Below are 56866 nucleotides of genomic sequence, written 5' to 3' on the forward strand. Positions count from 1 at the left end.
GCCCATGCCATCGGCAAGCGTGTGCGCGACCTGCCCATCACCCCCGCCCGCGTCAAGGAGGCCCTCAATGGCTGACCGCAAGCTGCAACTGACCCTGAACGGTCAATCCGTCGTCACCGAAGTGGTCCCCGATGACCTGGCGATGATCGACTACCTGCATGAATACCAGAACCTCACCGGCTCGCGCCTGGGCTGCGGCCAGGGCATCTGCCATGCCTGCGTGGTGATCGTCGACAACCCCGACGGCACCAGCGAGGAAGTGCGGACCTGCATCACCGGCGCGCACTACTTCGAAGGCAAGAAAGTCCGCACCATCGAAGGCCACGCCAAGCGTGACGAGGCTGGCAACCTGGGCGAACTGAGCCCGATCCAGCAGAAGTTCGTCGACCGCTTCGCTTTCCAGTGCAGCTACTGCGCCCCGGGCTTCGTCAACGCCGCCACGGTGCTGGTGGAAAAGGCCCAGCGCCAGCCGCTGAAGAAAAGCGAGCTGGAGGACGCGATCGAGGCCAGTCTTGGCCATCATGTGTGCCGTTGCACCGGCTACGTGCGCTACTACGAGGCGACCCGCGATGTGCTGGGCGACCTCGGCCTGGTCAAGGAGGGTTGAGCATGACGCGCGTTCTCAGCGGCCTGGCCCTGGCCATCGGTGTCGCCGTACTGTCGTTCGGCGCCCAGGCAGCCGAGCAGGACCAGGTCAAGCGCGGCGAATACCTCGCCCGCGCCGCCGACTGCATGGCCTGCCACACCGCCGAAGGCGGGGCGCCGTTTGCCGGCGGCCTGCCGATCCATTCGCCGTTCGGCACCATCTACGGCACCAACATCACCCCGGACAAGCAGTACGGCATCGGCAACTACAGCGACGATGAATTCTTCGCCGCCCTCACCGAGGGCAAGCGCAAGGACGGCGCCAACCTGTATCCGGCCATGCCCTACACCTCGTACCACCTGATCCCGCGGGCCGATTCCGACGCCATCCACGCCTACCTGAAGACCGTGGCGCCGATCAACCGTCCGGCGCCGGAAACCAGCCTGAGCTTCCCGTTCAACGTGCGCCTGGGCCTGATGGGCTGGAACATGCTGTACGGCAAGAGCGTGCAACTGGAAGAGGGCAAGGGCAACAGCGAGGCGTGGAAGCGCGGCCAGTACATGGTCGAGGTGCTCGGCCACTGCGGCGAGTGCCACACCCCGCGCAACCCGATCGGTGCGCTGCAGCAGGACAAGCGCCTGACCGGCGGCCTGCTCGGTGGCTACCTGGCCCCGAGCCTGCTGGCCAAGGACCTCGCCGAGCGCGGCTGGAACCAGGCTGACCTGGCGACCTTCCTCAAGCACGGCATGAGCGCCCAGGGCAGCATGTTCAACGAGATGTACCCGGTGGTACACCACAGCACCCAGCACCTGGAAGACAGCGACCTGTCGGCCATGGCCACCTACCTGCTCGGCGACCAGCCGCCGGCGGCCAAGGTGGTCCAGGCGGTGGCCCACGAGACCCTGGGCGAGAGCGCCAAGCGTGGCCGCCAGCAGTACCTCAATGTCTGCGCCGGCTGTCATGGCGGCGACGGTGAGGGCAAGCCGCATATCGCCGTGGCCATGCAGGGCAATACCATCCTGCGCCAGGCCGATTCGCGCAACCTGGTCAAGGTGATCGTCGACGGTATCCGCGAGCAGCAGTTCACCGGCTTCGAGCGCATGCAGCCGATGCCGGGCTTCGCCGACAAGCTCGACGACGCGCAGCTGACCGACATGGTCAACTACCTGCGCGAAGCGTGGGGCGGCCTGCCGGGCGACCTGAGCACCCAGCAGCTGGCCCAGCTGAAGGCGGACTGACCCGTGCAGCATCTCGACCTGCAGGTAGTGCGCCAGGCCGCGCAGTGGTCCCGCGATGGGCTGCCGGTGTGGTTGTGCACGGTGCTCTGCACCTACGGCTCGGCGCCCCGCGCGCCGGGTTCGCTGCTGGCGGTCAACGACCAGGGCCAGTGGCTCGGTTCGCTGTCTGGCGGGTGTGTCGAGGATGACTTCCTCGAGCGCGTCGGCGCGGGCGAGTTCGCCGACGCGGCGGTCGTGGTGCGCTACGGCGATGGTAGCGACAGCCGCTCGAACATCCGCCTGCCGTGCGGCGGCATCCTCGATGTGCTGGTCGAACGCCTGCCCGCCGACTGCGCCACCCAGGCGCACCTCGGCGAGCTGGAGGCAGCGCTGCTTGGCCGCCGTCGGCTGCTGCGCGAGGTCGACCTGCGTAGCGGCGAGCGCCGCTTGCGCGATGACCACAGCCAGGGCCCCCGGGTGGAACAGCAGGCACAGCGGGTGCGCTTGCGCATCGGTGCCGCCCAGCGCCTGTTGCTGGCAGGCTATTCGAGCGTCGCGCACTTCTGCGCCGAGTTCGGCAAGGGCCTGGGGTTCGAGGTGGTGCTCTGCGATCCACGGGACGAGGTGATGGACAACGTGGTGCTCGACGGGATCGAAATCCGTCGGGAACTGCCTTCGCTGTTCATCGCCAACGGCGGCTGCCACCGCGACACGGCGGTGGTGGCGCTCACCCACGACCCGAAGATCGACGATCTGGCCATGCTCGAAGCGGTGCAGACCGAAGCGTTCTATATCGGTGTGATGGGCTCGCGCGCCACCTCGGAAAAGCGCCGTGAACGCCTGCGTCGCATCGGTGGGCTGGGGGATGCCGAGTTGGCGCGGATACACGCGCCGATCGGCCTCAACCTGGGCAGCAAGACCCCGGCGGAGATCGCCCTGGCGGTACTCGCCGACATTCTCCGTACCCGCAGCGGCATTGCCCGCGAGGCCCTGTGACGGTTGTCGCGCTGGTCCTGGCGGCTGGGCAGGGCGCGCGCTTCGGTGCCGACAAGCGCCGGGCGTGCCTGGCGGACGGGCGCAGCCTGCTGCAGCACAGCGTGGAACGGGCGCAGGCCGCGTTCGACGAGGTGCGGGTGGTGCTGCGTGGCGGCGAGCGGGGCGAGGACCTTGGCTTGCCTGCCGGCTGCCGGATCGTTCCCAGCCCCGAAGCGGTCCTGGGCATGGGCCATAGCCTGGCGGCCGGCGTGGCATCGCTGGGCGACAGCCAGGCGCAGGCGGTCGCCGTTCTGCTGGGCGACATGCCGTGGATCCTGCCCGAGAGCTACAGGTGTCTGATCGAGGCGACCGATTCGTCGGCTATCGTGGTACCGCGCTACCAGGGACAGAACGGGCATCCGGTACTGTTCGGGCGGGACTACTGGCCTGAGCTTGCGCGGTTGGCCGGTGACGAAGGCGCCCGCTCGGTGCTGCAACGGCATCGAACGCAGGTGGTGGTGATCGAGGTGAACGACGTGGGTGTGCTGCGCGACGTCGATACTCCGGCGGCGCTCGGCTAGACTGCTCAGGGCTTTCGCGGGGCAGCCCGCTCCCACGAGCAGCTCCTGCTGGAGGGATATCCGTGCGTGGTGCAGCCAAGGGCGCATCGCCGGCGCCCTGCGCAGCGTTGCCCGCGTCACGTCGATGCCCCGGTGGAGCGCCAATCAGGGAACACCCCTCATTGGCGCGCGGCCGGAGGTCTCGTCATCGGTATCCACTCAGGAGTACAGCCATGACCCAGCCCAACGACGACAAGCGTCCGACCCCCGATCCGGCCGAAGACAACGCCTTCTTCCCCTCGCCGTATTCCCTCGGCCAGTTCACCTCGAGCAGGTCCGACCTCAGCGGCGCCGACTACCCCGACGCCTACCAGGACGGGCGCTGGAAGATCCTGCTGATCGGCGCCGACGAGCGCTACCTGGCCACCGACAACGGCACGCTGTTCTCCACCGGCAACCATCCGGTCGAAACCCTGCTGCCGATGTACCACCTGGACAAGGCCGGGTTCGCCTTCGACGTCGCGACCCTGTCGGGCAACCCGGTCAAGTTCGAGTACTGGGCCATGCCTCGCGAGGACCAGCAGGTGCTCGGCCTGTTCGAGCGCTACAAGCCGGCCTTCCAGCAACCGTACAAGCTCGCCGAGGTGATCGACGAGGCCCTGGGGCCGGATTCGGACTACATCGGCGTGTTCATTCCCGGGGGGCATGGCGCGTTGATCGGCCTGCCAGGGAGCGAGGACGTTGGCCGGGTGCTGAACTGGGCCGCGGACCACGATCGCTTCGTCATCTCCTTGTGCCATGGCCCGGCGGCACTGCTGGCCGGTGGCAGGCTCTACGAGGGCTATCGCATCTGCGCCTTCCCTGATGCGCTCGACGCCCAGACCCCGGAGATCGGCTACATGCCCGGCCACTTGACCTGGAAGTTCGGTGAGCGGCTGCGCGAGCAGGGCATCGAGATCATCAACCAGGGCATCTCCGGCGCCGTCCACCAGGATCGCAAGCTGCTCACCGGTGACAGCCCGCTGGCCGGCAATGCCCTGGGCAAGCTGGCTGCGCGGGCGTTGCTGCAGGAGGCCAACAGCAGGTAAGGCGTGCCAGGCGCAGCGCTTCAGCCCTTGTGCGCCACGCTCAGCACCACCTTGCCGATGTGCCGGCCGGATTCCATCAGCGCGTGGGCCTGGCTGGCCGCCGCCAGCGGGAAGGTGGCGTGGATCAGCGGCTTGACCGCGCCGCTGCGCACATGGGGCCAGGCCTTGGCCTGCAGCTCGGCGAGGATCGCGGCCTTGTCGTCGAGGCTGCGCGCACGCAGGGTCGAGCCGATGTGGGTCAGGCGCTTGGTGAGCATGGGGAACAGGTCGAGGTTGGTCGCCGGGCCCTTGACCACGCCGATCTGCACGATGCGCCCGTCCATGGCGGCGGCCTTGAAATTGCGCTCGACATAGTCGCCGGCGATGATGTCGACGATCACGTCGACGCCGCGTCCGTCGGTGTGGCGCATGACCTGTTCGAGGAAGTCCTCGCGGGTGTAGTCGATCGCCAGGTCCGCGCCCAGTTCGCGGCTGGCCGCCTGCTGGTCCTCGCCCTTGACGGTGGTGAACACCTGCGTGGCACCGAAGGCCCGCGCCAGCTGGGTGGCGGTAGTGCCGATGCCCGACGCGCCGCCATGGATCAGCACGCTGTCGCCGGCCTTGAAACCACCGCGTTGGAACAGGTTGACCCAGACGGTCATGAAGGTCTCGGGCAGCGCGGCACCCTCGATCATCGACAGGTTGTCCGGCAGGTGCGCGGTGGTGCGTTCGTCGGCCACGGCATATTCGGCGTAGCCGCCACCCTGGACCAGGGCGATCACGGCGTCGCCGACGGCAAAGCCATTGACCTGCTCGCCGTGTGCGACGACGATGCCGGCGATCTCCAGGCCCGGAATGTCCGGAGCACCCGCGGGCGGATCGTACAGGCCCTTGCGTTGCAGCAGGTCGGGGCCGTTGACCCCGGCGGCGTGGACCTGGATCAACACCTCGCGCGGGCCGGGTTGCGGTGTGGCGTGGCGCGCGGCTTGCAGTACCTCGGGGGCGCCAGGCTGGGTGATGTCGATGGCGGTCATGTGGCTGGGAACGATGTGACGCATGAGGACCTCTGTCATTCAGCGAGAAGGTGCTTTACAGGGTAGGGGACACGCATTCTGCGGTCGCGCGGCGATTTTGCGCCTCCCCTTCGCAAATTCTCTTCAGGCCGTTACGGCCGGGAGGCGGTACAACGGCGCGTGGGCGTGGGCTTGCCCAGGCCGCCGCCATCGAGGAGTGAACGAATGAACTGGGATGATGCCCGGATGCTACTGGCCCTGAGCCGCGAGCAGACCCTTCGCCGCGCCGCTAGGGTGCTGCGGGTCGACCAGGCCACCGTGGGCCGGCGTGTGGCGGCGTTGGAGGCGGACCTGGGGTCGACCCTGTTCCTGCGCACACCGGCCGGCTACCAGTTGACCGCCATCGGCGAAGTGGCGGTGGAACTGGCGCAGAAGATGGAGCAGGCCGCGTTGGAGCTGACCCGGCGTACCCGTGGCGCCGACAACGAGCAGGCCGGCGAGGTGCGCATCGCCACCACCGATTCGCTGGCCCACGAGTTCGTGATCCCGGCCTTGCGCCTGTTGCACGCCGAGCACCCCGAGGTCCGCGTGGTGCTCAGCGGCAGCTCGGAGATCGTCAACCTGTCGCAGCGCGAAACCGACATCGCCATCCGCAACCAGCGCCCGGACAATCCCGACCTGGTGTTGCGCAAGCTGGCCAGCTGGCAGATGGGCCTGTTCGCCTCGGCCGATTACCTGCAACGGCGGGGCACGCCGGCCGATGGCAGCTTTGCCGGCCACGACCTGGTGGTCTATGAGCCGTACTGGCGCGACCGCGCCGAGCCGACCCTGGTGGACGTGCCGATCGGCGCGGGCAGGGTGGTACTGGCGGCCAATGCCAGCATGATGTTGCGTCGCGGTATCGGTCAGGGCCTGGGCATCGGCGAGATCCCCGTGGCCCTGGGCCTGCGCGACGGCCTGCGGCGGGTCTGGCCGCAGCGCACACGGCGCGAGCCTTACGAGGTGTGGATGGTCACCCACCAGGACCTGCGCCATACCGCGCGGGTACGGGCGGTGATCGAGCACTTGGCACAGGCGTTTGCCGACGAGGGCGGGGCCTTGCCCGGTTAGCCAGGTAACAGAACAGGCTGGGCAATGTACGGAGGGGCCTGCGAGGTCCGTCAGCCCCCGGTGACCGGGGGGAAGAACGCGATGTCGTCGCCATCCTCCAGGGGCTCGTCGAGGCCGCAAAGGTCCTGGTTGCGCGCGCACAGCAGGTTGGCCTGGCCGAGGGTCCGCGCCCACGGCTCGCCGCGTGCGACCAGTTGCGCGCGCAATGCGCGCAGGCTGCCGAGGGCCGGGTCCCAGGCCAGGGTCTCGCCGTCGCGGCCGAGCAGCTCGCGGTAGCGGGCGAAATAACTCACCCGGATCATGCCGTCACCTCGGCCTGGTACAGCCCCGAGCGTCCGCCGGACTTGTGCAGCAACCTTACCCAGTCGATCTGCAGGCTGCGGTCGACGGCCTTGCACATGTCGTAGAGGGTCAGGGCGGCGATGCTGGCGGCGGTCAGCGCCTCCATCTCGACCCCGGTGGCACCGTTGAGCGCGGCGCTGGCGATGATCCGCACCGAATCCGGCGCCACGGCCTTGAGCTCGACGCTGACCGCGGTCAGCAGCAGCGGGTGGCACAGCGGGATCAACTCATGGGTGCGCTTGGCGGCCATGATCCCGGCGATGCGGGCGACCGCGAACACATCTCCCTTGGGGTGGCCACCTGCGCTGATCAGGGTCAGGGTTTCGGGCTTCATCCGCACCCAGGCTTCGGCCACCGCCTCGCGGTGGGTGTCGGGCTTGTCGCCGACATCGACCATGCGCGCGTGGCCGTGGTTGTCCAGGTGAGTCAGGGCGGCGGTATCGTTCATGTGAGCTCCAGGGGTGGATGGATGGGCGAGGGCCACAGCAACTGGCGCACGGCATCGAAACATTGTTCGGCCAGGGCCGAACGCGGTTCGCTGCGCCGCAGCAGCAGGCCGACCGGGGCATGGATGCTGGCGTCGCTGATCGGCAGCAACCGCAGGTGTTCGCTCAGGCCTTCCAGGCCATGGTCCAGCGGCATGATCGCGCAGCACAGGCCGGCGCAGACGCCCTGCACCAGCTGATAGGTGGAATCGCTTTCGATCAGCGACAGCGGGTGCAGGCCACGGCTGCGAAGGCTCAGGTCGATCGACTGGCGGTAATGCATGCCCTGGGACAGCAGCCCCAGCGGCAGTGCAGCGATGGCCTCCCAGGACAGGCTGGGATTGGTGAAGGCGAAATGCCGTGTGTCGAACAGCAGGCCCAGGCGTGTGGTGCCCAGTTCGATGACCTCGAAGTAGCTGCGGTTGATCTGGTCGAGGTAGCAGATGCCCAGGTCCAGCTGGTTGCGGCTCAGGCCGTCGGTGACTTGTTCCGAGCTCAGCGACGACAGTTGCACCTGCAGCAGCGGGTAGCTGTCGATCAATGGCTTGAGCAGGTCCATCAGGTTGAAGCTCGACAACGGCACCATGCCGATGCGCAGGCTGCCGACGATGCGTCCACGGCAGTTGGCGGCCTCGGCCTGGAGGCCGTCGTAGGCGGCCAGCAGAGTGCGGGTCCAGGCGAGGATCCGTTCGCCGGCCTCGGTGAAACCCTCGAAGCGCTGGCCGCGGGTCACCAGCACCAGGCCCAGTTCGTCCTCCAGGTTGCGCAGGCGCATCGACAGGGTCGGCTGGGTGATATGACACAAGGCTGCGGCCTGCCCGAAATGGCGGGACTGGTCTAGGGCAACCAGGAACTTGAGTTGTTTGATATCCATGGGCGCCTTGCCGGTAAGTTGCAGTCGGGACATGGCGTCAAACCATGTTTCAAGGCGGCGAAAGTTAAAGTGAAGTGCTCGCAGCGTCCAATGGGAAATAACGAAGAATTGATAGAACTTGTTGATGATGAAATTCGATAGAGCGCGCTTATTGGCCGGTTCATATTATCGATTGGACGCACCGAAACAGTCGCTCTAGTTTCGCCTGGACTTTTCTGAGCAATCGAGTGGCCAATCCATGAGTGTCAAACCCGATGCGGTCTTCATTCCGTTGAATGTCGCCGTGCTGACTGTCAGCGATACCCGCACTTTCGAGACCGATACCTCCGGCGAGCTGCTGGCCAGCCGTGCGGTGGACATGGGCCACCGCCTGGTGGCCAGGGCGCTGCTCAAGGACGACCTGTACCGGATCCGTGCCCAGGTGGCCCACTGGATCGCCGACGACGCGGTGCAGGTGGTGCTGATCACCGGCGGCACGGGCTTCACCGGGCGCGACAGCACCCCGGAAGCGGTTGGCTGCCTGCTGGACAAGCGCATCGACGGCTTCGGCGAGCTGTTCCGCGCGCTGTCGATCCTCGATATCGGCACCTCCACGGTGCAGACCCGTGCCTTGGCCGGGCTGGCCAATGGCACCCTGGTGTGCTGCCTGCCGGGTTCGACCGGGGCCTGCCGCACGGCCTGGGAGGGGATCCTGGTGGAGCAGCTCGACGCGCGGCATCGGCCGTGCAACTTCGTCCCTCACCTGAAGGCCGCCGGCCCCTGCGGGCCACGTCCATGAACGGCTTGATGACGGTCGACGAAGCGCTCGAGCAGTTGCTGGCACTGGCCCGCCAGGCGCCGTTCAGCGCCCGCGAGCAGGTGCCCCTGGGCCAGGCCGATGGGCGGGTGCTGGCCGAGGAGCTGCGCGCGACCCTCGACCTGCCGCCCTGGGCCAACAGTGCCATGGACGGCTACGCGTTGCGTCACGATGACCTTGCGCAGCAGCCGCTGCCAGTGTCTCAGGTGGTGTTCGCCGGGCAGGCCCCGATGCCGTTGCAGCCTGGCACCTGCGCCCGCGTGTTCACCGGGGCGCCCGTGCCGGCCGGAGCCGACAGCGTGCAGTTGCAGGAGAACTGCGAGGTCGACGGGCAAGGCCGGGTGAGTGTCCTCGGGGCGTTGCGCCGTGGCGACAATATTCGTGTCCAGGGCAACGAAATCCGCCGCGGGGCAGCGCTGCTGGCGGCAGGCACGCGGCTCGACCCCATCGCCCTCGGCGTGCTGGCATCCCAGGGCATCCGCCAGGTAGCGGTACTGTGCCGGCCCAAGGTCGCATTGCTCTCCAGCGGCGACGAGCTGGCGGGTGCGGGCGCAGTCCTGGAGCCAGGGCAGATCCACGACAGCAACCGGGTGGTGCTGGCGGCCCTGCTCGAGCGGCTCGGTTGCGAGGTGCTCGACCTGGGACAGGTGCCGGATGACCCGACGCGGCTGCGCGCGGTGCTCGACGAGGCGCGCCAGGCACAGGTGATCGTCAGCAGCGGCGGGGTCTCGGTGGGCGATGCCGATTGTATCGGCGCGCTGTTGCGCGAGGCTGGCGAGGTGCAGTTGTGGAAACTGGCGATCAAGCCGGGCAAGCCGTTCACCTTCGCCCGGGTTGGCGGCGTGCCGCTGCTGGGGCTGCCGGGGAACCCTGGGTCGGCGCTGGTGACCTTCCTGCTGCTGGCGCGGCCATACCTGCTGGCGCGGATGGGCGTGGCGCAGGTGCAACCCTTGCGGGTGCCGGTAGTGGCAGGCTTTGCCTGGCCCAAGGCCGGCAAGCGCCAGGAATACCTGAGGGTACGCCTCGAGGGCGGGCGCGCGCGTTTGCTGGAGAACCAGAGCTCGGCAACCCTGCTCAGCGCGACCCAGGCCGATGGCTTGCTGGAAGTGCCGGCCGGGGAAACGTTCGCGGCGGGAGCTGTGCTGGACTTCATCGGCTTTGCCGCGGGCGTGGTCTGAAAAGCACCTGCGAGTGAGGGCGCTGCCGTGTTCCGGTGGCCGACGCGGCAGCAGGTCATGAAGTGCAGGTAACAATGTCCAATCATAATTAATGACTGCATGATCGAAGTTCTCTATCAGCCAACCTTGATAGAGGAGGCCGATCAAGCCGTCATGACTTTTGATTGGACGCTAGTGTCATGCAGAACTTAGTCTGCACGGGTCAGCAGTTCGCGAGTTTCGATATTTAAGTTGGACGGAACTTGCAGCTGGTTATTCCGAACGTGACGATCAAGGGTGACCCTGATGAGCGAAGAAGAACATATCAAGAGTTATAACGGCCCGGCCGCTGGCTGGGGCGCGTTGAAGAGCGTGACCAAGGCCTGGCTGGGCAGCGAGAACGCTGTCAAGAACATCCGCGCGATGCTCAAGACCAACCAGGACAGCGGCTTCGACTGCCCGGGCTGCGCCTGGGGCGAGTCGCCGGAGAACGGCATGGTCAAGTTCTGCGAGAACGGCGCGAAGGCGGTCAACTGGGAGGCCACCGGCCGTTCGGTGGACCCGGACTTCTTCGCCCGCTACAGCGTCAGCGCCTTGCTCGAACAGAGCGACTACTGGCTCGAATACCAGGGCCGGCTGACCCATCCGATGCGCTACGACGCGGCCACCGACCACTATGTCGAGACCAGCTGGGAAGACGCCTTCGCGCTGATCGCCCAACACCTCAACGGCCTCGACTCGCCTGACCAGGCCGAGTTCTACACCTCGGGCCGGGCCAGCAACGAAGCGGCCTACCTGTACCAGTTGTTCGTGCGCAGCTTCGGCACCAACAACTTCCCCGACTGCTCGAACATGTGCCACGAGGCCAGCGGCCTGGGCATGGGCGACACCCTCGGGGTGGGCAAGGGCACCGTGGTGTTCCACGACCTGGAACAGGCCGACGCGATCTTCGTCATCGGCCAGAACCCCGGCACCAACCACCCGCGCATGCTCGAACCGCTGCGCGAGGCGGTGGAGCGGGGCGCCCAGGTGGTCTGCTTCAACCCGCTCAAGGAGCGTGGCCTGGAGCGCTTCCAGCACCCGCAGCATCCGTTCGAGATGCTCAGCAACGGCTCCGAACCGACCAACACCGCGTACTTCCGTCCGGCCCTGGGCGGCGACATGGCGGTGCTGCGCGGCATGGCCAAGTTCCTCCTGCAGTGGGAGCGCGAGGCCCAGGCCAACGGCCTGCCGGCGGTGTTCGACCATGCCTTCATCAAGGCCCACACCGATGGCATGGACGCCTACCTGGCCCAGGTCGATGCCACGTCCTGGGCGCACATCATCGAGCAGTCCGGCCTGAGCAAGGCCGAGATCGAGCTGGCCGCGCGCATGTACCGCAAGGCCGAGCGGGTGATCATGTGCTGGGCCATGGGTGTGACCCAGCATCGCCACTCGGTGCCGACCGTGCAGGAGATCGTCAACCTGCAATTGCTGCGCGGCAACGTCGGTCGTCCGGGCGCCGGCCTGTCGCCGGTGCGTGGCCACAGCAACGTGCAGGGCGACCGCACCATGGGCATCGACGAGAAGCCGCCGACCTGGCTGCTGGACAATCTCGAGCAACGCTTTGGCATCGACGCGCCGCGGGGCCATGGGCACAACGCGGTGCTGGCGATCCAGGCGATGGAGGCACAACGCGCCAAGGTGTTCATCGCCCTGGGCGGCAACTTCGCCCAGGCCACCCCGGACACCCCGCGCACCCACGCGGCGCTGCGCAACTGCGCGCTGACCGTGCACATCTCGACCAAGCTCAATCGCTCGCACCTGGTCACCGGCCGTGACGCGCTGATCCTGCCGTGCCTGGGCCGTACCGAGATCGACCTGCAGGCCGAAGGCCCACAAGGGGTCACCGTGGAAGACACCTTCAGCATGGTGCACATCTCCCATGGCCAGCTCAAACCACGCTCGCCGTTGTTGCGCTCGGAGCCTTCGATCATCGCCGGCATGGCCAAGGCCACTCTCGGCGACCGGCCGATCGACTGGCAATGGACCGTGGCCGACTACAGCCGCATCCGCGACCTGATCGCCGACACCATCCCAGGTTTCACCGACTTCAACGCCCGCCTGCGCCATCCGGGGGGCTTCCACCTGGGCAACGCCGCTGCCGAACGCGAGTGGAACACCGCCAGCGGCAAGGCCCAGTTCAGCGCCACCGAACTGCCAGCGCAATTGGTCAACGAGGCGGTGCTGGCCCGTGGCGACAAGCCTGACCTGATCCTGCAGACCCTGCGCTCGCACGATCAGTACAACACCACCCTGTACGGCCTGGACGACCGCTACCGTGGGGTGTTCGGCCTGCGCGAGGTGGTCTTCGCCAACGCGGCGGACATCAGCCGCCTGGGCTTTGCGCCGGGCGACAAGGTCGACCTGGTGTCGTTGTGGGAAGACGGTGTCGAGCGCCGGGTGCATGGTTTCACCCTGGTCGCCTACGACATCCCCGAAGGCCAGGCCGCCGCCTACTACCCGGAGACCAACCCATTGGTGCCGCTGGAGAGCTATGGCGACCGCACCTTCACGCCGACCTCCAAGTTCGTCGCCATCAAGCTCGAGCACGCGCAACCCGATGCGTTGATCCACGCCGTCGCCGGCTGAGCCCTCGCGCTTCATTCATCGACTGCCGCCGCTGCGGGTGCGCTGCCCGGAGCGTGGCTGGTGGTCAACAAGGATATTGTCATGTCGAATCTGGGTGCTCTGGACCTGGCGAGGCTTCAATTCGCCTTCACGGTCTCGTTCCACATCATTTTCCCGGCCATCACCATCGGCCTGGCCAGTTTCCTGGCCGTGCTCGAAGGCTGCTGGCTGAAAACCGGCCATTCGGTCTACAAGGATCTCTACAAATTCTGGTCGAAGATCTTTGCCGTCAACTTCGGCATGGGCGTGGTCTCGGGCCTGGTCATGGCCTACGAGTTCGGCACCAACTGGGCGCGCTTTTCCGACTTCGCCGGCAGCGTGACCGGGCCGTTGCTGACCTACGAGGTGCTCACCGCGTTCTTCCTCGAGGCGGGCTTTCTCGGCGTCATGCTGTTCGGCTGGGGCAGGGTGGGGCGCAAGCTGCACTTCTTCGCCACGGTCATGGTGGCCATCGGTACGCTGATCTCGATGTTCTGGATCCTCTCCTCGAACAGCTGGATGCAGACTCCGCAGGGCATCGAGATCGTCGATGGCCGGGTGATGCCGCTGGACTGGTTCAAGATCGTCTTCAACCCCTCGTTCCCGTACCGTCTGGCGCACATGGCGCTGGCCGCGTTCCTTTCCACCGCGTTCTTCGTCGCGGCGTCGGCGGCCTGGCACCTGCTGCGCGGGCGTGATACGCCGCAGATCCGCAAGATGCTGTCGATGGGCATGTGGATGATCCTGGTCGCCACCCCGGTGCAGGTGGTGGTCGGCGACGCCCATGGCCTGAACACCCTGGAGCATCAGCCGGCGAAGATCGCCGCCATCGAGGGGCACTGGCACAACACCCCGGGCGAGGCCTCGCCGCTGGTGCTGTTCGGCCTGCCCGACATGGAGGCCGAAACCACCCGCTACAGCCTTGAGGTGCCGTACCTGGGCAGCCTGATCCTGACCCACAGCCTGGACAAGCAGATCCCGGCGCTCAAGAGCTTCGCCAAGCAGGACCGGCCCAACTCGACGATCATCTTCTGGAGCTTCCGGGTCATGGCCGGGCTGGGCATGCTGATGCTGGCCTGCGCGTTGCTGGCCTTGGCGCTGCGGCGCAACGGCGCGCTGTACCGCAATCGCCTGTTCCTCTGGTTCGCCCTGCTGATGGGGCCGTCGGGGCTGGTCGCGCTGCTGGCCGGCTGGTTCACCACCGAAGTAGGCCGTCAGCCGTGGGTGGTCTACGGCATGCTGCGCACCACCGAGGCCGCCTCCAACCACAGTGCCGCGCAGATGAGCCTGACCCTGGCGCTGTTCGTGCTCATCTACTTCTCGGTGTTCACCGTGGGGATCGGCTACATGATGCGCCTGGTGCGCAAGGGCCCGGTCGCGCACGAGCAACTGCCGAGCCCCGAACAACCGGAATCGCTGGCCACCGCGCGTCGCCCGCTGTCCGTCGCCGATTGAGCAGGAGCTGAACTATGACGATTCAAGGTATCGACCTGTCGGTCATCTGGGGCGTGATCATCGCCTTCGGTCTGATGATGTACGTGATCATGGATGGCTTCGACCTGGGGCTGGGGATTCTCTTCCCGCTGATCAGCGATTCGCGCGAGCGCGATGTGATGATGAACACCGTGGCACCGGTGTGGGACGGCAACGAGACCTGGGCGGTGCTCGGCGCGGCGGCGTTGTACGGCGCCTTCCCGCTGGCCTATTCGGTGATCCTCGAGGCCTTGTACCTGCCGCTGGTGCTGGTGCTGGCCGGACTGATCTTCCGCGGCGTGGCCTTCGAGTTCCGCTTCAAGGCCGAGGCGCACAAGCGTCACCTGTGGGACAAGGCGTTCATCGGTGGCTCGGTGCTGGCGACCTTCTTCCAGGGCGTGGCCATCGGCACCTACATCAACGGCATCCCGGTGCTCGACCGGCAGTTCGCCGGCAGTGGCTGGGACTGGCTGGCGCCGTTCCCGCTGCTGTGCGGTGTCGGCTTGCTGCTGACCTACGCGCTGCTGGGCAGTACCTGGCTGCTGATCAAGACCGACGGCATGCTCGAGGCGCGCATGCGTCACTACAGCCGGCCACTGGCCTACCTGCTGGCGCTGGTGATCGTGCTGATCTGTGCCTGGACGGCCTGGCTGCACGACGACATCGCCCAGCGCTGGTTCGGTGCCGGCCACGTGTTGCGCTCGGTGCTGATCGCGGTGCTGGCGGTGGCTGCCGTGGTGGTGGTGCAGAAGGCCTTGCGCAAGCGCCATTCGCACCTGCCGTTCATGGCCGTGGTGGGGCTGGTGTTCCTCGGCTACCTGGGCCTGGCGATCAGCATCTGGCCGAACATCGTACCGCCGGCGATCACCCTGTGGCAGGCCGCTGCGCCGCTGACCAGCCAGTTGTTCGCCCTGATCGGCGCGTTGTTCATCATCCCGATCATCCTGGGCTACACGTTCTGGAGCTACCACGTGTTCCGCGGCAAGGTGCTGCCGGGGGATGCCTACCATTGAGATGAACGAAGGGCCGCTGCTGCGGCCCTTTTGCTGTCATGCGGCCTGTTCGGCTTCGGTCGCCACGCCGTAGGACACGTAATACGCCAGGCCGACGAAGATCGCGCCGCCCACCGCGTTGCCGAGGAATACCGCTACCAGGTTCTCCACCAGCTGCCCCCAGCTCAGGTAGCCGGCGAAGATTGCCGCCGGAATCAGGAACATGTTGGCCACCACGTGCTGGAAGCCGATGGCCACGAACGCCATGATCGGGAACCAGATGCCGAGGATCTTGCCGCTCATCTCGCGGCTGGCATAAGACAGCCACACCGCCAGGCACACCAGCCAGTTGCAGCCGATGCCGGAAACGAAGGCATGGAGGAAGTCGGCGCTGACCTTGGCGGTCGCCCCGGCCAGGGTCTTGGCCAGGTACGGGCCTTCGGTCAGGCCCAGCAGGTGGCCGAAGCACCAGGCGACGAACAGCGCGCCGAGCAGGTTGGCCAGGGTCACCAGGGTCCAGTTGCGCGCCACCGCGCCGAGGCTGATGCGCCGGGCGAACATCGCCAGGGGCAGGCTCATCATGTTGCCGGTGAGCAACTCGCCGCCGGCCAGGATCACCAGGATCAGGCCGATGGGGAACACGGCGGCGCCCAGCAGGTTGCCGAACGAGGCCCATTGCGCGGGGATCATGGTGCTGACGTGCAGGGCCAGGAGAAAGCCCAGGGAAATGAACGCGCCGGCCAGAAAGCCGAGGATCAGCGTGGCGCGGGTAGGCAGGTGGGCTTTCTTGGTGCCGGCTGCGATGACCAGCTCGGTGATCCGGGAGGGGGTATTGACGGACATTGCTACAACTCGAACGCAAGGACACGGGCCGTTGCCGGGCGCAGGTCGGGTGAACAGGCAAGGGTGGGGCGATGGCGGGGGCTGCTTGCGAGCGCGCCTGCGGTCCTTGCGGTGGCGTTCTTCAGGGCAAACTCTGGTGTATATCGCGCATCAACTTTCAAACGTCGCGAAAGTTAGCCGAGACAATTTGACGCAGTCAAATCGATAGCGCGGATCACTTGATAGATATCATCTATGAAGCGCTCTTTGAGCAAGTAAGTGTGCTATACCAGACGGCGCTGATGTTATTCGTCCTGCTGAATATCGCGCAATAATCCACGTTGTCCCAATCCGTGATCAAGGTGCCTGATGCCAATGGATACATACGAACCGGAACCCCAGGCTGTCGACAGCCCGATCACCCGCAGTGCGATCTTCCTGGTCGCCACCCTCAACCCTGGCGATGAACACCTGGACACCGTGCGCGGCCTGTGCGGCGACATCGCCGCGCTGGTGCGCTCGGTGGGCAAGCGCGTGCCGGCGGGCAACCTGTCGTGTGTCGTCGGCTTTGCCAGCACGGCCTGGGAACGCTTGTTCGGCACGCCGAAACCCGCGCAGTTGCACGCTTTTCGCGAGTTCGGCAGCGGCGAGCGAGTCGCTGTCGCCACTCCCGGCGACTTGCTGCTGCACATTCGCGCCGAGCACATGGACCTGTGCTTCGAGCTGGCCGCGCAGCTGTGCAAGCGCCTGGGCGCGGCGGTGACGGTGGTCGACGAGGTGCAGGGTTTTCGCTATTTCGACATGCGCAGCATCATCGGTTTCGTCGACGGCACCGAGAATCCCGGCCCGCGGGACGTGGCCAGGTTCACCCTGGTCGGTGCCGAGGATCCGCCATTCGTTGGTGGCAGTTATGTGCTGGTGCAGAAGTATCTGCATGACATGGCCGGCTGGGAGAAGTTGTCCACCCAACAACAGGAACTGATTATTGGCCGTACCAAACTTTCCGATATCGAACTGGATGACGCGGTAAAACCCAGTTGCTCGCATAGTTCGCTCACCACCCTCGAAGAGGACGGCAAGGAGATCAAGATCCTGCGCGACAACATGCCGTTCGGCCGGCCGGGCGTGGGTGAGTTCGGCACTTATTTCATCGGCTATGCACGCTCGCCGGCCCCGATCGAGCAGATGCTCGAGAACATGTTCGTCGGCAAGCCGCCGGGCAACTACGACCGGTTGCTGGACTACAGCCGCGCGGTCACTGGCGGGCTGTTCTTCGTACCGTCGGTGGAATGCCTCGAGGGCTTGGCTGGCTAGCCTCGGGCGCAGACGTGGCCGGGGGGCATGCTGGCATCGTGCTATTGATTGTCGCGGGCATTCTGCCGAGAATGCCCGCACACAAGCGCCCCCCACGCCCGTTTGGCCGCCACGTCGAGGGTGATGCGACGGACCGCGATTGACGAATCACACAGGAAGTCCTATGCCGCTCGATCCGCAATACATTTACCTGCCCCTGGACCAGGGAGAGCGGGCAGGGCGCCTCACGGTGAATCAACTGCTGGCGCGCAGCGTGTACGAGAAGATGGCGCAGATGCTCAAGGAAGCCCTGCCAGACGACACGCAGGACCAGAACCACGACGCGACGCGCTATGCCAACGGAAGAGGTCACATGACCATCTTCCTGGATGGCAACCGCGGCACGGGCAAGACCACGGTGATCGTCAACCTGATCAAGTACCTGGAGGCGGTCGAGCAGGCGTATCCAGGCCTCGCCGATCCAGGCGTCGCCGACGCGGTGCACATCCTCAAGCCCATCGACCCTTCCCAGCTCGAAGATGGTGACGACCTGTTCCTCAACGTGGTGGTCGCCGCCGTACTGGGCGACGCCGCGGTCAAGGCCCAGCGCGAACGCGAGCCGGAGCTGTGGCAAGCGCTGCATGACAGCCTCCAGGCCCTGGGAACCGCGCTGTCGGGCAGGGAAAGCCAGGGCGAGGGCATCGGCCTGGATCGCCTGCGCGCCTTCATGGGTTCGCAAGCCCTGGCCGGCGCGGTCCACGACTTTTTCAGCAAGGCGGCAAGGCTGCTGGGCAAAAAACTGCTGGTGCTGCCGATCGACGATGTCGACACCACGCTGCACCGCGCTTTCGAGAACCTCGAGGTCGTGCGCCGCTACCTGGCCAGCCCGGCGCTTTTGCCGATTGTCTGCGGTGATCTCGCGCTGTACCGGGAAGTGACCTCAAGGGACACCTATCGGCGCCTGACGCTGGGCAGCGAACAGTTCAAGAACAATGCCCAAGGAATGGCCGAGGACCTGGCCATGGAGTACCTGCGCAAGATCTTGCCGCTGCACCGACGGATGCGGATGCCGGATGTCAGTGAATACTTGCAGAGCTACAGGATTCTGCTGGGGGGAGAGGATAGAGAGCACGGCAGGCCTTGGCTCACGCTGAAGCATTTGGCTCATTGGCTGAAGGTGTTGCTGGCAGGCGCTGTCAACAACAGTGAGAACAGCGCGCTAGAGATTCCTATTCCTACGGTCAGGGCATTGTCGCAGTTGCTGGCGCGGGTCCGTTCGGAAATAGCCAGCCTCGAAAACGCGTTCATTGGGTATGACACGCCGATACCTGAAATAAACATGATGTGGCGCCTGTGCGAGCTGGACCTGGGCCGGCAATCCAGGATGACCGCTGGCATGCTGTATCGGCCCTGGTATGAGTCCACCTCGCTCTTTCTGGACAAATGGTGCTCGGAGCTGCTGAGCCATTTCTCCTTCGAGTCGTCCGCCGGGCCGGTCTGCCTGGTGCTGATCGCCATGCAGCATTGGGCCAAGGGTGAAGGCAGCGTGCTCGCCACACCGCTTTTCCAGCCACTTGAACAGGTGGGCCTGACAGAGCTCAGGTATACGGAAAATCGCGCACAGCTGGCCTGGCAAGACGACTTGCGTGGGCGCTTGCCAGAATCATGGCTCAGGTCGCTGCAGACCGAAGCCGTCGTGCCGTTTGCCACGCCGGAAGTAGGGCGGGCTGTCGTGCCGGCCAACTGGAAGGCCGGAAGCGAGAATGATGCCGGGGTTTGGAACCTCCTGGTGGAGATGGTGACCCATCACAACTTCTACAGCACCAGCAAGCGGGCAACGCTGCTCTGCTGTGGTCGGATCATCGAGCTGGTCGTGACCAGCCTGGTGCGCGAGGTGACACAGGATGATGTCTATCGCATCTGTGCAAACCCGCCTTATCACAGCGCGGTAAGTGTGGCGGCGACCAAGGCAGTGCATTACTCGCTGGATGACATCGAGTATGAGGAAATGGGGCAGGAAGACGAGCCTACTCCTTATTCCCAGTACGCAGGCGCGAATGACGGCGCACGCAGGTTGGCGATAGAACAGTTGGTCAATGCGCTCAATGAGTGGCGATTCAAGAGCAAGGTCCAAGCAGCCTCACGTTCGCCCTGGCTGATTTATTGCGCGTTGAACAAGACGTACAACCAACTGCCTATGTTCAACCGACCACTGGCAGTGAATGCACAACCGAAAGCTGAGCTGCTCAGTGATGTCGTGGCTTCGGGGCTTTCGGCTTTCAATGCATTCTGGGCGGCGATTGCCAGCTTCGAAAAAGGTCCTTTGTTTGGCATGGGAGTGGATATCTCCACGGTGAACCTGCTCAATCGCCGTGGCGACTTTTCGCAAAACAACCTGTTCACCCAGAACATCCAGCCGTTTCTCAGCAAGGTGGAGGACGCGCAGCAGGAAAGGCCTGTCGTGGCGCTCACCACACTGTTGGAGTCGCATCCGCTTCGCCAGCTCTATCAGTCGTTCTTCAAAATCGCGCAGCAACGAGAACTGGATGAGCCAAGCACTGTGGCCATGGCAGGCCGCGCCTACCTGCTCAAGGCGCTGGGCATGCCGCCCACGACGGAGCGTCTGAGCTCTGCCTCGATAAAACGAGCATTGCAGAGAGGCGCCAGCAAAAAGCAGTTACGGCCAAAGCGCTACGGCGAAGCGGTGTTGGCTGATGTACAGCAACGTTATCCGGACCTTAAGCAGCTCAATTTGTTGCGCCGTGCTATCGAGTCTCTGGAATTGGGAAGAACCCCAAAAGAGCAAGGCTGATGCTGGTTCGTTCCTACCCCGAGCGGGCGATCGGTGCGCTGTTTGGCAGCGAGCAGGTTTCCGATACGTTGCGCTGCTATCTGGGACGATGGCTGGAGGCGCGCAAGGAAGCTCCACATGCCAGGCTGGACAGTGGCGGACTGAAGCGCAAGCTCAGGGACGCCATTGTTGCGGATATCGACGCCCGTACAGGCAGGAGAGGCCGACCCAACACGCTGGAAGCCGCAGCGCAGTACCTGTGCAACGAGACGTTCCTGGAAAACCCGAAAGTGCCAGCGCTCGATGACGCGATAAAGGAGTTGCTGGTGTGGGAGGAGGGTCCGTATGTCCAGGATGATCTGATTCAGCGCTATGCAGAACTGCTGTCGGAGATAGACCCTACTATTCTGGTCACCTGGGGGCTGGCTGGGCGAAGCGAGCAGGAGCCGCTTACGGCGCTTGCTTTGCAGCAGATCCTGGAATCGCGCAATGCCTTGTTCGTGCCTCCCAGGTTCAACTGCGCCATGGCCGAGGGGCATCTGCACCTTGGTGGCGTGCTGGGTGACGGTTTCGTCTTGGCGCAACTGGTATTTGCCGGGCAATGGCCTGAAAAAAGCCAGGACGCCGAGGGCATACGGATGCGCTTGCAGCGTATCTGGCGAATGCTCGAGGCCTGGACGGGATCGCTGGCAAGCGATCCACGGCCCGACGAGGCATTGGACGCATCGCTTGCAACAATCGCGTGTGACGATACAAGGACTGAAGCTGACAACCTGGCGACGATCGATTGGCAGGTCTTGCGCGATGGCATCGTGCTCGCAACTGACACTGGCGCGAACGAACCGGTGACTGACAGGCTACTGTTGCGGGCGTTAGCAGATGCAGCGGCCAGGCATAGGTACCGGCAGGCTTGGATGTGCCTCTTCCTTCTGCTCTGGCGCAGCTATCGAAGCAAAAAAGCAAGCAACGTCCTGCGCGCAGGCGTGCTGCTGCTGTTTGTCGACATCATGAGCCTGCGGCGAGAGATGGTCATGGACGGCAACGGCCTGCGGCGCTTCACTTCGGGGCACTTTCATCTGCCGGCCCGCAAGGTGTCGGAAAAGCTCGCGGAGTCGAAGCTGCATCAGTTGCAGGAGAAGGTGGGTTGGATCTTCCAGCGGCCAGGCGACAAGGCGGAGATCAAGGTCGGCATCGACAGCCTTGACCAGGGGCAACTGGCCGGCAACCTGTTCCGCGCCGTCCATGCGCATATCCCAGGCTTGGAGCTTGCCACGCAAGGCACCGCCCCCCATGCCCACTCCCGCAGCCACTGGCATTTGTGCGTCCACTTCAACCGATTGGGCGACATTACCCGGGACAAGCTGTGGAGCACGGCCCACGAGCTTGCGCAGGTGCTGGCGTCAGCGGTTCCCTGGCCGTTGTCGCAACCTTTCGACGACAACCTTGAGCCCGTCGCCTACCAGGCGTTGCCTGCGCGAATCATCCGCGGGCTCGACGTGGCCGGTGATGAGAACCGCTGGCCGATAGAGTGGTGCGCCCCTGTTTTTCGCTGGCTGCGAAGGCCTCGCGTGCCTTCGTCCGAGCTCCTGGCCCCGCCAGCGACAAGCCTTCACCTGAGCATCCATGCTGGCGAGGATTACGGGCATCCGTTGTCCGGCCTCAGGCGGGTCGAGGAGACCGTCAGGTTCTGTGGCATGCGTGCGGGCGACAGGTTGGGACACGCCCTGGCACTGGGTATTTCCCCCAAGGACTGGCTCGAACGTCATGGCGAAGTGCAGTTGCCGGTCGACGAGCACCTGGACAATCTGGTCTGGGCCTGGCGCGAAGCGCTCAGGTTGCGCAATGTCGAAGGGTTGCAGGTACCTGTCGCGCGCCTGGAACTGCGGATTGCCAAAATGCTGAAACAGGTTCCATGGGCCAACTGGGGCGGCAAAACCACGCCGAGCACTGAAGATCTATGGCGGCTTTATCGGGCTTGGCGTTTGCGCAGGAACTGCAGCAGGACCCTGTCGCAAGCACAAGACGATCTGCTGGTCGCTGAGGCAGGCCTGCAACAGGCGGCGGTCCCGGACTTCACCCGGCTGTCGCGGCACCTCGGCAAACCAAGATCGGACACGGCCGAGGGCTTGTTCATCCTGCGAGCGCGTCACGAGGCTGCCCAGCAGGGCAGGTCCCAATGCCAGGTGCGCCTGGCCGTGCTGCAGGGCAGGGTTGTCCCACCTGGCCAGACCAGGCTGGAGCAGCAGGAAGCGACCTGTGAAGGGCGCGTGAGCTATGTCCACGACCACGACGATGCCGACGACCTGAGCCTGATGCTGGCGATCCAGGATGCCTGCATCGAGCGCTACGCACGCCTGGGGCTGATGATCGAGACCAACCCCAGTTCCAACGTCTACATCGGCCAGCTGGACAGGCACGCCGACCATCCGATCTACCGCTGGAATCCTCCGCAACAGGAGGAGCTGGAGGCCGGGGCAAGGCACAACCTCTTCAAGCTGCGCAAGCGGCCGATGCCGGTGACCATCAATACCGATGACCCAGGCCTGATACCGACGACCCTGCGCATGGAGTACCACCTCATACATGAAGGTGCCATGCATCATGGATGCTCCAATGAAGCGGCGGACGCGTGGATCGAGCGGATCAGGGGTTATGGCATGAGCCGGTTCGATGCCGTGCATTGAGTCGGCACCGCTTGCCTGTTCCTGCGCCAGGGCGATCCACCGCGCTGTTCGCCAGCCCGTCCATTGCCATGACGTGCCGGCGGCCAGCGCGTTTATTCAGGCGCGAAAGAACGCCAGCAGGTCGGCGTTGATCACCTCGGCGTGGGTGGTCGGCATGCCGTGGGGGAAGCCGGCGTAAGTCTTCAGCGTGCCCTTGGGCAGCAACTTGGCCGACAACGGGCCGGCGTTGTCGTACGGCACGATCTGGTCGTCGTCGCCATGCATCACCAGCACCGGCACCTTGACCTGCTTGAGGCTCTCGGTGAAATCGGTCTGGGAGAAGGCGACGATGCCGTCGTAGTGAGCCTTGGCGCCGCCCATCATGCCTTGCCGCCACCAGTTGAGGATCACCCCCTGGTCGGGTTTGGTGCCGGGGCGGTTGTAGCCGTAGAACGGGCCGGCCGGAATGTCCTGGTAGAACTGCGCGCGGTTGGCCAGCAGTTGGGCCTGAAGGCCATCGAACACCGACTTGGGCAGGCCGCCAGGGTTGCTTGCGGTCTGCACCATGATCGGTGGCACCGCGGCGATGATCGCCGCCTTGGGCACCGGATCGGAAGGATGACGGGCCATGTAGTGGATGACCTCGCCGCCGCCGGTGGAGTGGCCGACGTGGATGGCGCCCGTGACCCCGAGGTGCTTGACCACCGCGGCGACATCATCGGCGTAGTGGTCCATGTCGTGGCCATCCCACACCTGGCTGGAGCGGCCATGGCCACGGCGATCGTGGGCCACCACCCGGTAGCCGTGGGCGAGGAAGAACAGCATCTGCGCATCCCAGTCGTCGGCGCTGAGCGGCCAGCCGTGATGGAAGTAGATGACCTGGGCGTCCTGCGGGCCCCAGTCCTTGTAGAAGATCTGTACGCCGTCTTTGGTCGTGACGTAACCCATTTTCGTCTCTCCTGCTGGAAGTCGATGAACTGGCGGCGCTTGGCCGCAGCGCCACTCTAGGATTAAAGTTCGCTTCAAGGTCAATGGCATTTCGAGGTGCCCCATGAGAATAGGCGAGCTGGCCAGGATCACTGGCCTGGCCCCATCGCGGATCCGTTTCTACGAGGCGAGCGGGCTGATTCACGCGGTGGCGCGCAAGGCCAACGGCTACCGCGACTATGCGGCCGAAGCGGTCTGGATCCTGGAGCTGATCACCAGTGCCCAGGCCGCGGGGTTCTCCCTCGAGGAGATCCGCCAGCTGTTGCCGGCCAATGCCAACGGCTGGCGGCACGAGACGTTGCTCGGCGGCCTCAAGCGCAAGGTCGAGGAAATCGAGTTGCTGCAGCAGCGTCTGGCACGCAACAAAGCACAGTTGCTGTTGGTGATCGACGGGATCGAGAGCAAGCCGGAAGGCATGCCATGCGCCGACAACACGCAGCGGGTGCTGGACCGGCTGCGTGACGAGATGGCCGGCGGGCAGCTGGTCGCCAGCCCCCGCCGCTGAGTGGCCAGGCCGCGCGCTCAGTGGCCGCGGCCCAGGGCCGCCAGCGGCTGCGGTGCGTACAGCGCGCTCTGGAACTCTGGCACGTATTCGTACTTGAGCATTCGCCCCAGGTCCAGTGTGCGGATATAGCTCGACAGGCTGCCATCACCGAGCACCAGTTCGGCGCTGCGCGGGCTCAGGCTCACGGCGTGTCGGCTCTGGCGCGAGGTGGCATGGCCGTAGGTCGGCTGGCCGTGGACGTCGAGGTTGGTGAAACTGTTGTTCACCAGCTCGACCGCGCCGGACAGCCTGTCGAGCTTGCGCCCCTTGAACACCAGGTCGAGCTTGCCGGTCTGGCTGTCGCCGATGCTGTACGCCACGCTGTCGGCGTCCTCGTGACGGTCGATGCGGGTCAGCCATTTCGGCAGGTTGTAGCCCACCACGCCACGGACCCGGGCCAGTTCGGTGTTCACCGGCAGCTTGAGCACATAACCCCAGAAATCCTTCGACAACGCCTGACCAACCAGGGTGAGCGGTCCCAGGCTGGTCTGGCCCGGCCTGCCGGTGATGATCGACAGGGCGACCTCGTTGTAGCTGTCGTTGTCGCAGTAGTCATAGGTGTAGGCCGTGAACGCCACCAGGCCACGGCCCGGCCAGACCTGCAACGGCTGCACCTGGGCCAGCACCTCGGTCGGCATCAGCGCCTTGAGCCGCTTGAGATCGGCGGTGTGGACCACCGTCATGCGGCTGTTGCGGTAGTAGAAATTCGGTGAGTGCGAGGCGAAGCCGATATCGACCTGGGTCTTTTCCAGGCTCTCGAACCAGCTCAGGTCCAGGTCGGGGGACTCGGCTGCGATCACCGCCAGCGGTGGGTTGGAGCGATAGCGGTCGTACAGGCCACCCGTGATCACCGGCACCGGATGACCGGCGATGTCGATCAGCGTGGTATCGGCGTGGGCGGGGATGCCGTTGGCGGCGATGGGGCCAGGTTTCACGTTACGGTTCTCCAGGGCATGCTTGACGATGAGCGGGAAAGTCACTGCCCCATCACCCTAACGTTGAAGCCGGCTTGAGAGTCAATGGGGCCGTGGCAATCACGCCCGGCAGCGGCCAGGAGGTGTGATAATGGGCGCGTCATCACCAAGGGGCCAGCATGCTGACCATCTCCAACAACGTGCATCTGCCGGATGCCGAAATCGAGCTCACCTACATCCGCGCCCAGGGTGCAGGCGGGCAGAACGTCAACAAGGTGTCCAGCGCCGTGCACCTGCGCTTCGACATTCCTGCCTCGTCGCTGCCGGCGTTCTACAAGGCGCGGCTGCTGGCGCTGCGTGACAGTCGCATCACCGCTGACGGGGTGCTGATCATCAAGGCCCAGCAATACCGTACCCAGGAACAGAACCGCGCCGATGCCCTGGCGCGCCTGGTCGAACTGATCCTGGGCGCCACCAAGGTCGAGAAGAAGCGTCGTCCGACCAAGCCGACCCTGGGCTCGAAGACCCGCCGCCTGGAGTCGAAAGCCAGGCGCGGCACGGTCAAGGCCGGGCGAGGCAAGGTCGATTTCTAGGGTTTGTACGAAAGCCTGGTCATTCATCGTTGTGGGAGCAGCGCGACTTGCCCCGCGACCTGCCGTGGAGGCCCGCCGCCGATCGATCAAGGCGCACCTCCATAGCATTCGCATATAAGCAGCGGGATTGAAATTACCAATTGCACTGATGAGCAGGATCAATTTAGCGATCGGCCGCGGGCTCCTTACCCTTTCCAGGCGCATCAAGACGCCTGTATAGAGCCTTTAGGAGTACCCCATGACCCCGTTCAAACTGTTCCAGCCCGGTCGCCTGCTGGTGGCCACGACCCTGGCCGCCAGCCTGCTGTCGCTGTCGGTGCAGGCCGCCACCCTGACCCGCGACAACGGCGCCCCGGTGGGCGACAACCAGAACTCGCAGACCGCCGGGGCCAACGGCTCGGTGCTGCTGCAGGACGCCCAGCTGCTGCAGAAGCTGCAGCGCTTCGACCGCGAACGCATCCCCGAGCGTGTGGTCCACGCCCGCGGTACTGGCGCCCACGGCCAGTTCACCGCCAGCGCCGACATCAGCGAGCTGAGCATGGCCAAGGTGTTCCGCCCAGGCGAGAAGACCCCGGTGTTCGTGCGTTTCTCCGCCGTGGTGCACGGCAACCACTCGCCGGAAACCCTGCGTGACCCACGCGGCTTCGCCACCAAGTTCTACACCGCCGATGGCAACTGGGACCTGGTCGGCAACAACTTCCCGACCTTCTTCATTCGCGACGCGATCAAGTTCCCGGACATGGTCCACGCCTTCAAGCCTGACCCGCGCAACAATCTCGACGACGACGCGCGGCGCTTCGACTTCTTCTCCCATGTGCCGGAAGCGACCCGCACCCTGACCCTGCTGTATTCCAACGAGGGTACGCCGGCCAGCTACCGCGAAATGGACGGCAACAGCGTGCACGCCTACAAGCTGGTCAACGCCAAGGGCCAAGTGCACTACGTGAAGTTCCACTGGAAGAGCCTGCAAGGGCAGAAGAACCTCGACCCGAAACAGGTCGCTCAGGTCCAGGGTCGGGACTACAGCCACATGACCCACGACCTGGTCAGTGCGATCAACAAAGGCAACTTCCCGAAGTGGGACCTGTACATCCAGGTGCTCGAGCCTGAAGCGCTGGCCAAGTTCGACTTCGACCCGCTGGATGCCACCAAGATCTGGCCGGACGTGCCCGAGCGCAAGATCGGCCAGATGGTGCTCGACCGCAACGTCGACAACTTCTTCCAGGAGACCGAGCAGGTCGCCATGGCCCCGTCGAACCTGGTGCCAGGCATCGAGCCTTCCGAGGACCGCTTGCTGCAAGGCCGCCTGTTCGCCTACGCCGATACCCAGATGTACCGGGTGGGCGCCAACGGCCTGAGCCTGCCGGTCAACCGTCCACGCGCCACGGTCAACACCATCAACCAGGACGGCCTGGGCAACCACGGCCACAGCGACAGTGGCGTGAACTACCAGCCGAGTCGCCTGCAACCGCGTGAAGAGCAGGCCAGCGCGCGCTATGTGCAGACCCCGCTGAGCGGCACCACCCAGCAGGCGAAGATCCAGCGCGAGCAGAACTTCAAGCAGACCGGCGAGCTGTTCCGCAGCTACGCCAAGAAGGATCAGACCGACCTGATCAACAGCCTCGGCGAGGCCCTGGCGATCACTGACGAAGAGAGCCGCTACATCATGCTGTCGTTCTTCTACAAGGCCGACGCCGATTACGGCACCGGGCTGGCCAAGGTGGCCAAGGCCGACCTCAAGCGGGTCCAGCAACTGGCAGCCAAGCTGCAGGACTGATGCGTCGATGGGCGGGCCTCTGGGCCCGCCTTTTTCTTGCGAAGGAGAACCCCATGGCAAGATGGATGACAGCGCTCGCGCTCAGCCTGCTGGCCGTCACGGCCCAGGCCGAGGTTCAGCCGCAAGGGCAGGGCGGTGATACCGCGCAACGCCTGCGCGAGTACTTTCTCGATGCCGCGCGCCGCGGCGACCAGCCGATGCTTGGCGAATTCATCCAGGCCGGCTACGACCTGAACGTGCATGACGAAAAAGGCTACACCGGGTTGATCCTTGCCGCCTATCACGGCCAGCGCGGGGCGGTGGAGCAGTTGCTGGCCGCGGGCGCCGATCCTTGTGCGCAGGACCTGCGTGGCAACACTGCCCTGATGGGGGCGATCTTCAAGGGCGAGGTGCGTATCGCCCGACGCCTGCTCGACGCCAGTTGCAACCCGGATCAACGCAATGCCAACGGCCAGACGGCGGCAATGTACGCCGCGCTGTTCCAGCGCCGGGAACTGCTCGACGCCCTGGCCGCCCGCGGCGCCGACCTGCAGGCCAGCGATGCCCTGGGCAACAGCGTACTGAGCTTGCGCAAGGGCGAGATCAATGGTGTGCCGGCGACACCTTGACCGGGTCCTCAGGCCTGATGATTGCTCTTGCGTGTCTTGAAATTGCCTGCCGGCAACGGCAGAATTCGCGCGTATTACGTGGTACATACCACGATATCAATCTACAGGAGCGAACATGTCCCGGGGCGGAATCGACAGGGCTGCGGTGCAGCAGGCGCGGCAGATGCTGATGGCCCGTGGGTTGTATCCCAGTATCGATGCAGTACGTATCGAGCTGGGTAACACCGGCTCGAAGACCACCATCCATCGCTACCTGAAGGAGCTGGATCGCCAGCCGCTTTCGCAGCAGGGCACGGCCAGCCTCAGCGAGCCGCTGGAGCGTCTGGTGGAGCAATTGGCGAACCAGTTGCGCGAGGAAGGGCAGGCCAGGATCGATGAGGCCGAAGCCGCTTTCGAACGCCAGCGAGAACAGTTGCAGGAACAACTGCAGCGGACCCGCCAGTCCCTGGAGATGGCGCAGCGTCACAGCGAGCGGCAGGCCGACGCCTTGCAGGTCGAGACCGACAAGCTCGTCGCCACCCAGGCTGCGCTCCACGCGGAGCAGTTGCGCAGCGCCAGCCTGAGTCAAGCGCTAGGCGAGCTGCAGGTGCGCCTGGCCGACAAGGACGAGCAGATCCGTTCGCTGGAGGACAAACACCGCGATGCCCGGGCCACGCTGGAGCAGGATCGGGTCAGTCAGCGCGATCAGCGCGAGCAGGAGCAGCGCCGCCATGAAGTCCAGGTGCGTCAGTTGCAGGGGCAGTTGCAGACGCTGCAACTGGGCATGGGCGCGCGCCAGGAGGAGTTGACCCGCCTGCACCGCGACAACGAGCGCCTGCAGGTCGAGCAGCGCCAGGCCCAGGCCTTGCGCACACAGCTGGAACAACAGCTGGAGCAGCGCGACGCCCAGGTCCAGGGGCTGCGCGCCATCCTTGCCCAGGCCCAGGGCGCCAGCGAGGAGATGCGCCGGCAATTGCAGGCGCAGCGGGAGCGCCGCGACCCGGTCTAGATCGCGGTAGCGCAGGAGGCTCAGGCTGGGGTCTGGGCGCCTTGCAGGAACAGCTGCTCCAGGGCCTGGGCAGTGTTGGCGCTGGCCGCCCGGCCGCGTCGTTCGGCATCGACCATGCCATAGACCATGGTGATGAACATTTCGGTGAACACGGCTGCACTGATGTCGATGCGCAGTACGCCGAGCTGCTGGGCGCGCAGGAAGAATGCATCCATGGCCTGGGTGTAGGCCAGCCAGCGGCGGTCCTCGCTGTCGCCGAGCAAGGTATCGGGGCGGTACTGGAACATCAGGAACACCAGCATTTCACGGTGCTTGAGGTGTTCGGCGATGAGGTGGCGAATACCCACCAGCGGTTCGGCGCGATCCAGGTCGGCTTCGTGGATGACCAGGTTGAGCACTTGCTCGCCGTGGTCTTCGAGCAGGGCGACCAGGTTTTCGCGGGTGCCGCAGAAGCGGTGCAGGGTGGCCTTGCTGACACCGGCGGTTTCCGCCAGCTCCTTGAGGGTGGCGCGGGGCTGGACGACGATGGCGTGGGCGAGCGCCTTGAGCAGGCGTTCTTCTTGGAGGGATCTGCGCATGAATGGCCTCGAGTCGATGAGCGCTTGCCGGGTTGCTGGCAGGGCGCAATAAGACGAAAGAGCCGGACTATAACATATGAGACATAAATAGCTCATATGAGACTTTTGTGTTGTTTTGCTTGCCGGGAGCGCTTTGCGCTCCATCGCTGGCTTCGCCAGCTCCCACAGCTCCCACAGCTCCCACAGCTCCCACAGCTCCCACAACCCCCACAACCCCCCATGGCTCCCACAATCCCCACCGCTCTCAGGGACTCTACAAATCTCACCGGTTTCACAGGTCAGGAGATCCTGGGGCAGGGCGCTGACGAGGGCTGCCGCTCCCCCAGGCGCCTGATGGCCTGGGGAAGCGCAGACACCTTAGTGCGGCGCGCGGGGAATGGTCTTGAGCAGGTCTTCCGGGCTGATGTGGCCGACGACCTGGGCCACTGCGCTGCCTGGGGTCGGCAGGTCGATGATATGGCCCTTCATCTTGCCGATCACATGCATCTCGCACGGCTTGCAGTCGAACTTCAGGGTCAGTACCTCGTCGCCCTGGATCAGTTGCATCGGCGCGACCTTGGTGCGTACGCCGGTGACGCCCTTGGCCTGCTTGGGGCACAGGTTGAAGGAGAAGCGCAGGCAGTGCTTGGTGATCATCACCGGCACTTCGCCGTGTTCCTCGTGGGCCTCGTAGGCCGCGTCGATCAACTGCACGCCGTGGCGGTGGTAGAAGTCGCGGGCCTTCTGGTTGTAGACGTTGGCCAGGAACGACAGGTGCGACTCGGGATACACCGGTGGCGGGCTGGTCTCGGCCTTGCGCCCGCCACGCGGGTGCGCCTCGACCCGCGCCGTGGTCAGCGCCTCGATGGCTTCACGGCGCAGGGCCTTGAGCTGCGAGTTGGGGATGAAGAACGCCTCGGGCGCATCGAGGTCGATGGCGTTGGCGTGGTACATCGTGGTGCCCAGCTGGCCGAGCAGGTCGTGCAACTGCTCCAGCGCCTGCTGCGGCTTGTTCGCCGGACCGAACGGGCCGTCCAGGGCAACCTGGGCGCTGACGCCTTCCTCGCTGGTGACGGTCAGTGCCAGGCGCTGCTCGCGCAGCACCGCGTGCCATTCGACGCCGACGCGGCGCTCGGCGGACGTGCGCTGAAGGGCCTGCTGCCAGTTGTGGTCGAGGTTGCGCGACAGCGGATGGTTCGGCCGCAGCTTGTGCAATCCTTCAGGCATCTCGTTGGGCTCGACGCGATAGCGGTAGCGCTTCTGGCCGTCTTCCTCGGATTCGCTGCGCAGCTCGGCGATGTTGGCGCGAAAACCCACCACCTCGCGCTTGACCAGCACGTTGAGGCCGTCACCGTTGGTCAGTGGCACCTCGGTGAGCACCTGCAGGTCGCGCTTGCCGACTTTTTCCACCACGCCCACCGGCAGGCCGGTGAAGGTCGGCGAGTCGAAGGCACCGATGTCGATCTTGCGGTCGCTGACGAAGTAGTCGGTGCTGCCGCGGTGGAAGGTCTTGTCCGGGTCGGGGACGAAGAAGTGCTCGGTGCGCCCGCTGGAGGCGCGCGCCAGTTCCGGGCGGTCCTCGAGGATCGCGTCGAGTTCCTTGCGGTAGTGGGCGGTGATGTTCTTCACGTAGCCCACGTCCTTGTAGCGGCCCTCGATCTTGAACGAGCGCACGCCGGCGTCCACCAGGTCGCGCAGGTTGGCGGTCTGGTTGTTGTCCTTCATCGACAAAAGGTGCTTCTCGAAGGCCACCACGCGGCCCTGGTCGTCCTTGAGCGTGTACGGCAGGCGGCAGGCCTGGGAGCAGTCGCCCCGGTTGGCGCTGCGGCCGGTCTGGGCGTGGGAGATGTTGCACTGGCCGGAGAAGGCCACGCACAACGCGCCGTGGATGAAGAACTCGATGGCCGCGTCGGTCTCGGCGGCGATGGCGCGGATTTGCTGCAGGTTCAGCTCGCGGGCCAGCACCAGCTGGGAGAAGCCGGCCTGGTCGAGGAACTTGGCCCGTTCCAGGGTGCGGATGTCGGTCTGGGTGCTGGCATGCAGCTCGATCGGCGGGATGTCCAGCTCCATCACCCCCAGGTCCTGGACGATCAGCGCGTCGACGCCGGCGTCGTACAGCTGGTGGATCAGCTGGCGCGCAGGTTCGAGCTCGTTGTCGTGGAGGATGGTGTTGATGGTGGTGAACACCCGGGCGTGGTAGCGGTGGGCGAATTCCACCAGCGCGGCGATATCACCGACCTCGTTGCAGGCATTGTGGCGCGCGCCGAAGCTCGGGCCGCCGATATAGATGGCGTCAGCGCCGTGCAGGATCGCCTCGCGGGCGATGCTCACGTCACGGGCAGGGCTGAGCAGTTCCAGGTGATGTTTTGGAAGGGACATGTCGTTATAGATTCGGGCTGTCACGGTAAGGCGGGCATTGTAGCGGTGAAATGCGTCGGGGGCACGCACAGGGTGCCAGGTGGCGCCATCGCGGGCTTGCCCCGCGATGGCGCAGGCAGGTTCAGCCCTTGGCTGCCATCGCGGTGACTTCCACACGCATGCCTTCGAACGCCAGCGAGGCTACGCCCACCGCCGCGCGCACTGGCCAGGGTTGCTTGAAGAAGCGCTGGTACACCTCGTTGAACGCGGCGCGGTCGGCCATGTCGGTGAGGTAGATGGTCAGGTGCAGTACCCGGTCCATCGAGCTGCCGGCGCGCTCCAGGGCCACTTTCAGCGCCTGCAGGGTGCACTCGCACTGGCTGGTGATGTCGCCCAGGGCCAGGCTGCCGTCGGCGTGCACCGGGATCTGGGTGCTGACCAGGATGCCGTTGTACTCGGCGACGTCGGAGGAGATCGAGTCGGCGTCCGGGTCGGGGGTGTAGATGATGTCGTTGTTTGCCATGGGATTTCGCCTTGCAACGGAGGGAAAGCGGCAAGCCTACGCGAGCGGCCGGGGCAGGTCGAGGCAGGCGGCGGTCGCGGGCATTTGAAATGCGCGGCGCGGGCCGGCAGAATCGCGCCCCCGACCCGGCCGCAGGCGCCGGGCCCAGGTTGCGAGTGAAGAGGCAGCAGTTGAACGAACACACATTGTCCATGCGTCTGGAGCGCGTGGCGGCCCATGTGCCGGCAGGCGCGCGCCTGGCCGACATCGGCTCGGACCACGGCTACCTGCCGGTGGCGCTGGCGCGCCGGGGCGCGATCACGGCAGCGGTGGCCGGCGAAGTGGCGCTGACGCCCTATGAGTCGGCGCGGCGCACGGTGCGCGAGAACGGCCTGGACGGACAGGTCACGGTACGCCTGGCCAATGGCCTGGCGGCCATCGAGCCGCAGGACGGCATCACGGTCGTCAGCCTCTGTGGCATGGGGGGCGAGACCATCCGCGACATCCTCGAGGCCGGCCGTGGCCATCTGGGCGGCCAGGAGCGACTGGTGCTGCAGCCCAATGGCGGCGAGCCGCCGCTGCGCCGATGGCTGATGGACAACGGTTATCGCATCGTCTGTGAGGAAGTGCTGCGGGAGAACCGCTTCGACTACGAGATCATCGTCGCCGAGCCTGGCGAGCCTGTGGTTTACAGCGCCGAGCAACTGTACTTCGGCCCATTGCTGATGACTGCACGCAGCCCGGCGTTCCTGTTCAAGTGGCAGCGTATGTTGCGTCAGAAGCAGCAGACCCTGGCCAACTTCGCCCGGGCGCGCCAGGCGGTACCAGAGCACAAAGTACGGGAGATGACCGAGCAGGCGCACTGGATCAGCGAACTGCTGGCCTGATGCTCGGCGAGCATGGTTGCGCCGTGCACAGCTTTTGGCCGGCAAGGCCGGCTCCTACAGGGTGCGCTACGGGTGTGGCCGTGACAGTGAGCGGACGGGCCGGAGCGTTCTTGTTGTTGTCCCGGCAGATCATGCGCTGGCGTGAGGGGCAGGCAAATGCACTTTCAACGCGTTGGCTGGTATTTTTCCAAGCCGTTCACTGCTGCGAGCAGTCACCCATTTCGCGGTAGTCGATTTCGCGGGTCTGGCCCTGGTGGTCGACATAGACCATGTGCGCGGTACCGAGCTGGCAGTTGCCGGCGTTGCTGGCGGGAGTGATGGAGATCACCTTGGCCACGTCCAGCGGCGTGCCGTAGGCATAGCTGCTGCTGCTTGCCGGGCTGTCGGCGAGGGCGGCAAAGGAGGAGAGGGTGGCGCACAGGGCGAGGAAGGCAATGGACCGTTTCATGGCAGGCTCCTGATTTCGGGACGTGTGTGATGATCCATTCATTTACGTTTCACAATAAATGGTCTGTGCCGTGATAGATTCCTGCCTTTGATGTATGAATGAGAGCGCCAGCCCATGGATATGCTGCATGCGATGCGTACCTTCGCCCGGGTAGTGGAGTGCGGCAGCTTCGCCGCTGCCGCCCATGCCCTGGACATTTCGGCGGCGCAGGTGTCGAGGATCGTCGCGGAGCTGGAGAACCAGTTGCAGACCCGCCTGCTGCACCGCACCACCCGGCGCCTGCGCATGAGCGAGGCGGGCGAGCGTTTCCTCGAACGTTCGCGACAGATCATGCTGCTCACCGAGGAGGCCATGGACGAAGCCCGCGGCGCCCACCTCACGCCGCGCGGGCGCCTGCGCTTCCATTGCTCCCACGGCCTGGGCCTGCTGATGATGCCGCTGGTGGCGCGCTACAACGCCACTTGCCCTGAGGTGGTGATGGAGCTGACCCTGTCCCAGCGCAACCCCGACCCGCTGGCCGAAGGGCATGACGTGGTGATCACCATCGGCCAGGACCTGCCCGACTCGCAACTGATCGCCATCCCGCTGGGCAGCATCAGCAGCATCCTCTGCGCCTCGCCCGAGTATCTGGCCCGGCATGGCGTGCCCGAGCGTCCCGAAGACTTGCACCAGCATGTCTGCCTGCGCACGGTGGACCCGTTGTTCGAGGAGGACTGGTCGTTCGGCGAGGGAGCCGACAGCTGCGTGATCGTGCCCCAGGACACCTTCCTCACCAATGTCGCCGATGCCATGCTCAAGGCCACCGAGCTGGGCATGGGCGTCGGGCTGCTGCCGTACTATTCGGCCAGCCAGGCCATGCAGGAGGGGCGGTTGTGCCGGCTGCTGGCGCCGCATCGCTTGCGGCAGCGGGAAATCTACGCGATCTACCCGTCGCGCCACTACCTCGATGCCAAGGTGCGGACCTGGCTGGATTTCCTCAAGGAGGAACTGCCGTTGCTGTTCCAGGCGCACCAGCAGGTGGTGGACCAGCCGCAGTACTGGCGCTAGGCGCCACCAGGCCGAGTCCTGCGAAGCGCTTCTGCCGACCGGGAGAGGGGCTCCAGGCCGGCGGTGCTGGGTGGCTCAGAATGTGCCGGGGGCTCGCTGGTTGTCGCGTTCTGGCGACATTTCGTTCATCTGCGGGTGCTCCTGCACGGCATGCATCAATTCTTCGGTCACCCGCAACTCGGCGCCGCTGGGCGAGAAGGTCGCGGTCGGCGCGAACGGTGCCGGGTGTTCCGGTGCCGGGCGCTTGCCCCGGCGCCAGGCGAAGAAGGTGACCATCGCCAGGTTGATCACCGCGAAGGCCCAGAACAGCCCGGCCTCGCCGTAGTGGGTCATCACCGGCGAGATGGCCAGCGGCGCCATGGCCGAGCCCAGCGAGTTGATCAGCAGCAAGCCCTGGATCATCGGCACCAGCGCATCGGCCGGGGCGCGGTCGGCGGCGCTGCTGACCGCGACCGGATACAGCGCGAACACGCCGCCGCCGAGCAGGAACAGCAAGGCCGGCAGCAACACGGTGTCTGCTGGCAGCAGCACGATCAGCACCGACAGCACGGTGCACAGCGCGGCCAGGGCGATCAGCACGGTCTGCCGGTCCTTGCGGTCGGACCAGCGGCCCACCGGGTACTGCAGCAACATGGCCCCCAGGATGACCCAGGCCATCATGCCGCCGACTTCGCCCACATCCATGCCGATGCGCTGCAGGTACAGCGGCAGCAGGGCGTAGATGCCGGCGATGGCGACCCCCGAGCCGAAGCAGCCGACCAGCCCGGTCGGCGCCACGCCGAGCAACTGGCGCGGCTTGAGTGGCTCGACCTGGTCCAGCAGCGGCGATACCCGCGGCAGGATCACGATCGGCAGCACAGACAAGGTGGCCAGCATGCCGGCGAGCATGAACGGCGCCGTGTCGCCCAGGCCGGTGATCTCGCCGAGGGTGGCCTGGGCGATCACGCCGGCGCCGTAGAAGGCGATCATGTACAGCGCCAGCAGGCGGCCGCGGATCTTGGCGTCGCCGGCCAGCAGCAGCCAGCTTTCGATGACCAGGAACACGCCCACCGCGGCCCAGCCGTTGATCAGGCGCAGCACCGACCACCAGGTGGTGTCGTAGAACAGGCCCTGGAGCAGGATGGTCGCGCCGATCAGTGCGGCGAAACTGCTGTAGGCGCGAATATGGCCGATGCGCAGGATCAGCCGGTCGTTGAACACCGCGCCCAGGGTCAGGCCGATGAAGTAGGCCGAGGACACCACGCCGATGGTGGTCGCCGATTCGCCGGCCGCGCCCAGGCGCAGGGTGGTCAGGGAAGACAGGAAGCCATTGCCCAGGGCAATGATGAACAGGCCGAGCAGGGGTGCCAGCGCCATGGCCAGCAAACGCGGAGACATACGTACCTCAAGGTTGAAAGAGCAGATGCGCCTTCTCGGCTGCGTGCTCCAGGCCTGGCCAGGATGGCACGCACGTTGGCCCGGGCGGAATGCGACCTTGGCAAGACTCAACCGCTGGGCCAGTTGCGGGATGGCCGGGCGGGGGGCGGTTGAGCCTGTGGCACATGCGCGATGTGATGAGGCACGGACGCTGTCTTTGCGCAGGGTGGCCACCGGGTAGGGCGACGGGCGAAAAGGATGCGGGATTTTACGGCCTGTGCAGGATTTGCCAAGGGGGATGAGGCTGCGACGAGAGGCCGCAGGGTATGGGGCAGGTGGCGGACCGAGGCATGATATTGTCGTCGAACCGCCGCTCGAGGAGGCCATCGCTGGCTTCGCCAGCTCCCACAGGCTGGGTGTCAGCCCCAGAGGATGGGCGCTGTTTCTCTGGCGACACGCTTGACCCCTTCGTTTTCCCCTTCCTGCAATTACCCAACTTCAATCGGTTGCTTGACCACCGACAACGCTGGCGTATTGATGCGTCATATTGACCGATCTGTCGTATCGGTAATTGGTTGACCAACTTGCGAATATCCAAATGGTTGGTCGCTGACACCAGCAATGGCGAATGTCTTACACGCAGTGATGTTGTATATCCATTACTTCATTGAGCGGAAGCTTCTAGATTCTTGTCGCTAATAGGGCGCAGGGATGCTCTTCGGAATCATGACGCACTGGCGATGTTTTATTGTTTTCACGCGAGTGCCGGCTTGATGTGTATCCGGTAAACCGACAAATAATGACCGAGATACAAATGTGCGAACCCATGCTTGATAAGCATGGTGACGGTTCGATTACATCAGCTGAAGTGAGATAAAATGAAAAGGAAATTCATTGTCACGATTACGCCGCCCACACCGAACGGCGACCTGCATCTTGGTCATCTTTCGGGGCCTTTCCTTGCGGCTGATGTCTGCGCCAGGACGTTGAAACAGCAAGGGCATGATGTGCTGCTGCTGTGTTATTCCGACGACTATCAAAGTTATATGCTGCGCAAGGCGCGGCAACTTCGACGCGATCCGTTTGCGCTCGCCAAGTTGAACAGCAAACAAATTCAACTGTCCCTCGAAATGATCAGTATCGAATGCGATCATTTCCTCCAGGCGGGTGAAAGCGAAGCCTTCACCGACAGTGCCAGCCACTATTACCATCTCGCCCACCAGGCCGGACAGCTGCATAAAAAACCGACCAAAGTCTTCCATTGCGACGCGTGCAACGTGTACGGCTATGAAGGCCTCGGTCGCACGCACTGTAATTATTGTGGGGCGTCGTCCGATGCAAGCCAGTGCGAAGAATGTGCACGCGCACCGGATATCGACTGTATTGACCACATGACCTGCATGGTGTGCCAGGGGGCAATGCAGCCGCGTACGGTCGAGCGCTGGGTCTGGCAGCTCGGCAAGAATTATCCGAGCTTGCGCGAGCACTATCGGCATGCCCCGATGCGACCGGCATTGCGCAGCTACCTCGATGAAATGCTGCGCGACGAAACCGCGACCTGGGGCATAACACGTCCCCACGACGCCGGGCTTCAGCTCGATGAGGCAGTCGAAGGGCTGCATGAACAACCGATCCATACCTGGTTCATGGGGTTGGCAGGCTATCGGTCAACGTTGAAAGAACATCTGGACCTGCATGCCGAGCGCGGGGCATTTTCCGAATGGTGGGGCAACGACACACAACTGGTTCACTTCCTTGGATTCGATTGCTCCTACAGCCACGCTCTTGGCTATGCCGCCTTGCAGTCGATCGATCAGCATTCGCCCAAGCCAGGAGTTTGCCTGACCAACCAGTTTCTCAAGCTGGACGGCGTCGATTTTTCGACCAGCCGCGGCCACGCTGTATGGATCAGGGAACTGGTTGCCCAGCACCCGGCCGACGCGATCCGTTTGTTCGCCGCCATCTGCGCGCCGGAAAATGCGACGGAGAACTTCGACCGTTCCCAGTTCGAGCTTTGGCGGCGCGAAGTGTATGACCGCATCATCGATGCCTACCAGCAGGATTTCTCGCCAGTTTCAGCGGGTAGCGGCAACCTCGCTGAAGACCATGCTGCACGCATAGCAGCCGCCCAAACGCGATGGCAGGCCGCTGCATCACTCGAGGCGTTCTCCATTTCGAACATGGCAGTCGCCGCCCTGGAAGTATTCGAAGTGCTCGCCAGCACCGACAACCTGTCGCAGCGGCGGCGTCATTGGGCCCTGTTTGCCGACATGGTCGGCCCGTTGTGTCCCGATATGAAGCTCGAGCTGCAGGCGCTGATCAACGCCCCCGTCGTTCAGCCGGATCGTACGCTGGAGCTTGCATGAATACGATGAACTATCAGCCGCGCCTTGCTCGGCCCTATCCGGTCGTATCGGTCAATGACCGCAAATTCAAGGTCTATGGCCTATTTGCGGACCCAGAGAAAGTCGCCTGCTTTCCCAACGAAGATGAATTGGCCACACACATTGGCGCGATGATGGGCGCACCGTCTGGAAGTGCCGATCATGGCCTCGGCTTTGCGATCCTCCACCTGGCGCTGGATGGTGACTATCTTCTGCTGAGTCAGTGGGTCGATGCGAACATGCTGCAGCATCGTGTCTACAAGTGTGTGGTCGACAATCGCAAGCTGACGAACGTCGCGTCACTTGCAGAAACCGGGATCATCGCGTGTGTGTGGGAACTTGAAATCATGAAGTTCGAACGCGATGCGTGGGTGCGCACGATGCTGAACGCTTCCCCCAAGGCGGTGCGGCCAGGCACGGACGATGTGCAAGCGTACCTGCAAAGCACCTTTACGGGGTGGGTGTAGGCATGGATATCGAGGTCAGAACGATACGCGAGGCGGATCTTCCCCAACTCCTGCGTCTCTGTCGACGGCATGCGGAATATGAGGCGGCGACATGGGTGGAGAACAACCAGGTCGAACGCTGGTCCGAGGCGTTGTTTTGCACATCACCCGACCTGTTCGGCTGGGTGGCGCAGGCCAACGGTCACCTGTGTGGCTTCATGACGGCGACGGTGGATTATGCGACGTGGGATGCCGCGTACTTTGCTCACATGGACTGCCTGTACATCGAAGATGAATACCGAGGTCATGGTATCGGCCGGCGCTTCTTCGATTGCCTCGACGCATTCTGCCGCGAGCGAAAGATCGGCCACGCTCAGTGGCAGACGCCACCCGACAATCAACTGGGCATCGGCTTTTACCAGCGCATGGGCGCGACCAGCAAGCCGAAGCTACGTTTCTTTCACACGGTGGTGTCGAGAGAAGGCGCATGAACAGGGGGCATGTGCGTAGCTGACAGACGCACTTCAGGTGCAGGACGCATTTCTGCACCTGGATTGGTCTGATCGCTTCCCCCTTTCACGCCTATGAAGTATCGGTCGCAGATCACTGAATCCTCGACCTGCAGTTTCTCCATGTATTTCTGTATTGGCAATCAAGGGCTGGGGTGCTGGATAACCCCATGCATATTCGTCCAGTCAACGAGACAACAAGGAAGTGCTGTGCTCATGAACGTACTCTTGCCACCCTGGTCAATCGACCCCGCATTCGAATCGACGCCAGCGCCCGCGCTGGGCGATGTGTTCTGCATGCCTGCAGGCAATACGCCAGGCAAGACTGCAGTGTCCGACGGTACCGATGCTTACACCTTTTCCGAACTCGAACAGCATGCGCAAACGCTAGCGAAGTGGCTGCATGAGCGGGGTGTAGCAGCAGGTTCCCGCGTTGCCGTGCTGGCAGAGAAATGCGCGCTGATGCCCATCCTGGCCTCGGCTATCTGGAAGTGCGGTGCTGTCTATGTGCCACTCGATGGTGCGCAACCTCAAGCTCGGTTAGGCAAACTGATCGAACGTCTGCAGCCGAGCATGGTGATCGCACTGGCAGACCAGCAGGCACTGGTGCCAGCGTCTGCGTGGCTCGACCGCGCGGGTCTGAAGGCATTGCTTGCCGGGCCTGAAGCGGCGTTCGGTACGGTTGCACACGGGGCCGACGACCCTGCCTACATCATCTTCACCTCGGGATCGACCGGCGAGCCAAAGGGGGTGGAAATCACCGCGGGAAGCCTGACGGCGTATTTCGGCAACCACAACCAGGTGTTGCGCTTTACCCCGGACTCTCGCGTGTTCAGCTTGTCGCCCTTCCACTTCGATGTCTCCATTGAAGATACGCTGCTGCCGCTGTCGCTTGGCGCATTCGTTTACCAGTTCAGGCAGATGCACGCTGGTGCGATCATGCGATCGATATTGATCCGAGAGAAGATCACCCACCTGATCGCCGTGTCGACCTTGCTCACCTTGATTACCGAAGAGGGCAAGCACATCACGGCAGAAAACTTCGCGCACATGGAAATGGTCATGACCGGCGCCGAAGTCTGCGATCCGGGCGTGATCAATCTCTGGAAGTCGCGTTTGCCGAACATTCGCATCATCAATGCCTATGGCCCGACCGAAGCGACCATCGTGTGCCTGACCCATCAGATCGATGTCATCGACAATGAGAGAAAGACCGCTTACCCCATTGGCAAGCCGTTGCGCAATGTGCGCCTCAAGATAATGGCCGACGGCCAGGAGGTTCTTGCACCCGGAGAGCACGGCGAGCTCTGGGTTGGCGGCGAACAGGTCATGCGTGGTTACTTCGATCAACCTGATGAGAACGACCGTGTCCTCGTCGAAGTGGACGGCATTCGGTACTACCGCACAGGCGACATTTGTTGCTTCGATGAGCATGGCAATGTCGTCTTCCAGGGGCGTAACGACGACGAGGTGAAAATCAACGGCCGGCGCATCCACCTTGGGGAAATCCGGCAACTGGCCTTGAGTTACCCCGGCATCGAACGTGCGGCGGTGGCGGTCATTCATCGAAGCAACCGTGACTGCATCGCGCTGGTGGTCATGACGGCAAGCCTGGAAACCGCCTTGGATGCCGAGCGCTATCTGCATGAACAACTGCCGGGCTACATGCACCCGAACCTGTTCGCATGGTCGCCAACGCTGTCGATCAGTTCGTCTGGCAAAACCGATGAGCGTGTGCTGATCACGCGCTTGAAAGAGGCCGCAAAGCTCTCCGGTTCGAGTCATTTCGCCCTGTCCAGTCGCAGGGTATTCGAACCTATTGCGCAGAAGCAGCAGAGCCTGCAACCCACCTGACCCTTTCAGGGAAGCCTTTGGCCGAACACCTGGCGCGATGCGCCAAGGTGTTCGGCCTGGCAACCCGTGGGTACCGCCGCAGTCCGCAGAAGTGCTGACTTCACTTGCTTTGAAGTTCAAGGAGGATAGTTGTGTTGATCAAAAGGTTGTCGGATCAGACGTTGAGCCATGAATACGGACTGGACGGCGTTCGGACGTTTCCATGGACAAACGTGAACGCACCGTTCGGATCGGCGTATTGCATCGTGGCGCCGCACAGCGCCTCACTCGATCACGTTAACCAACCGGCGGATGAGGACGAACTGTTCATCGGCATCGAAGGCAAGGCTGTCGTCATCATCGGCGACGAAGAATTCGAAGTCACAAAGGGTGACCAGGTCTTCATTCCGCAAGGCGTGCGTCATTTCGTGCGCAATGACAGTGACACGCCCTTTCACTTTTATACGATCTGGTGGAATGACGGTGGCGTCGAGTCGTTCACCGACGCACGCAAGTCCTTGGCAATCCATGACTGACGTTGCGCCTACCTGCGGAAGATACCCGATGAAGGACGTCATTATTGTAGGCGCAGGCTTGATGGGCTCGGCATTGGCCCATCAGTGCGCTCGCCTGGGGCTCGACACGATGCTGATAGAAGCCGGCTCGGCAGGTGGCGCAGGGGCCACGGCGCATTCGCGCGGAATCGTGCGCGTCTATGACCCTCATCCCGAACTCATGAGCTGGGCAGTCCGCGGTGTGCGTGAGTGGAGCAACTGGACATTGCCCGGCCCTTCGCCGTTCGTGGCGTGCGGCCTGTATTACTGCGTCAGGCAGGCCAACCGCGAAGCTTCATTGGCCGCGTTGTCCGGGCACGACCATGCGCAGTACCCGATTCATGTACTACCAGCTTCTTCGCCCGCGCTACCTCCTGAACTCAGGCATCTTGTCGAGGCTGGCGGCATCGTGCTGCATGAACCCTTGGCCGGGTACGTCGATACCCGTCTGGCCGCGCGCCTGTTCGTGCAGTCGGCGAAAGAGCATGGCGCACAGGTCCTGGAAGGCAGCACTGTGCTGAGGGTGGGTGCCGACCGGGAGTCGGCACAGGTGATGCTCGCGCACGCTACCCTGCGGGCGCGCCGAGTGGTACTGGCAGCTGGCGCAGCGACCCCATCGCTGGCCCAGGTTCCCGGAATGTACTGCCGGTCGATTCCGCTCAGCAGCGTGCGTAGCCCAGCCAAGGCCGTACCGGCGCACTGCATCATCGATGAAGTGTCGGGCGGATACATTCGGCCCGATGGCTCGGAATTCCTGTTTGCCGGCGGGGCGCTTCAGCATGATGCGGCCAGCCACCAGCAACTGTTCTTCGATCTGCCTGGTGCCGGCGCGCGCAACGCCGAGCTTGCGCAACATCTGACCGGTACACAGGCCATGCAACTGCTGGATACACGCCCTGGCTACGATGGCTATACCCCCGACTTCCTGCCGCACATCGGGCCGAGCCCGGACGATCAGCGGATCGTCTTGGCCACAGGCTTTTCCGGCCGTGGCGCCAAGTACATTCCGGCCGTGGCAGTCGAGCTGGCGCGGCAGTTGGCGGCAAAGTCGCCAGCGGGGGTGCCGGCATGAGCGTTCGCCTTGCCCTGGTCGCTTGTCTGGACGAGCGACGCTCCGTTCACACCGTCACCTTCAAGCGCGCGGTCGCCTTGTTCGAGCAATGCTGCAGCCAGCGCGAAGGCGACGTTGTAACGATCAAACTGTTCAATGACAACGCCGATGCCGACACCGCCGCGCAAGTCGCTGCCGACATCGGGAAATGGCGACCGCATGCGGTAATCGGTCATTTTGCCTCGGCAGCGGCAGCAGCGGCGGCGCCTGCCTATGCCGCGCTGGATATTCCTCTGCTTCTACCGGCGGCAACGGCGCGCCACCTCACGCGCAACGCCACCACGTATCGCATCTGCGACCACGACGACACCTACGCGCAGGCGATCGAGCGTTTCTGCCGGCGCCATGACCTGCGGCTCGACGAAATCCACCACGACGGCAGCGTTCATGGGCGAAGCGTTGCCGATGCGCTGCGCAACCAGGCAGCGGTAGCGGACCTTGGGCGCCGTTGCATCCTGTTCAGCGGCAACTTCCGGCGTTCGGTCGAGTTCATGGCCGAGTGCGGTGGCAAGGGGCGGACCTTGCTGTTGACCGACGACGCCCTGGCGCCGGAAATCATCGCTCCGGCACGCGCTTATGGCGGCGATGTCTTCGTCATCGGCCTGGTCCCCAAGCCCCAAGGCCAGGATGCCGAGGCGCTGCGCAAGGCATATCGAGTGGCATACGGCGGCGAGCCCGGCTGCTATTTCTGGGAGACCATTGCCGCGATGCAGGTCGCGGTGCAGGCACGCGGTGCCAACCTGCAAGCGAAGGCCTGGAGCACCGTGCTCGGGGAACTGCGGTTCGATGATGAACGCGAATGCGCTCCTGGCAGCAGTGCGGCGTATCGCGTCACGCCTGCCGGAGCATTCGAGGAGTGCGACCTGTGAACCGTCTGCACCCAGAGTTCCGGGCGCTTGCCGCAGTGCGCAAGATCATGGGTGGGGGCCGCCCGGCTGTCAGCGTCATGGAAGACCGTAGCAACGCACAACGGTGGATCCAGCGCTTTGCCAGCGGTGAACCGCAGGCCGGCGCGCAAATCGTCAAGGGTGAGCACGCGACGATCATTCACCCGGTCGCCGCTGATGGCGAGGCGCAGAAGCCGATCGGTCGGGTGTTCTACATCCACGGTGGGGGGATGGTCTATTACAACAGCGCGATCTTCACACCGCTGCTGCAATTCTGGGCCAACGCACTAGGAACGCCGATCGAGGCATTCGACTATCAAAAGGCACCGGAGCACACGGTGGAGGCATCCCTCGCGGGCCTGATGCACTCTATCGATGCCCAATTGGGCGACGACCGCGGACCGATCGTTCTGGCCGGTGATAGCGTCGGTGCGTTGCTTGCCTTGTATATCGCCACACGTCTTCGCCCCGGCCGCTTTGCCCGCCTGGTACTCATCTATCCGGTACTGGAACTGCAGTCGGAATATCCGTCATACACGGAATTTGGCGAAGGCTTTTTTCTCGATGCGAGCGCGATGCGCCGTTTCAAGGGGTTCCTGCTGCCTTACTTCCAGGCGCAAGGGTTCGATCCATTCAATCTCAGCGCACAGGAGCGTTGTGCGCTGGCGCACTGCACCTTGGTCACCGCCGGCTGTGATGTCTTGCGTGACGAAGGGTTGTCGTGGAAGGCCTTGTTGGAGAAGCGCGATGTCGCTATCCGGCATTGCCACTTCGACGATCTGCCTCACGACTTTTGCCTGTATACCGGCAAGCTCGATATCGCCAGAACGGCCGTCAAGCGGATTCTGTCAACCCTTGCCAGCTAGGCATACGAGGTAGAAAGGAATGGGGATGTTTGAGAAGGACCTGGAAAAACATTACCAGTCGATATTGAAGGATATCGTCAACGCCTTCAATACGATGGAATTGTCGGCAATCATGGCCTGTTTCACGGACGATGTCGTTGTCCAGTACAACGAACTCAGCGTGAACGGCGCAGATAACCTGCGCGCGTTTCTGCAGGCACGTTACGCCGACTTGACCGACTACACGCTGGAAAAGAAGTTGCGGGTGTTTTCAGCACATGTGGCGGGCGTGGAAGTGGTTGCCCGCTACACCAGGAAGTCGAGCGGAGAACGCATGATTGCCAGGGTGCATGAGTTTCTTGAGTTCGAAGGCCGGCAAATAAAACGCTGGGATTATGTCGGTCATGCCACGGTGGCATGACCGCAAGAACAATGACTACATGGATGTGAGAACCTTATGCAAACTTACGACATCGTTGGTGTTGGCTTCGGACCAGCAAACATTGCACTGGCCATTGCCCTTGAAGAGTATGAGTTCCCCGGTTCGCGGCTGTTTCTGGAACGGCGTCCAGGCCCGAGTTGGCAGCCGGAAATGCTGTTGCCGGGTTCGGATATTCAAAACCATCCTTGTCGCGACCTCGTAACGCCGCGCAACCCACGCAGCCGATACACCTTCATGAACTTTCTGGTCGAAAACCAGCGCCTGTTCGACCACCTGAACCTGGGGTTGGAGTTTCCGCTGCGTTATGAATATGCCCAATACGTGTCGTGGGTTGCGGATTTCTTTGCCGGCGAAGTGCGCTACGGCACAGCGGTCGAGTCGCTCAGGCTGGACCCGCACGACGCCAATCTGTTTATCGTCACGACCGAAGCGGGCGAGTCGATCAGGGCACGCAGCGTGGTCGTGGCGCCTGGCCGTACACCCTTGATCCCAAGCGTGTTTGCCGAATGCGATCCCGCCAGGGTGTTTCACCTGACGCAGTTCAACCAACGCCTGGAGGCGTTGGCGACAGCGGCGCCTCTGCAGCATATCGCCGTCATCGGCGGCAGCCAGAGTGCGGCGGAACTGGTGCTGCATCTACGCGACCGCTGCCCGGATGCACAGATCAGCAACGTGATGCGTGCCTATGGCTATCGTTTGAAAGACACCAGCCAGTTCAGCGAGCACGTGTATTTCCCAGAGTTTGTCGATTACTACTACAACCTGTCGGGCGACGGGAAGAAGCGCATCAATCAACACTTGCACTACACCAATTACTCGTCGGTCGACAAGGATGTGATCACCAGCCTGTACGCCCGGATGTACGAAGACAAACTGCGCCAGGCTGAGCGTATCCGCATGGCCTCCTCGAGCGAAATCCTCTCTTGCGGTGTTCAGGGCGCAACGCAAGGGCAGTTGCAGCTTGAGGTCAGGGAAGTGAACACCGGCGCCGTGGCAAAGATCGAGAACATCGATGCCATCGTATTGGCCACGGGGTTCCGCAACCTGGGCGTCGGCGAAGGCGAGGAGAGTTGCCCAGCGATCCTGCAAGGGCTGCAAGACCACCTGGCGCACAACCAGAACGGTATCCTGCACATCCAGCGCGACTACAGCTTGTCGGCACGTGAAGGCCATGCTGTGCCGCCGCTCTTCCTGAACGGGCTTTGCGAGTCTTCGCATGGCTATGGCGATGCGGGTTCGTTCAGTCTGCTGGCATTGAGGGCACGCGATATCTACGAGTCGCTTTCAGACAAGCTGAACACAGATCAGAACACCAGGACGTCAGCCCAGAAGCAACGCAAGGCGGCATGTCATACCGACCGTGTCGCCGAATTCACAGGAGCCGAAGTGCAATGAGTACGATCATGGATGAGCGTGCGGTTTTCACTGATCACGAATCGACAGTGCGGTCATATTGTCGCCGTTTCCCGATGGTGATCGAACGGGCAGCCGGGAGCTACCTGTATGACACCAACGGCACCCGCTACCTCGACTTTCTGAGCTGCGCCGGCTCGGTGAACTATGGCCATAACCCGCCTCAACTGAAGGCGGCGCTGCTTGAGTACTTGCAGTCGGACGGCATTCAGGCCGCACTTGATATGCACACGGTGGCCAAGCGCGAATTCATCGACGCGTTCTACCAGATCATCCTCAAGCCGAGACAGCTGGACTATCGGCTCCAGTTCACTGGGCCGACGGGTACCAGCGTGATCGAGTCGGCTGTGAAACTGGCGCGCAAGGTGACAGGGCGCAGTAATGTCGTGGCGTTCACCAACGGCTTTCATGGTATGTCCGGCACTTCGCTCGGCCTCACCGGCAATCGCTACCATCGCCAGCAGGTCCAGGACACCCACGTGACCAGGATGCCCTACGATGGGTATCTGCCGGGTGAGGTCGACAGCGTTTCCTACCTGCGCAAGCTGCTTGCCGATAGCAGTTCGGGCATCGACCTACCGGCAGCGGTAGTGCTCGAGACGGTCCAGGGCGAGGGCGGGATCAATATCGCCTCGGCGCAGTGGCTGCGAGACCTGCGTGCGTTGACCCGCGAGCATGGCATCTTGCTGATCGTCGACGATATCCAGGCGGGCTGCGGGCGTACGGGGCAGTTCTTCAGTTTCGAATTCGCCGGTATTCAACCTGACCTGGTTTGCCTGTCGAAATCGCTCAGCGGTTTCGGGTTGCCATTCTCCCTGCTGCTGATCGCTCCGGAGCACGACAAGTGGCAACCGGCCGAAGACAACGGCACGTTCCGCGGCAACAACCTCGCGTTCGTGTCGGCCACCGCCGCACTTCGGATGTTCTGGTCGGATGAGAAGCTGCAACTGGATATCCAGCGCCGCGAGAAGATGGTGCAAGGCACGCTGCACCGGTTGGCGGAGCAATTCCCCGGTGTCATCGCCGACGTGCGCGGACGTGGGTTGTTCTACGGCATGGAATGTGTCGACCCGCACATGGCCGATAGCATCGCGCAGGAATGCCTGCGCCATGCCCTGATCATCGAGCGGTGCGGCGCAGAAGATCAGGTGCTCAAGCTCATGCCGGCGCTGACGATCGAGGACGCCCTGTTGTCCGCAGGGCTGGAGATCGTCGCCAATGCCGTTGCCACCTGCGTCAAGCAGGCCAGGGCACTGGCTGATGCGCAATGCCACGAGGCCGAGACGTTCGCGGCGACGTGATGGGGCAGGGCGAGCAGGGTTTTACTCAGGGAAGGGAGTCATTCAATGGATATTGCAGTCGACACCCGATCGGTGTCCATGCCGCCATGGTCGGTCGACCCGGCAGACAAGCCGGGTGCGGCACCCGCCATCGGCGATCTGTTTGTGGCCGCAGCGCTCAGATGGCCGGAGCGCACGGCAGTGAGCGATGGCGAAAGCAGCTACACCTACGCCGAAATGGAACAGGGGGCGAGGACGGTTGCGCATTGGTTGGCCAGCCAAGGGGTCAGCAGCGGGGATCGGGTGGTGGTGCTGACCGAGAAACGGGCGGTCATGCCGATCCTTGCCGTCGCCATCTGGAAGTGCGGGGCCGTCTATGTTCCGCTCGACGCGACCGAGCCGGCGGCTCGGCTGCGTGCACTGGTCGCCCGGCTGAAGCCGGTCGTCTTGATCAATCTGAGTGCTCAGGATGCGCAGATCTCGTCTGATCGTGTCCTGAACGCAACGCAACTGGCCTCGCTGCTGGCGGGGCCCGCGGCAGGCCACGTTACCGTGGCGCACCAGCCAGACCAGGCTGCCTATATCATCTTCGCCTCCAGTCCCAGTGGAGAGCCTCAAGGGGTCGAAGTCGACGTAGCTGCGCTGTTCACCTACTTCTGCAATCACAACCAGGTGCTTCGCTTCACCTCGGACTCTCGTGTCCTGAGCCTGTCACCGTTCAACGTCGACGTGTCGCTGGAGGACACGTTGTTGCCCTTGTCGTTGGGGGGGTACGTCTTCCAGTTTCGCAACCTGCCTGCCGGGGCCGTCATCCGTGCAATGCTCGGGCGCGAACGGATCACCCACCTGGTGGCAGTCTCGATGCTACTTGCCATGATCACCGGCGATGGGCGGCAACTGACGCGGGCCAAGCTCCCGGATCTGCATACGGTGATGACCGGTGCGCAGGTTTGCGACCCAGCGCTCGTGACAATCTGGCGGGAGCAGCTGCCGCAGACGCGCTTCCTGCACGCCTTTGGCCCGCCTGAAGCCACCATTTTCAGCGTGAGCCGGGAAATAGTGACGGTGGCCGACAGCCCTCAGGCCGCCAGTGTGATCGGCCGCCCACTACCGGGTATGGCGGTGAGGCTCGTCAAGGATGGCGAAGCGCTGAGCGAACCGGGTGTCGAGGGTGAGCTGTGGATCGGTGGCCAGCAGGTGATGCGCCGCTACTTCGACCGGCCGGATGAGACGGCTCGCCAGGTTGTCAGCCTGGCAGGGACCCGATTCTTCCGGACAGGGGATATCTGCAGCTACACCGCGGACGGCGACCTTGTGTTCCATCGCCACGGTGACGAAGAGATCGTATGGCTGGCCGGTCGTCGCACGCACCTGAGCGAGGTTCGCCATGCTGCCCTGGGTTGCCCGGGGGTGGAGGGGGTGTTCGCCGGTGTGGTCCGCCGCGCAGCTCGGGACGTCGTCGTCCTCGTCATCCTGTCCCGGCAGCGGCAAGTGATGACTCAGGTAGAAACGCACTTGCGCGACGTACTGCCCGGTTACATGCGCCCGGCAGTCTTCGCCTGGTGGCCCGCCGCAACGGCTGAGTCAAGCACACCCGTCGTCGGACGGGAACTGATCGAGCAGGTCAAAGCCGCCGTCATGCATTCGAACCTTAACCATTTTGAATTTCTGGCAGACGGGACCGTCGAGCCATTAGAAGAGGTGCAACCATGTCTGTAGCCGTCAAGGAAAGTGTCAGCAAATACCTGGAAGAAGCGCTTGGCAGGCCGGTGGATATCCACCAGTACTCGGACGACACCACACTCAACACCTTGGGTCTGGACTCTCTGCTGACCGTTGGCGTGCTGGTTTCGCTGCTTGAGGACAGTAGCGTTGACGTAGGTGAGTACGCCGACTCCCTGGTGGCCCCGAGTACGCTGGGCGATCTGTTCGCCATCGCCAACCGATTCATGGCGGATGAGCACGCGACACCGGTTGCAGAAGAGATGCCGCGAGAGCGGCGGACCCAGCTGGAGTTCTACCAGGAAAAACTGGCGTACGAAATCGACTCGGCAGACCTTGAGGCGGCGCTTGCGAGTGGGCAGGAACTGGTGGTCGTGGATGGTCGCAGCAGTGAAGCCTACGCGGTGGAGCATATCCCCGGCGCGATCAGCATTCCGCACCGGTCGATCTCTCAGAGCTCGCTCACTGGCCTGAGCAAGTCGCCGCTGTATGTCACCTACTGCGATGGCATCGGTTGCAACGCCTCGACGAAGACGGCGATCAAGTTGGCGACCGCGGGCTTTCGCGTCAAGGAGTTGATCGGGGGGCTGGATTGGTGGAAGCGCGATGGCCATGCCACCGATGGCAGCGCAGGCCAGGCCCATCGTCACCACATCGACTGCGGATGCGCCGACGCGCCGGTGTAGGTTCCGATGAAACGCCAACCTTGGTAGAAGAAAGGAAGCAAATTGATGAGCACTCTGCGTTCTGACCGCACGGAGCTGGATATTGCAGTGGTAGGCGGCAGCATCGCTGGCATGGCCACCGCGATCCGGTTCAGCAAGATGGGTTACCGAGTCGCCGTCTTCGACAAGAAGAAGATGGCAAGCCAGCCGCACAAGCAACTCTGCACGCACTTCATACAGCCGCACGCGGTGCCGCTGTTGAACGAACTCGGCCTGGCGCACCTGCGCGGCACGGATTGTTCAGTGTCTGCCAAGGCCGTCTTCGTCACGCCCGGTGGCTTGATCGAAGGGCCGGGTGGCTACCTGCCCGATGTGCCGGATTCGTTCGCCCTCAACCTGGAGCGGCGTGTGCTCGATCCGGCCATGCGAGAGGCCGCACAGGAATGTGGCGTGCACTATCACGACGCAACCAGCGTTGAGCGCATCGAAGAGGACGAGCAAGGCTGGCATCTGCATACCACCAGCGAGGCAGGGGAGCAGTCCATCCATGCCCGGCTGGTGGTAGCTGCCGATGGGCGACAGTCGCGATTGGCCAAGCTGCTGGGTAGCGAAGCTACGCTCTACCCGAACGAGCGCGCCTGCCTGTTCGGTTACTTCTCAGGGATCGAGACCCCGCAGGGCAAGCCTTCGACGTTCATCATGCATGAGCGTGACCTGGCCTGTACTTATTCGCTCGTCGAAGGCCGGACCCTGCTCGTGCTGTTCGCCGACAAGGCACGGATAGAGAGCTGGCGCGGCACCGACGAGCGGATGCGACACTTCCTCGAATACTTCGACGCTCTACCGCAGGGCCCCTCGACCACTGCCGCGGTCCCGCTTTCGAAACTGATGGGGTATGGCGACTATCCGAGCCAGGTGCGTCAGCCCGTGGTGGGCTCGGTCCCATTTGTCGGGGATGCGGCGCTGTCCCTGGATCCGATGAGTGGGGTCGGTTGCGGTTTCGCGCTGTCCTCGGCCGACTTGCTGGCCCGGTCCTTTGCCGACCGCGCCTTGGACAAGGCCGGGATCGCGCAGGGCCTGGCCGAGTACCAGCAGCGGTTCTGCGACACGATCCTCCCTCACGTGGAGGGTATCTGCGCAGACTCCCTGGTCGAACGTAACGAGGCGTTCCGGTTGAAGATGTTTCAGGCCATCAGCGCCGATCCGGACCTGAGCCGCAAGTACCTGGCCATCACCGGGCGCATGCTGCTGCCGTCCGAGTTCCATGCGGACTTGATGCGTGCGCTTACCAGGCAGGCCCTCTCCGCTCGCAAAGCTGGCGCCACCAGTGACGTTGCTGCCTCCAGGCCCAACCCGCCCAGTACAGCCCTGGCGGACCGTGAAGTAGGGAGCTTCTGACATGGGTATGAAACTTTCGCCAACGTACTTCGGCGTCTTGTGCGGTCTCAGTGCCAACCTGATTTGGGGCTTGGCGTTTCTTATCCCGCTGCTGTTGCCCGAGTCGGACTCAGTGGCGCTCGCCCTGGGCAGATACATGGTCTTTGGCGTGTTGTCTGTCGCGCTTTTGCTGATCCACCGCCGTGCAGACATCCGCAGGTTGAATGGGCGAACCTGGGGTACCGCCTTGTTGTTCGCGTTTTCCGGGCACCTGGGTTACTACTTCTTCCTGGTCCAGGCGATCACCCATGCGGGTGCGCCTATTGCGACCTCCATCATTGGCACCCTGCCGGTGACCGTCGCTCTGGCCGGTAACTGGATACGCCGCGAGTTCCCGTTCTCGCGTCTGCTGGTCCCGATCAGTTTCATCATGGTCGGTCTCATTCTGGTCAACGTCATGGAGGGCCGCTGGGACAGCGCGATGAGCGGCCGCCTGGATCTGGACTTGCTCCTCGGTATTGGCTCGGCGCTGGTGGCACTGGCCTTGTGGACTTCCTATGCGATTGCCAACGCGGGCTTTTTGCGCAAGCACCCGGAGATCTCGTCGTCCACGTGGTCCAACCTGATGGGGATCGGCGCACTGGCGCTGTCCCTGCTTGCCCTGCCGTTTGCCATCGGCTCCGGTGCCGTGCACCTGCACTACGACGACGCTGGTCAGCTTGTTCCGCTGCTGGTCGGGGCGTTGGTGATGGGGGTGCTTGTCTCCTGGGTGGGCACACTGTTGTGGAATCGCGCCTCCGGCTTGGTGCCGATCTCGATTGCGGGGCAACTCGCAGTGGTGCAGACCATCGCCGGGTTGGTCTACGGTCTTGCCTGGACGCAACGCATGCCACCGCCGTTGGAAGTGCTTGGCATTTTTCTGCTGATTGGCGGTGTGCTCTTGGCCATTCAGCGCACGCGTAAAGCGCCCGGCAGCCAAACTGGCAAAAGTACCGATCTGAAGCCGCTGACCAAGTCTGCGTAGACGTCGCGATGGGAGAACATTCTGGATGCTTTCGATCATCGCTGGTGTTGTGGCCTTGGGCGTGACAGGTGTGATGGGCTACCTGTTCGTACGCCAAGGCACCCTTGAGGCCGTTGGCGCCGATCGGGTCGGGAAGTACAAAGCGGGGCAGGATCAGTTGCGGGCGCGCCGCGAGCGTATTTCAAACGTCCGCCTGGTGAGCAATGACGATGACGTTCAGCAGCAACCCGGGCGGAATATCAAGCTGGTCACCCGTTGGTTTTCGGAAAGGTCCGACGCCGAAGAGGCTGCGCGCACCCTGGCTGTCGATCGTTACGACGTGGATGTCGTCTGGCACGTCAATACGGTTTCGCGGCATGGATTTGGCCTGAGTCAGAATGGTCCGACTTACTTCTACAGTGAATGGCGGGTAGAGGGCGTGATCTGACTCTGTCATTCGCTGAATTCATCATCAGGAGCCCCGGCCACCAAGCCGGGGCTTTTTGCTTGAGGAACTTCTGGTTGCCACAGGAGTAACCGCCATACCTGATTGATCGCATCCGCGCGAGTGGCCGCCTATCCCATACCCCTTCAGGGCGTTTCGCGGGTATCGATGCTCACCACCACCGACATCCCCGGGCGCAGGGAGCGGGCGTCCGCCTGGTCGGCATCGACGGTGATGCGTACCGGGATACGCTGGGCGATCTTGACGAAGTTGCCGGTGGCATTGTCGGCCTGCAGCAGGGCGAACTCCGAACCTGTGGCTGGCGAGATCTGCTGCACATGGCCGCGCAGCTGCAGATGGTTCAGGGCATCGACGGTGAAGGTAGCTGGCTGGCCGATGCGCACGTTGGCCATCTGCGTCTCCTTCATGTTGGCGATCACCCACAGGGTGTCCGGCACCAGTGCCATCAGTTGCGCGCCGGGGTTCACGTAGGCGCCCAGACGGGTGCCGATCTGGCCGAGCTGGCCGTCGCGCGGGGCCTTGACCCGGGTGTTGTCCAGGTCGATACGCGCCAGCTCAACAGCCGCCTTGGCATTTTCCACCGAGGCCTCCAGCGAGGCGCGGTTGACCACCACCGTCTCGCGGTCCTGGCGGGCGATCTCCAGCGCCGCCTTGGCCTGGGCCAGGCTGGCGACGGCAGCGGCATGGCCGGCACGGGTGACATCCAGCTCGCGCTGCGACACCGAGCCGTCACTGACCAGCGCCTGGTTGCGCTGCAGGTCGGCCCGGGTCTTGTCGACCTGCGCCGCGGCGTCGGTGATCGCGGCCTGGCGCTGGGCGATGGTGGCGTCGGCGCTGTTGCGCTGCTGCAGGTTGTTGGCCAGCGCCGCCTGCTGCTGCTTGAGCTGGGCGATCGACTGGGCCAGGCGCTGGGTGTAGATACGGTCGTCCAGGCGCACCAGCAAGTCGCCTTGCCGGACGAACTGGAAGTCGTGCACCGGCACCTCGACGATATAGCCGCCCAACTGCGGGCCGATGATCGTCACCTGGCCGCGCACCAGGGCATTCTCGGTGCTTTCGATGGCGCTGCTGAATGGCGGCAGGCGCCAGGCATACAGCACCAGCAGGATGCCGGCCAAGGCCACGGCAGCGAAACTCAGCGACGACAGCAGGCGCACCCGGCGGGTACGCTGCGGGCTGCTCGGCTCGGTCGGTGGCGCCATGCCCTCCGGGGCTTCGGCGATGGCGGTGGTGGTGGTCGTTGGCGTTTCCTGGGTCATCGGGTCGTGGCACCGCTGGAAGAGTCGGGGAGGGCAGCCTGGCGTGCGAGCTGGCGCAGGTAGAGGCTGCGGATGAAGATCCAGACCATGGTCAGGATGGCGATCGTGCCGATCAGCATGAACACATCGTTGTAGGCCAGCACGTTGGCCTCGCGGGTCGAGGCGCTGGCCAGCAGGCGCATGCCCACTTCGTTGCGCAGGGCCGGGTCGGCGATGACCCCGGCATAGCTGGCGCCCCCGCCCTGGACCCGGGCATTGACCAGGGGTTCGAGGTAGCTGAGCTGGTCGGCCAGGGTGCTGGAATGGAATTTCTCGCGGGCAGTCTGGAAGGTACCGAGCAGGGCCGAGCCAATCAGCCCGCCGAGGTTGTTGCAGATACCGAACAACACCGAGAAGCTCACCAGGTTGCGCGGGTTGGCGCGCACGTGGCTGATGCCCAGGGCCATGGACGGGCCGACGAAGAAGGTGCTGCCGAAGGCCAGCAGGAACTGGCTCAGGTACATCTGCGCCGGGCGCGTCAGGTTGCTCGAGCTGCTGTCCATGAAGGCGCCGGTGGCCATCGCCGCCAGCGAGATGAACAGTGGCAGGACCAGGTGTTGCGGGCTGATGGTCAGGGCGCTGGTGGCAAGGCCGGCGACGGCGCCCAGCAGCATGATGGCGTACAGCGTGCGCATCTGCTCGTTGCCCATGTTCAGCGCTTGCAGGAAGCCCACCGCGCCGGTGGACTGCTCGGAGATCACCATGCGGATCAGGATCACGCACAGTGCCAGGCGGATGATCGCGCCACTGCCCAGCCAGCGGGTCATCAGCAACGGGTTGCTGCGGTTGTGCTCGATGGCCAGGCCGCTGAACACCAGGGCGATGGCGGCGGCCAGGGCCACGCCGATCCATGGCGCGTCCAGCCACCAGTCGATGCGCCCCAGCGACAGCACCGCGCAAAGCAGCGCGGTGCCGCTGGCCATCAGGCTGAAGGTGAGGAAGTCCAGGGGTTCGAAGGTCTTGAAGCGGTCCCCCGGTGGCAGCTTGAGCAGCAGTACGCAGCCCAGCGCGGCCAGTGCCAGGCCCAGTTCGAACAGGTACAGGCCGCGCCATTCGGCGATCTGCAGCAGGTCTTCGGAAAACACCCGGGCCAGTGGAATCGCCAATTGCGAGGCGCCGAGCCCGAGCACCATGGCCTTGAGTCGCCATTGCGCCGGGAAGGCCTGGATCATGTAGTAAAGGCCCAGCGAACTGAGCGCGGCGCCGACCATGCCGTGGGCGGCGCGCACGGCGATCGCCGAGTTGAGGTCGTTGACGAACAGGTGGGCGAGGGTGACCAGGGCGTAGAGCACCAGGAACACCTCGGTGAAGGCGCGCAGGCCGAATTCCTGGCGAAACTTCACCAGCAGCAGGTTCATCGATACGTTGGTCATCACGTAGGCAGCCGGCAGCCAGGCCATTTCCGCGGTGGTGGCGCCCAGTGCGCCCTGCAGGAACGGCAGGTTGGCGGTGACCAGGGCGTTGCCCAGGCCGCCGGTGATGGCCACCAGCAGGCCGACGGCGCCGAACGCCAGGCGCTTGGCCGGGGCGTGCAGGGGCGTGGAGGGTGATCCTGGCAGGCTGGGCTTTTCGTGGGGGAGCCACTGGCGTGGCGCGTACTTGTCCATCGGGGTGTCCATGACCGCGGGTGGGATCGACTTTACGTGAAGGGCGGTGGGGTTGTGAACCTGCGGGTATGTGCAAGCTTCACCAGGGCGGCGAGTGCCAGGGGCCGGGGAGCTTAGGGCATAGAGGAAACAGAGGGGACATCGAGATACGTGGGGGCGGGCTTGCGCATCGTCGTGCGTGCACAGCCTGCCCACGCTGGCGCAGTGCTCAGACCACCTCGCTCAACCGCCCATCGCGCCCCAGGTGATAGCGCTGCAGGTCCTCGGCCAGGACCAGGTGACCGTGGTACAACCCCCGGGCTTCCTCGCGCACGTCCTCGATCGAGTTGCCACGCCCGCCCGCGCCGGCCTGGTAGCGCGCGCTGAAGTGGGTCAGTACCAGGTTGGCCACCCCGGCCTGTTCGGCGAAGCGCGCCACTGCAGCGGCGGTGCTGTGGCCGAAGGTCGATTGCGCGCGTTCCACCACCGGCTCGGTGAAGGTCGCCTCGTGCACCAGCACATCCACGCCCTTGGCCAGCTCGGCCAGCAGCTCGGGACGGTCGTTGTCGCCACAGACGATGATGCGCTGCGCCGGCCGCGCCGGTTGCAGATAG

Annotated in this window: 53 protein-coding genes (2 of these 53 running past the window's edge); 38 read left to right on the forward strand and 15 right to left on the reverse strand. The window is 64.0% G+C overall.

Translation table 11 applies throughout. The features are described 5' to 3' along the window. The 6 genes from F3J43_RS13995 to hchA all read left to right on the forward strand — a co-directional run. Window positions 1–75, forward strand: partial view of a xanthine dehydrogenase family protein molybdopterin-binding subunit gene (locus tag F3J43_RS13995; RefSeq protein WP_166887229.1) — the final stretch only. The gene continues 2757 nt to the left of window position 1, outside the view; only the last 75 of its 2832 coding nucleotides appear in the window; its start codon lies off the left edge, out of view; it ends in the stop codon at window positions 73–75. Beyond that, window positions 68–607, forward strand: coding sequence for a (2Fe-2S)-binding protein (locus tag F3J43_RS14000; RefSeq protein WP_166887232.1), 540 nt, complete (start codon window positions 68–70; stop codon window positions 605–607). Before F3J43_RS13995 ends, F3J43_RS14000 begins: the two co-directional genes overlap by 8 nt. 2 nt (window positions 608–609) lie before the next feature. Then, the gene (locus F3J43_RS14005) at window positions 610–1824 is read left to right on the forward strand and encodes a c-type cytochrome (RefSeq protein ID WP_166887235.1); all 1215 of its coding nucleotides are present in this window, start codon (window positions 610–612) and stop codon (window positions 1822–1824) included. 3 nt (window positions 1825–1827) lie between these two features. After that, complete coding sequence (locus F3J43_RS14010; RefSeq protein ID WP_166887238.1) at window positions 1828–2799, forward strand: XdhC family protein; 972 nt, start codon at window positions 1828–1830, stop codon at window positions 2797–2799. After that, window positions 2796–3359, forward strand: a complete 564-nt coding sequence (locus tag F3J43_RS14015; protein WP_166887241.1) for a nucleotidyltransferase family protein — start codon at window positions 2796–2798, stop codon at window positions 3357–3359. Before F3J43_RS14010 ends, F3J43_RS14015 begins: the two co-directional genes overlap by 4 nt. A 212-nt stretch (window positions 3360–3571) precedes the next feature. Beyond that, window positions 3572–4426: a glyoxalase III HchA gene (hchA, locus tag F3J43_RS14020; protein ID WP_166887243.1), complete on the forward strand. Its 855-nt coding sequence runs from the start codon at window positions 3572–3574 to the stop codon at window positions 4424–4426. Between the two features lie 20 nt (window positions 4427–4446). Here the strand turns inward: hchA and F3J43_RS14025 are convergent, their stop codons facing one another. Beyond that, window positions 4447–5463: an NAD(P)H-quinone oxidoreductase gene (locus tag F3J43_RS14025; protein ID WP_502706610.1), complete on the reverse strand. Its 1017-nt coding sequence runs from the start codon at window positions 5461–5463 to the stop codon at window positions 4447–4449. Between the two features lie 180 nt (window positions 5464–5643). Between F3J43_RS14025 and F3J43_RS14030 the strand changes: the two genes are divergently transcribed. After that, window positions 5644–6528: a LysR family transcriptional regulator gene (locus F3J43_RS14030; RefSeq protein WP_166887245.1), complete on the forward strand. Its 885-nt coding sequence runs from the start codon at window positions 5644–5646 to the stop codon at window positions 6526–6528. 50 nt (window positions 6529–6578) lie between these two features. Here the strand turns inward: F3J43_RS14030 and F3J43_RS14035 are convergent, their stop codons facing one another. The 3 genes from F3J43_RS14035 to F3J43_RS14045 are packed head-to-tail and all read right to left on the reverse strand — an operon-like array spanning window position 6579 to window position 8229. After that, complete coding sequence (locus F3J43_RS14035) at window positions 6579–6830, reverse strand: MoaD/ThiS family protein (protein ID WP_166887247.1); 252 nt, start codon at window positions 6828–6830, stop codon at window positions 6579–6581. Continuing rightward, window positions 6827–7318: a cyclic pyranopterin monophosphate synthase MoaC gene (moaC, locus tag F3J43_RS14040; protein WP_166887249.1), complete on the reverse strand. Its 492-nt coding sequence runs from the start codon at window positions 7316–7318 to the stop codon at window positions 6827–6829. The genes F3J43_RS14035 and moaC overlap by 4 nt, the downstream gene beginning before the upstream one ends. Continuing rightward, window positions 7315–8229, reverse strand: coding sequence for a LysR family transcriptional regulator (locus F3J43_RS14045; RefSeq protein ID WP_166887551.1), 915 nt, complete (start codon window positions 8227–8229; stop codon window positions 7315–7317). The genes moaC and F3J43_RS14045 overlap by 4 nt, the downstream gene beginning before the upstream one ends. 238 nt (window positions 8230–8467) lie before the next feature. Between F3J43_RS14045 and moaB the strand changes: the two genes are divergently transcribed. From moaB to cydB, 5 genes are all read left to right on the forward strand, one after another. Beyond that, a complete protein-coding gene (moaB, locus tag F3J43_RS14050) occupies window positions 8468–9007 on the forward strand; it encodes a molybdenum cofactor biosynthesis protein B (protein WP_166887251.1) in 540 nt (179 codons plus the stop codon). Between the two features lie 8 nt (window positions 9008–9015). Next, window positions 9016–10203 carry a molybdopterin molybdotransferase MoeA gene (locus F3J43_RS14055; RefSeq protein WP_166887253.1) on the forward strand — a complete coding sequence of 396 codons (1188 nt, stop codon included), beginning with the start codon at window positions 9016–9018 and terminating at the stop codon, window positions 10201–10203. A gap of 285 nt (window positions 10204–10488) precedes the next feature. After that, on the forward strand, window positions 10489–12813 hold the full coding sequence (locus F3J43_RS14060) for an FdhF/YdeP family oxidoreductase (RefSeq protein WP_166887255.1): 2325 nt from the start codon (window positions 10489–10491) through the stop codon (window positions 12811–12813). 81 nt (window positions 12814–12894) lie between these two features. Then, window positions 12895–14286, forward strand: coding sequence for a cytochrome ubiquinol oxidase subunit I (locus tag F3J43_RS14065; protein ID WP_166887257.1), 1392 nt, complete (start codon window positions 12895–12897; stop codon window positions 14284–14286). 14 nt (window positions 14287–14300) lie between these two features. After that, window positions 14301–15317, forward strand: a complete 1017-nt coding sequence (cydB, locus tag F3J43_RS14070; protein WP_166887259.1) for a cytochrome d ubiquinol oxidase subunit II — start codon at window positions 14301–14303, stop codon at window positions 15315–15317. Between the two features lie 36 nt (window positions 15318–15353). Here cydB and F3J43_RS14075 read toward each other — a convergent pair whose 3' ends face one another. Then, on the reverse strand, window positions 15354–16139 hold the full coding sequence (locus F3J43_RS14075; RefSeq protein ID WP_166887262.1) for a formate/nitrite transporter family protein: 786 nt from the start codon (window positions 16137–16139) through the stop codon (window positions 15354–15356). Between the two features lie 354 nt (window positions 16140–16493). On the opposite strand from F3J43_RS14075, the gene F3J43_RS14080 reads away from it, so the two are divergent. From F3J43_RS14080 to F3J43_RS14090, 3 genes are all read left to right on the forward strand, one after another. Next, window positions 16494–17432 carry a Dyp-type peroxidase gene (locus F3J43_RS14080; protein ID WP_205297855.1) on the forward strand — a complete coding sequence of 313 codons (939 nt, stop codon included), beginning with the start codon at window positions 16494–16496 and terminating at the stop codon, window positions 17430–17432. Window positions 17433–17595: 163 nt separating this feature from the next. Beyond that, window positions 17596–20223, forward strand: a complete 2628-nt coding sequence (gene rdrA / locus F3J43_RS14085) for an antiviral RADAR system adenosine triphosphatase RdrA (RefSeq protein ID WP_166887268.1) — start codon at window positions 17596–17598, stop codon at window positions 20221–20223. Then, complete coding sequence (locus tag F3J43_RS14090; protein ID WP_166887271.1) at window positions 20223–22886, forward strand: amidohydrolase family protein; 2664 nt, start codon at window positions 20223–20225, stop codon at window positions 22884–22886. The genes rdrA and F3J43_RS14090 overlap by 1 nt, the downstream gene beginning before the upstream one ends. Window positions 22887–22982: 96 nt before the next feature. On the opposite strand, the gene F3J43_RS14095 is transcribed toward F3J43_RS14090, so the two are convergent. Then, window positions 22983–23813: an alpha/beta fold hydrolase gene (locus F3J43_RS14095; protein ID WP_166887274.1), complete on the reverse strand. Its 831-nt coding sequence runs from the start codon at window positions 23811–23813 to the stop codon at window positions 22983–22985. A 103-nt stretch (window positions 23814–23916) separates the two neighbouring features. On the opposite strand from F3J43_RS14095, the gene F3J43_RS14100 reads away from it, so the two are divergent. Continuing rightward, window positions 23917–24357: a MerR family transcriptional regulator gene (locus tag F3J43_RS14100; protein WP_166887277.1), complete on the forward strand. Its 441-nt coding sequence runs from the start codon at window positions 23917–23919 to the stop codon at window positions 24355–24357. A 17-nt stretch (window positions 24358–24374) separates the two neighbouring features. On the opposite strand, the gene F3J43_RS14105 is transcribed toward F3J43_RS14100, so the two are convergent. Then, complete coding sequence (locus tag F3J43_RS14105) at window positions 24375–25376, reverse strand: hypothetical protein (protein ID WP_205297856.1); 1002 nt, start codon at window positions 25374–25376, stop codon at window positions 24375–24377. A 113-nt stretch (window positions 25377–25489) separates the two neighbouring features. Here F3J43_RS14105 and arfB point away from each other — a divergent pair, with 113 nt between their 5' ends. The 4 genes from arfB (at window position 25490) to F3J43_RS14125 (ending at window position 29276) form a co-directional block, all read left to right on the forward strand. Beyond that, window positions 25490–25903 (forward strand): alternative ribosome rescue aminoacyl-tRNA hydrolase ArfB, encoded by a 414-nt coding sequence (arfB, locus tag F3J43_RS14110; RefSeq protein WP_166887280.1) that lies wholly within the window; start codon window positions 25490–25492, stop codon window positions 25901–25903. 238 nt (window positions 25904–26141) lie between these two features. Beyond that, window positions 26142–27680 (forward strand): catalase KatB, encoded by a 1539-nt coding sequence (katB, locus tag F3J43_RS14115; protein WP_166887284.1) that lies wholly within the window; start codon window positions 26142–26144, stop codon window positions 27678–27680. 53 nt (window positions 27681–27733) lie between these two features. Continuing rightward, window positions 27734–28288 carry an ankyrin repeat domain-containing protein gene (locus tag F3J43_RS14120; protein ID WP_166887288.1) on the forward strand — a complete coding sequence of 185 codons (555 nt, stop codon included), beginning with the start codon at window positions 27734–27736 and terminating at the stop codon, window positions 28286–28288. A 115-nt stretch (window positions 28289–28403) separates the two neighbouring features. Beyond that, window positions 28404–29276, forward strand: a complete 873-nt coding sequence (locus tag F3J43_RS14125) for a DNA-binding protein (protein WP_166887291.1) — start codon at window positions 28404–28406, stop codon at window positions 29274–29276. A gap of 20 nt (window positions 29277–29296) precedes the next feature. Here the strand turns inward: F3J43_RS14125 and F3J43_RS14130 are convergent, their stop codons facing one another. The 3 genes from F3J43_RS14130 to F3J43_RS14140 form a co-directional block, all read right to left on the reverse strand. Further along, the gene (locus F3J43_RS14130; RefSeq protein WP_166887294.1) at window positions 29297–29854 is read right to left on the reverse strand and encodes a TetR/AcrR family transcriptional regulator; all 558 of its coding nucleotides are present in this window, start codon (window positions 29852–29854) and stop codon (window positions 29297–29299) included. 357 nt (window positions 29855–30211) lie between these two features. Next, window positions 30212–32212: a peptidase U32 family protein gene (locus F3J43_RS14135; RefSeq protein WP_166887297.1), complete on the reverse strand. Its 2001-nt coding sequence runs from the start codon at window positions 32210–32212 to the stop codon at window positions 30212–30214. A gap of 121 nt (window positions 32213–32333) precedes the next feature. Next, on the reverse strand, window positions 32334–32714 hold the full coding sequence (locus F3J43_RS14140; protein WP_166887300.1) for a RidA family protein: 381 nt from the start codon (window positions 32712–32714) through the stop codon (window positions 32334–32336). 170 nt (window positions 32715–32884) lie between these two features. Here F3J43_RS14140 and F3J43_RS14145 point away from each other — a divergent pair, with 170 nt between their 5' ends. Beyond that, window positions 32885–33580: a tRNA (adenine(22)-N(1))-methyltransferase gene (locus F3J43_RS14145; RefSeq protein WP_205297857.1), complete on the forward strand. Its 696-nt coding sequence runs from the start codon at window positions 32885–32887 to the stop codon at window positions 33578–33580. 196 nt (window positions 33581–33776) lie between these two features. Here F3J43_RS14145 and F3J43_RS14150 read toward each other — a convergent pair whose 3' ends face one another. After that, the gene (locus F3J43_RS14150) at window positions 33777–34028 is read right to left on the reverse strand and encodes a DUF2790 domain-containing protein (RefSeq protein ID WP_166887306.1); all 252 of its coding nucleotides are present in this window, start codon (window positions 34026–34028) and stop codon (window positions 33777–33779) included. A gap of 114 nt (window positions 34029–34142) precedes the next feature. On the opposite strand from F3J43_RS14150, the gene F3J43_RS14155 reads away from it, so the two are divergent. Then, on the forward strand, window positions 34143–35075 hold the full coding sequence (locus tag F3J43_RS14155) for a LysR family transcriptional regulator (RefSeq protein ID WP_166887308.1): 933 nt from the start codon (window positions 34143–34145) through the stop codon (window positions 35073–35075). 75 nt (window positions 35076–35150) lie between these two features. On the opposite strand, the gene F3J43_RS14160 is transcribed toward F3J43_RS14155, so the two are convergent. Next, window positions 35151–36452, reverse strand: a complete 1302-nt coding sequence (locus tag F3J43_RS14160) for an MFS transporter (protein WP_166887311.1) — start codon at window positions 36450–36452, stop codon at window positions 35151–35153. An 857-nt stretch (window positions 36453–37309) separates the two neighbouring features. Between F3J43_RS14160 and F3J43_RS14165 the strand changes: the two genes are divergently transcribed. The 16 genes from F3J43_RS14165 (at window position 37310) to F3J43_RS14240 (ending at window position 53350) form a co-directional block, all read left to right on the forward strand. Beyond that, window positions 37310–38797 (forward strand): methionine--tRNA ligase, encoded by a 1488-nt coding sequence (locus tag F3J43_RS14165; RefSeq protein ID WP_166887314.1) that lies wholly within the window; start codon window positions 37310–37312, stop codon window positions 38795–38797. After that, the gene (locus tag F3J43_RS23830) at window positions 38794–39282 is read left to right on the forward strand and encodes a hypothetical protein (protein ID WP_205297858.1); all 489 of its coding nucleotides are present in this window, start codon (window positions 38794–38796) and stop codon (window positions 39280–39282) included. The genes F3J43_RS14165 and F3J43_RS23830 overlap by 4 nt, the downstream gene beginning before the upstream one ends. Before the next feature lie 2 nt (window positions 39283–39284). Then, a complete protein-coding gene (locus tag F3J43_RS14175; RefSeq protein ID WP_166887317.1) occupies window positions 39285–39752 on the forward strand; it encodes a GNAT family N-acetyltransferase in 468 nt (155 codons plus the stop codon). 234 nt (window positions 39753–39986) lie between these two features. Continuing rightward, window positions 39987–41624, forward strand: a complete 1638-nt coding sequence (locus F3J43_RS14180) for an amino acid adenylation domain-containing protein (RefSeq protein WP_166887320.1) — start codon at window positions 39987–39989, stop codon at window positions 41622–41624. A 212-nt stretch (window positions 41625–41836) separates the two neighbouring features. Beyond that, window positions 41837–42139: a cupin domain-containing protein gene (locus F3J43_RS14185; RefSeq protein WP_166887560.1), complete on the forward strand. Its 303-nt coding sequence runs from the start codon at window positions 41837–41839 to the stop codon at window positions 42137–42139. 28 nt (window positions 42140–42167) lie between these two features. Then, on the forward strand, window positions 42168–43229 hold the full coding sequence (locus tag F3J43_RS14190; protein WP_166887322.1) for an NAD(P)/FAD-dependent oxidoreductase: 1062 nt from the start codon (window positions 42168–42170) through the stop codon (window positions 43227–43229). Beyond that, window positions 43226–44137: a type 1 periplasmic-binding domain-containing protein gene (locus F3J43_RS14195; protein WP_166887325.1), complete on the forward strand. Its 912-nt coding sequence runs from the start codon at window positions 43226–43228 to the stop codon at window positions 44135–44137. The genes F3J43_RS14190 and F3J43_RS14195 overlap by 4 nt, the downstream gene beginning before the upstream one ends. Continuing rightward, entirely contained in the window at window positions 44134–45021 is an 888-nt protein-coding gene (locus F3J43_RS14200) for an alpha/beta hydrolase fold domain-containing protein (RefSeq protein ID WP_205297859.1), read from the forward strand. The genes F3J43_RS14195 and F3J43_RS14200 overlap by 4 nt, the downstream gene beginning before the upstream one ends. A 25-nt stretch (window positions 45022–45046) precedes the next feature. After that, window positions 45047–45421: a nuclear transport factor 2 family protein gene (locus F3J43_RS14205; RefSeq protein WP_166887328.1), complete on the forward strand. Its 375-nt coding sequence runs from the start codon at window positions 45047–45049 to the stop codon at window positions 45419–45421. Window positions 45422–45457: 36 nt separating this feature from the next. Beyond that, window positions 45458–46837, forward strand: coding sequence for a lysine N(6)-hydroxylase/L-ornithine N(5)-oxygenase family protein (locus tag F3J43_RS14210; protein ID WP_166887331.1), 1380 nt, complete (start codon window positions 45458–45460; stop codon window positions 46835–46837). Next, window positions 46834–48156 (forward strand): diaminobutyrate--2-oxoglutarate transaminase, encoded by a 1323-nt coding sequence (ectB, locus tag F3J43_RS14215; protein ID WP_205297860.1) that lies wholly within the window; start codon window positions 46834–46836, stop codon window positions 48154–48156. Before F3J43_RS14210 ends, ectB begins: the two co-directional genes overlap by 4 nt. 45 nt (window positions 48157–48201) lie before the next feature. After that, window positions 48202–49854, forward strand: a complete 1653-nt coding sequence (locus F3J43_RS14220; RefSeq protein ID WP_205297861.1) for an AMP-binding protein — start codon at window positions 48202–48204, stop codon at window positions 49852–49854. Between the two features lie 266 nt (window positions 49855–50120). Continuing rightward, complete coding sequence (locus tag F3J43_RS23835) at window positions 50121–50543, forward strand: rhodanese-like domain-containing protein (protein ID WP_205297874.1); 423 nt, start codon at window positions 50121–50123, stop codon at window positions 50541–50543. A gap of 45 nt (window positions 50544–50588) precedes the next feature. Then, window positions 50589–51920 carry an NAD(P)/FAD-dependent oxidoreductase gene (locus F3J43_RS14230; RefSeq protein ID WP_166887337.1) on the forward strand — a complete coding sequence of 444 codons (1332 nt, stop codon included), beginning with the start codon at window positions 50589–50591 and terminating at the stop codon, window positions 51918–51920. Between the two features lies 1 nt (window position 51921). Beyond that, window positions 51922–52923 carry a DMT family transporter gene (locus tag F3J43_RS14235; RefSeq protein ID WP_166887340.1) on the forward strand — a complete coding sequence of 334 codons (1002 nt, stop codon included), beginning with the start codon at window positions 51922–51924 and terminating at the stop codon, window positions 52921–52923. 25 nt (window positions 52924–52948) lie between these two features. After that, window positions 52949–53350 (forward strand): hypothetical protein, encoded by a 402-nt coding sequence (locus F3J43_RS14240; RefSeq protein WP_166887343.1) that lies wholly within the window; start codon window positions 52949–52951, stop codon window positions 53348–53350. A 143-nt stretch (window positions 53351–53493) separates the two neighbouring features. Here F3J43_RS14240 and F3J43_RS14245 read toward each other — a convergent pair whose 3' ends face one another. The 3 genes from F3J43_RS14245 to F3J43_RS14255 all read right to left on the reverse strand — a co-directional run. After that, window positions 53494–54570, reverse strand: a complete 1077-nt coding sequence (locus tag F3J43_RS14245) for an HlyD family secretion protein (RefSeq protein ID WP_205297875.1) — start codon at window positions 54568–54570, stop codon at window positions 53494–53496. A gap of 53 nt (window positions 54571–54623) precedes the next feature. Continuing rightward, window positions 54624–56273 carry an MFS transporter gene (locus tag F3J43_RS14250; RefSeq protein WP_166887349.1) on the reverse strand — a complete coding sequence of 550 codons (1650 nt, stop codon included), beginning with the start codon at window positions 56271–56273 and terminating at the stop codon, window positions 54624–54626. Between the two features lie 208 nt (window positions 56274–56481). Further along, window positions 56482–56866, reverse strand: partial view of a ribonuclease Z gene (locus tag F3J43_RS14255; RefSeq protein ID WP_166887352.1) — the 3' portion only. The gene runs 578 nt beyond the window's last position; only the last 385 of its 963 coding nucleotides appear in the window; its start codon lies beyond the right edge, outside the window; its stop codon occupies window positions 56482–56484.

The organism is Pantoea sp. Cy-639 (genome assembly GCF_011752525.1).
Classification (GTDB): Bacteria; Pseudomonadota; Gammaproteobacteria; order Pseudomonadales; family Pseudomonadaceae; genus Aquipseudomonas.

Coding starts and splice junctions, on each gene's coding strand:
- F3J43_RS14035 (WP_166887247.1), bottom strand. CDS start 6,830: ATGATCCGGGTGAGTTATTTCGCCCGCTACCGCGAGCTGCTCGGCCGC.
- F3J43_RS14180 (WP_166887320.1), top strand. CDS start 39,987: ATGAACGTACTCTTGCCACCCTGGTCAATCGACCCCGCATTCGAATCG.
- F3J43_RS14150 (WP_166887306.1), bottom strand. CDS start 34,028: ATGAAACGGTCCATTGCCTTCCTCGCCCTGTGCGCCACCCTCTCCTCC.
- F3J43_RS14140 (WP_166887300.1), bottom strand. CDS start 32,714: ATGGCAAACAACGACATCATCTACACCCCCGACCCGGACGCCGACTCG.
- F3J43_RS14125 (WP_166887291.1), top strand. CDS start 28,404: ATGTCCCGGGGCGGAATCGACAGGGCTGCGGTGCAGCAGGCGCGGCAG.
- F3J43_RS14190 (WP_166887322.1), top strand. CDS start 42,168: ATGAAGGACGTCATTATTGTAGGCGCAGGCTTGATGGGCTCGGCATTG.
- moaB (WP_166887251.1), top strand. CDS start 8,468: ATGAGTGTCAAACCCGATGCGGTCTTCATTCCGTTGAATGTCGCCGTG.
- arfB (WP_166887280.1), top strand. CDS start 25,490: ATGCTGACCATCTCCAACAACGTGCATCTGCCGGATGCCGAAATCGAG.
- moaC (WP_166887249.1), bottom strand. CDS start 7,318: ATGAACGATACCGCCGCCCTGACTCACCTGGACAACCACGGCCACGCG.
- F3J43_RS14055 (WP_166887253.1), top strand. CDS start 9,016: ATGACGGTCGACGAAGCGCTCGAGCAGTTGCTGGCACTGGCCCGCCAG.
- cydB (WP_166887259.1), top strand. CDS start 14,301: ATGACGATTCAAGGTATCGACCTGTCGGTCATCTGGGGCGTGATCATC.
- F3J43_RS14220 (WP_205297861.1), top strand. CDS start 48,202: ATGGATATTGCAGTCGACACCCGATCGGTGTCCATGCCGCCATGGTCG.
- F3J43_RS14025 (WP_502706610.1), bottom strand. CDS start 5,463: ATGCGTCACATCGTTCCCAGCCACATGACCGCCATCGACATCACCCAG.
- F3J43_RS14135 (WP_166887297.1), bottom strand. CDS start 32,212: ATGTCCCTTCCAAAACATCACCTGGAACTGCTCAGCCCTGCCCGTGAC.
- F3J43_RS14160 (WP_166887311.1), bottom strand. CDS start 36,452: ATGTCTCCGCGTTTGCTGGCCATGGCGCTGGCACCCCTGCTCGGCCTG.
- katB (WP_166887284.1), top strand. CDS start 26,142: ATGACCCCGTTCAAACTGTTCCAGCCCGGTCGCCTGCTGGTGGCCACG.
- F3J43_RS14075 (WP_166887262.1), bottom strand. CDS start 16,139: ATGTCCGTCAATACCCCCTCCCGGATCACCGAGCTGGTCATCGCAGCC.
- F3J43_RS14030 (WP_166887245.1), top strand. CDS start 5,644: ATGAACTGGGATGATGCCCGGATGCTACTGGCCCTGAGCCGCGAGCAG.
- F3J43_RS23835 (WP_205297874.1), top strand. CDS start 50,121: ATGCCGCGAGAGCGGCGGACCCAGCTGGAGTTCTACCAGGAAAAACTG.
- F3J43_RS14195 (WP_166887325.1), top strand. CDS start 43,226: ATGAGCGTTCGCCTTGCCCTGGTCGCTTGTCTGGACGAGCGACGCTCC.
- F3J43_RS14000 (WP_166887232.1), top strand. CDS start 68: ATGGCTGACCGCAAGCTGCAACTGACCCTGAACGGTCAATCCGTCGTC.
- F3J43_RS14100 (WP_166887277.1), top strand. CDS start 23,917: ATGAGAATAGGCGAGCTGGCCAGGATCACTGGCCTGGCCCCATCGCGG.
- F3J43_RS14080 (WP_205297855.1), top strand. CDS start 16,494: ATGGATACATACGAACCGGAACCCCAGGCTGTCGACAGCCCGATCACC.
- F3J43_RS14235 (WP_166887340.1), top strand. CDS start 51,922: ATGGGTATGAAACTTTCGCCAACGTACTTCGGCGTCTTGTGCGGTCTC.
- F3J43_RS14090 (WP_166887271.1), top strand. CDS start 20,223: ATGCTGGTTCGTTCCTACCCCGAGCGGGCGATCGGTGCGCTGTTTGGC.
- F3J43_RS14175 (WP_166887317.1), top strand. CDS start 39,285: ATGGATATCGAGGTCAGAACGATACGCGAGGCGGATCTTCCCCAACTC.
- F3J43_RS14205 (WP_166887328.1), top strand. CDS start 45,047: ATGTTTGAGAAGGACCTGGAAAAACATTACCAGTCGATATTGAAGGAT.
- F3J43_RS14230 (WP_166887337.1), top strand. CDS start 50,589: ATGAGCACTCTGCGTTCTGACCGCACGGAGCTGGATATTGCAGTGGTA.
- F3J43_RS14240 (WP_166887343.1), top strand. CDS start 52,949: ATGCTTTCGATCATCGCTGGTGTTGTGGCCTTGGGCGTGACAGGTGTG.
- ectB (WP_205297860.1), top strand. CDS start 46,834: ATGAGTACGATCATGGATGAGCGTGCGGTTTTCACTGATCACGAATCG.
- hchA (WP_166887243.1), top strand. CDS start 3,572: ATGACCCAGCCCAACGACGACAAGCGTCCGACCCCCGATCCGGCCGAA.
- F3J43_RS14165 (WP_166887314.1), top strand. CDS start 37,310: ATGAAAAGGAAATTCATTGTCACGATTACGCCGCCCACACCGAACGGC.
- rdrA (WP_166887268.1), top strand. CDS start 17,596: ATGCCGCTCGATCCGCAATACATTTACCTGCCCCTGGACCAGGGAGAG.
- F3J43_RS14060 (WP_166887255.1), top strand. CDS start 10,489: ATGAGCGAAGAAGAACATATCAAGAGTTATAACGGCCCGGCCGCTGGC.
- F3J43_RS14210 (WP_166887331.1), top strand. CDS start 45,458: ATGCAAACTTACGACATCGTTGGTGTTGGCTTCGGACCAGCAAACATT.
- F3J43_RS14005 (WP_166887235.1), top strand. CDS start 610: ATGACGCGCGTTCTCAGCGGCCTGGCCCTGGCCATCGGTGTCGCCGTA.
- F3J43_RS14130 (WP_166887294.1), bottom strand. CDS start 29,854: ATGCGCAGATCCCTCCAAGAAGAACGCCTGCTCAAGGCGCTCGCCCAC.
- F3J43_RS14245 (WP_205297875.1), bottom strand. CDS start 54,570: ATGGCGCCACCGACCGAGCCGAGCAGCCCGCAGCGTACCCGCCGGGTG.
- F3J43_RS14120 (WP_166887288.1), top strand. CDS start 27,734: ATGGCAAGATGGATGACAGCGCTCGCGCTCAGCCTGCTGGCCGTCACG.
- F3J43_RS14095 (WP_166887274.1), bottom strand. CDS start 23,813: ATGGGTTACGTCACGACCAAAGACGGCGTACAGATCTTCTACAAGGAC.
- F3J43_RS14045 (WP_166887551.1), bottom strand. CDS start 8,229: ATGGATATCAAACAACTCAAGTTCCTGGTTGCCCTAGACCAGTCCCGC.
- F3J43_RS14250 (WP_166887349.1), bottom strand. CDS start 56,273: ATGGACAAGTACGCGCCACGCCAGTGGCTCCCCCACGAAAAGCCCAGC.
- F3J43_RS23830 (WP_205297858.1), top strand. CDS start 38,794: ATGAATACGATGAACTATCAGCCGCGCCTTGCTCGGCCCTATCCGGTC.
- F3J43_RS14155 (WP_166887308.1), top strand. CDS start 34,143: ATGGATATGCTGCATGCGATGCGTACCTTCGCCCGGGTAGTGGAGTGC.
- F3J43_RS14065 (WP_166887257.1), top strand. CDS start 12,895: ATGTCGAATCTGGGTGCTCTGGACCTGGCGAGGCTTCAATTCGCCTTC.